This window comes from Paenibacillus sp. YYML68 (assembly GCF_027923405.1).
Lineage (GTDB): Bacteria > Bacillota > Bacilli > Paenibacillales > NBRC-103111 > Paenibacillus_G.
Map to the genome: position 1 here is coordinate 529746 of NZ_BQYI01000001.1, position 57671 is coordinate 587416.

The 57671-nt window shown below is 56.5% G+C and carries 43 protein-coding genes (2 of these 43 cut by a window edge); 25 read left to right on the forward strand and 18 right to left on the reverse strand.

Features of this window, described 5'->3' with window-relative positions; translation table 11 throughout:
* The 6 genes from PAE68_RS02340 to PAE68_RS02365 all read left to right on the forward strand — a co-directional run.
* On the forward strand, positions 1-231 hold the 3' portion of the coding sequence (locus tag PAE68_RS02340) for a protein kinase family protein (protein ID WP_281890869.1). The gene continues 432 nt to the left of window position 1, outside the view; 231 of the gene's 663 nt are visible here — the last part of the coding sequence; its start codon lies off the left edge, out of view; it ends in the stop codon at positions 229-231.
* 149 nt (positions 232-380) lie between these two features.
* On the forward strand, positions 381-1154 hold the full coding sequence (locus PAE68_RS02345) for a sporulation protein (protein WP_281883686.1): 774 nt from the start codon (positions 381-383) through the stop codon (positions 1152-1154).
* Between the two features lie 137 nt (positions 1155-1291).
* The gene (locus PAE68_RS02350) at positions 1292-3619 is read left to right on the forward strand and encodes a PAS domain S-box protein (protein WP_281883688.1); all 2328 of its coding nucleotides are present in this window, start codon (positions 1292-1294) and stop codon (positions 3617-3619) included.
* A gap of 187 nt (positions 3620-3806) precedes the next feature.
* On the forward strand, positions 3807-5027 hold the full coding sequence (locus PAE68_RS02355) for a class I SAM-dependent methyltransferase (protein WP_281883691.1): 1221 nt from the start codon (positions 3807-3809) through the stop codon (positions 5025-5027).
* 62 nt (positions 5028-5089) lie between these two features.
* Positions 5090-6007, forward strand: a complete 918-nt coding sequence (locus tag PAE68_RS02360; protein WP_281883693.1) for a DMT family transporter — start codon at positions 5090-5092, stop codon at positions 6005-6007.
* A gap of 20 nt (positions 6008-6027) precedes the next feature.
* Positions 6028-6588: a DNA-deoxyinosine glycosylase gene (locus PAE68_RS02365; RefSeq protein ID WP_281883695.1), complete on the forward strand. Its 561-nt coding sequence runs from the start codon at positions 6028-6030 to the stop codon at positions 6586-6588.
* A 161-nt stretch (positions 6589-6749) separates the two neighbouring features.
* Here the strand turns inward: PAE68_RS02365 and PAE68_RS02370 are convergent, their stop codons facing one another.
* A complete protein-coding gene (locus tag PAE68_RS02370) occupies positions 6750-6905 on the reverse strand; it encodes a hypothetical protein (RefSeq protein ID WP_281883697.1) in 156 nt (51 codons plus the stop codon).
* 150 nt (positions 6906-7055) lie between these two features.
* On the opposite strand from PAE68_RS02370, the gene PAE68_RS02375 reads away from it, so the two are divergent.
* Positions 7056-7595 (forward strand): hypothetical protein, encoded by a 540-nt coding sequence (locus PAE68_RS02375; RefSeq protein WP_281883699.1) that lies wholly within the window; start codon positions 7056-7058, stop codon positions 7593-7595.
* Between the two features lie 58 nt (positions 7596-7653).
* Here the strand turns inward: PAE68_RS02375 and PAE68_RS02380 are convergent, their stop codons facing one another.
* From PAE68_RS02380 to PAE68_RS02390, 3 genes are all read right to left on the reverse strand, one after another.
* Positions 7654-7809 carry a hypothetical protein gene (locus tag PAE68_RS02380; protein ID WP_281883701.1) on the reverse strand — a complete coding sequence of 52 codons (156 nt, stop codon included), beginning with the start codon at positions 7807-7809 and terminating at the stop codon, positions 7654-7656.
* Between the two features lie 143 nt (positions 7810-7952).
* A complete protein-coding gene (locus PAE68_RS02385) occupies positions 7953-10124 on the reverse strand; it encodes a transglycosylase domain-containing protein (protein WP_281883703.1) in 2172 nt (723 codons plus the stop codon).
* 145 nt (positions 10125-10269) lie between these two features.
* A complete protein-coding gene (locus PAE68_RS02390) occupies positions 10270-10728 on the reverse strand; it encodes a hypothetical protein (RefSeq protein ID WP_281883705.1) in 459 nt (152 codons plus the stop codon).
* Between the two features lie 158 nt (positions 10729-10886).
* On the opposite strand from PAE68_RS02390, the gene rluF reads away from it, so the two are divergent.
* Positions 10887-11591 (forward strand): 23S rRNA pseudouridine(2604) synthase RluF, encoded by a 705-nt coding sequence (rluF, locus tag PAE68_RS02395; RefSeq protein ID WP_281883708.1) that lies wholly within the window; start codon positions 10887-10889, stop codon positions 11589-11591.
* A gap of 66 nt (positions 11592-11657) precedes the next feature.
* Here the strand turns inward: rluF and PAE68_RS02400 are convergent, their stop codons facing one another.
* The gene (locus PAE68_RS02400) at positions 11658-12350 is read right to left on the reverse strand and encodes a response regulator transcription factor (protein ID WP_281883712.1); all 693 of its coding nucleotides are present in this window, start codon (positions 12348-12350) and stop codon (positions 11658-11660) included.
* A gap of 206 nt (positions 12351-12556) precedes the next feature.
* On the opposite strand from PAE68_RS02400, the gene PAE68_RS02405 reads away from it, so the two are divergent.
* Positions 12557-14557: a sensor histidine kinase gene (locus PAE68_RS02405; protein ID WP_281883713.1), complete on the forward strand. Its 2001-nt coding sequence runs from the start codon at positions 12557-12559 to the stop codon at positions 14555-14557.
* A 26-nt stretch (positions 14558-14583) separates the two neighbouring features.
* Here the strand turns inward: PAE68_RS02405 and PAE68_RS02410 are convergent, their stop codons facing one another.
* Entirely contained in the window at positions 14584-15450 is an 867-nt protein-coding gene (locus PAE68_RS02410; protein ID WP_281883715.1) for an AraC family transcriptional regulator, read from the reverse strand.
* A gap of 204 nt (positions 15451-15654) precedes the next feature.
* Between PAE68_RS02410 and PAE68_RS02415 the strand changes: the two genes are divergently transcribed.
* The 3 genes from PAE68_RS02415 to PAE68_RS02425 all read left to right on the forward strand — a co-directional run bounded on the left by PAE68_RS02415 (position 15655) and on the right by PAE68_RS02425 (position 19583).
* A complete protein-coding gene (locus PAE68_RS02415) occupies positions 15655-16824 on the forward strand; it encodes a galactokinase (RefSeq protein WP_281883717.1) in 1170 nt (389 codons plus the stop codon).
* Between the two features lie 79 nt (positions 16825-16903).
* A complete protein-coding gene (gene galE / locus PAE68_RS02420) occupies positions 16904-17890 on the forward strand; it encodes a UDP-glucose 4-epimerase GalE (protein ID WP_281883719.1) in 987 nt (328 codons plus the stop codon).
* 112 nt (positions 17891-18002) lie between these two features.
* Positions 18003-19583, forward strand: a complete 1581-nt coding sequence (locus tag PAE68_RS02425) for a UDP-glucose--hexose-1-phosphate uridylyltransferase (protein WP_281883721.1) — start codon at positions 18003-18005, stop codon at positions 19581-19583.
* A 161-nt stretch (positions 19584-19744) separates the two neighbouring features.
* Here the strand turns inward: PAE68_RS02425 and PAE68_RS02430 are convergent, their stop codons facing one another.
* On the reverse strand, positions 19745-21343 hold the full coding sequence (locus PAE68_RS02430; RefSeq protein WP_281883724.1) for a sensor domain-containing diguanylate cyclase: 1599 nt from the start codon (positions 21341-21343) through the stop codon (positions 19745-19747).
* 288 nt (positions 21344-21631) lie between these two features.
* Complete coding sequence (locus PAE68_RS02435; RefSeq protein WP_281883726.1) at positions 21632-24568, reverse strand: ATP-binding protein; 2937 nt, start codon at positions 24566-24568, stop codon at positions 21632-21634.
* A 240-nt stretch (positions 24569-24808) separates the two neighbouring features.
* Here PAE68_RS02435 and PAE68_RS02440 point away from each other — a divergent pair, with 240 nt between their 5' ends.
* Positions 24809-26032, forward strand: a complete 1224-nt coding sequence (locus tag PAE68_RS02440) for an EAL domain-containing protein (protein WP_281883729.1) — start codon at positions 24809-24811, stop codon at positions 26030-26032.
* 142 nt (positions 26033-26174) lie between these two features.
* Here the strand turns inward: PAE68_RS02440 and PAE68_RS02445 are convergent, their stop codons facing one another.
* Positions 26175-29312 (reverse strand): DEAD/DEAH box helicase, encoded by a 3138-nt coding sequence (locus PAE68_RS02445; protein WP_281883731.1) that lies wholly within the window; start codon positions 29310-29312, stop codon positions 26175-26177.
* Complete coding sequence (locus PAE68_RS02450) at positions 29300-30904, reverse strand: hypothetical protein (protein ID WP_281883733.1); 1605 nt, start codon at positions 30902-30904, stop codon at positions 29300-29302. Before PAE68_RS02450 ends, PAE68_RS02445 begins: the two co-directional genes overlap by 13 nt.
* A gap of 184 nt (positions 30905-31088) precedes the next feature.
* On the opposite strand from PAE68_RS02450, the gene PAE68_RS02455 reads away from it, so the two are divergent.
* Positions 31089-31382: a hypothetical protein gene (locus PAE68_RS02455; RefSeq protein WP_281883735.1), complete on the forward strand. Its 294-nt coding sequence runs from the start codon at positions 31089-31091 to the stop codon at positions 31380-31382.
* Positions 31383-31404: 22 nt separating this feature from the next.
* A complete protein-coding gene (locus PAE68_RS02460; protein WP_281883737.1) occupies positions 31405-31710 on the forward strand; it encodes a 4a-hydroxytetrahydrobiopterin dehydratase in 306 nt (101 codons plus the stop codon).
* A 201-nt stretch (positions 31711-31911) separates the two neighbouring features.
* Here the strand turns inward: PAE68_RS02460 and PAE68_RS02465 are convergent, their stop codons facing one another.
* Genes PAE68_RS02465 through PAE68_RS02475 form a run of 3 tightly spaced genes read right to left on the reverse strand, consistent with a single transcriptional unit; the run spans position 31912 to position 33691 of the window.
* On the reverse strand, positions 31912-32637 hold the full coding sequence (locus PAE68_RS02465; RefSeq protein ID WP_281883739.1) for a hypothetical protein: 726 nt from the start codon (positions 32635-32637) through the stop codon (positions 31912-31914).
* Positions 32634-33149 carry a GNAT family N-acetyltransferase gene (locus PAE68_RS02470; protein ID WP_281883741.1) on the reverse strand — a complete coding sequence of 172 codons (516 nt, stop codon included), beginning with the start codon at positions 33147-33149 and terminating at the stop codon, positions 32634-32636. Before PAE68_RS02470 ends, PAE68_RS02465 begins: the two co-directional genes overlap by 4 nt.
* Positions 33146-33691 (reverse strand): GNAT family N-acetyltransferase, encoded by a 546-nt coding sequence (locus PAE68_RS02475; RefSeq protein ID WP_281883743.1) that lies wholly within the window; start codon positions 33689-33691, stop codon positions 33146-33148. Before PAE68_RS02475 ends, PAE68_RS02470 begins: the two co-directional genes overlap by 4 nt.
* Before the next feature lie 90 nt (positions 33692-33781).
* On the opposite strand from PAE68_RS02475, the gene PAE68_RS02480 reads away from it, so the two are divergent.
* Complete coding sequence (locus PAE68_RS02480) at positions 33782-34618, forward strand: sulfurtransferase (RefSeq protein ID WP_281890871.1); 837 nt, start codon at positions 33782-33784, stop codon at positions 34616-34618.
* A gap of 259 nt (positions 34619-34877) precedes the next feature.
* Positions 34878-34967, forward strand: a complete 90-nt coding sequence (locus PAE68_RS02485; protein ID WP_281883745.1) for a putative holin-like toxin — start codon at positions 34878-34880, stop codon at positions 34965-34967.
* Positions 34968-35313: 346 nt separating this feature from the next.
* Here the strand turns inward: PAE68_RS02485 and PAE68_RS02490 are convergent, their stop codons facing one another.
* Both PAE68_RS02490 and PAE68_RS02495 read right to left on the reverse strand, forming a co-directional pair.
* The gene (locus tag PAE68_RS02490) at positions 35314-35868 is read right to left on the reverse strand and encodes a peroxiredoxin-like family protein (protein ID WP_281883747.1); all 555 of its coding nucleotides are present in this window, start codon (positions 35866-35868) and stop codon (positions 35314-35316) included.
* The gene (locus PAE68_RS02495) at positions 35868-36743 is read right to left on the reverse strand and encodes an NAD(P)-dependent oxidoreductase (RefSeq protein WP_281883749.1); all 876 of its coding nucleotides are present in this window, start codon (positions 36741-36743) and stop codon (positions 35868-35870) included. The genes PAE68_RS02490 and PAE68_RS02495 overlap by 1 nt, the downstream gene beginning before the upstream one ends.
* A gap of 105 nt (positions 36744-36848) precedes the next feature.
* On the opposite strand from PAE68_RS02495, the gene PAE68_RS02500 reads away from it, so the two are divergent.
* The gene (locus tag PAE68_RS02500) at positions 36849-37778 is read left to right on the forward strand and encodes a LysR family transcriptional regulator (protein WP_281883751.1); all 930 of its coding nucleotides are present in this window, start codon (positions 36849-36851) and stop codon (positions 37776-37778) included.
* Positions 37779-37901: 123 nt separating this feature from the next.
* Here PAE68_RS02500 and PAE68_RS02505 read toward each other — a convergent pair whose 3' ends face one another.
* Positions 37902-38477, reverse strand: a complete 576-nt coding sequence (locus PAE68_RS02505) for an NAD(P)H-dependent oxidoreductase (protein WP_281883753.1) — start codon at positions 38475-38477, stop codon at positions 37902-37904.
* Between the two features lie 179 nt (positions 38478-38656).
* Here PAE68_RS02505 and PAE68_RS02510 point away from each other — a divergent pair, with 179 nt between their 5' ends.
* Positions 38657-39664 (forward strand): AraC family transcriptional regulator, encoded by a 1008-nt coding sequence (locus tag PAE68_RS02510; protein ID WP_281883755.1) that lies wholly within the window; start codon positions 38657-38659, stop codon positions 39662-39664.
* A 73-nt stretch (positions 39665-39737) separates the two neighbouring features.
* Here PAE68_RS02510 and PAE68_RS02515 read toward each other — a convergent pair whose 3' ends face one another.
* Positions 39738-40574 carry an RMD1 family protein gene (locus PAE68_RS02515; protein ID WP_281883757.1) on the reverse strand — a complete coding sequence of 279 codons (837 nt, stop codon included), beginning with the start codon at positions 40572-40574 and terminating at the stop codon, positions 39738-39740.
* 168 nt (positions 40575-40742) lie between these two features.
* On the opposite strand from PAE68_RS02515, the gene PAE68_RS02520 reads away from it, so the two are divergent.
* A complete protein-coding gene (locus PAE68_RS02520; protein WP_281883759.1) occupies positions 40743-41477 on the forward strand; it encodes an MOSC domain-containing protein in 735 nt (244 codons plus the stop codon).
* Between the two features lie 230 nt (positions 41478-41707).
* Positions 41708-47206 carry a carboxypeptidase regulatory-like domain-containing protein gene (locus PAE68_RS02525; protein WP_281890873.1) on the forward strand — a complete coding sequence of 1833 codons (5499 nt, stop codon included), beginning with the start codon at positions 41708-41710 and terminating at the stop codon, positions 47204-47206.
* A 78-nt stretch (positions 47207-47284) separates the two neighbouring features.
* On the opposite strand, the gene PAE68_RS02530 is transcribed toward PAE68_RS02525, so the two are convergent.
* Positions 47285-54535: an immunoglobulin-like domain-containing protein gene (locus PAE68_RS02530; RefSeq protein WP_281883761.1), complete on the reverse strand. Its 7251-nt coding sequence runs from the start codon at positions 54533-54535 to the stop codon at positions 47285-47287.
* A 410-nt stretch (positions 54536-54945) separates the two neighbouring features.
* On the opposite strand from PAE68_RS02530, the gene PAE68_RS02535 reads away from it, so the two are divergent.
* The 4 genes in view from PAE68_RS02535 to PAE68_RS02550 are tightly spaced (at most 6 nt apart) and all read left to right on the forward strand, a layout consistent with a single transcriptional unit that may run on beyond the window.
* Positions 54946-55983, forward strand: a complete 1038-nt coding sequence (locus tag PAE68_RS02535) for a sensor histidine kinase (protein ID WP_281883762.1) — start codon at positions 54946-54948, stop codon at positions 55981-55983.
* Positions 55980-56525 (forward strand): SiaB family protein kinase, encoded by a 546-nt coding sequence (locus PAE68_RS02540; protein ID WP_281883763.1) that lies wholly within the window; start codon positions 55980-55982, stop codon positions 56523-56525. Before PAE68_RS02535 ends, PAE68_RS02540 begins: the two co-directional genes overlap by 4 nt.
* Positions 56525-56926 carry a DUF1987 domain-containing protein gene (locus PAE68_RS02545; RefSeq protein ID WP_281883764.1) on the forward strand — a complete coding sequence of 134 codons (402 nt, stop codon included), beginning with the start codon at positions 56525-56527 and terminating at the stop codon, positions 56924-56926. Before PAE68_RS02540 ends, PAE68_RS02545 begins: the two co-directional genes overlap by 1 nt.
* A 6-nt stretch (positions 56927-56932) precedes the next feature.
* Positions 56933-57671, forward strand: the 5' portion of a protein-coding gene (locus PAE68_RS02550; RefSeq protein WP_281890875.1) for a SpoIIE family protein phosphatase. 1064 nt of this gene lie beyond the right edge of the window; only the first 739 of its 1803 coding nucleotides appear in the window; the start codon lies at positions 56933-56935; the stop codon falls past the right edge of the window.

A 57671-nucleotide genomic window follows, 5' to 3' on the forward strand; every position in this document is an offset into this window, starting at 1 on the left:
GGTCTGAATCCACATGATGTGCATGGTAAAAATGTGATGCTTCAGGACGGTCGCGGCCTCGTTGTCGACGTCTCCGACTTCCTCAAGGAGGAGCCGTGCGAGATGTGGGACGACCTGAAGCGGGCGTATGAGCGGCTGTACGTACCGTTTCTGCGCAAGGCTCGCGTGCCTGATTGGCTGCTGAACGCGGTGCGCAAGGGCTACAGGCTGTTGCGGCGCTGGCGCTCCTAAGCCTGCCCGGGGCACCCGCGGACAGACCTGCCATTGAAACCGCACAGCAGCGACTTCCGTATGGAAGGGCAGAGGTGACTCGCAGGCGGTGCCCGTCGCGGCCGTCTTTAGTGGTGAATCCATAATGTTGAATGAGGAGGCATGTGAGCATGTCGTTTTTCAAAAAAGTATTGGCCAGCGTCGGAATCGGCTCCGCCAAGGTAGACACGCAGCTCGATCAGTCCCAGGTAGAAGTAGGCGGCGAGCTGAGCGGAGTGGTCAAGGTCGAAGGCGGACAGACGGAGCAGCATGTCGATCGCATCTACTTGTACGTGAAGACAAGCTATATCAAGGAAGAGAACGATCAGAAGATCTCGTATGAGGCTGTTGTCGGGAAGTTTCTGCTCAGCGAGTCGTTCACGGTGCGCACAGGCGAGCGCAAGGACATTCCGTTCAGCCTGACGCTGCCCGAGCAGATGCCAGTTACACTGCGCAATGCCCCGCTGTGGCTTGAGACCGGACTTGACATTGACAACGCACTCGACCCGAAGGACCGCGACTACTTCCAGGTGCTGCCGAATGCGAACATGCAGACGGTGCTCGACGCGCTCGATATTCTCGGCTTCCGACTGCGCGAGGTGACGAATGAATACGCCTCACGTCTTGGCGGTCATCTGCCGTTCGTGCAGGAGTTCGAGTTCGTGCCGACGACGCATTTCCGCGGACAGCTCGACGAGCTGGAGGTGCTGTTCTTCCCACGTGGCGACGACCTCGAGCTGCTGCTGCAGATCGACCGCCGGGCGAGAGGGCTGCGGGGCCTGTTCGCCGAAGGCATGGGTCTGGACGAAAGCTTCGTACGGGTATCTGTGCCGGGCAGCGAGCTGCGCCAAGGTGCGCAAGCTGTCGCAGGCCAGCTGCGGGAGCTCATTTCGCGCTATAGCTAGACGTGCCTCTATGGGGCGATTGGAAGTTCGTTTGCAGCTGCAAACGAACTTTTTTTATGCTACAAGGCAGGAATAAGGCTGCTCGCAGCGAATGTACTGGTAAACAAAATCAACGTGACAATACGGGAGATGCTAACATGCAGCAAAAGCAAGTGAACATCTTGATCGTTGACGATCGGCCGGAAAATAGATTGGCGATGAGCTCGATTCTGCAATCCGACGAATATGCGGTGCTGGAGGCAGATTGCGGTGAGGAAGCGCTGCGGAAGGTGCTTCAGGACGATTTTGCACTGATTTTAATGGATGTTCAGATGCCGGGTATGAACGGATTCGAGACCGTCGAGCTGATCAAGTCGCGGGAGCGGTCTAAGCATATTCCGGTCATTTTTGTAACCGCGCTTAGTCATGTGCAGGAGCATATCGAGCGGGGCTATGAGGTCGGCGGCATCGATTTCATCTACAAGCCGTTCAATCCGAATGTGCTGAAGCTGAAGGTGGAGCAGTTCGTGAGCATGCATAAGGACCGCGAGGAGCTGAAGCTACGCAAGGAGCTCATCAGTGTGCGCACGAGAGAGCTGGAGGCTGCGCAGGCGCGTCAGGTGGCGATGACCGAGGAGCTGCGGCGGGCTGAGGCGATGGCGCGGGCGATTGGGGATACGTCGATCGATACGTTTTTTACCGTGTCAGATGAAGGGATCATCATAGCTGCGAATCCGATATCCGAGCATATGTTCGGATACGCTCGGCATACGATGCTGGGGAAGCCGCTGCGGGAGCTTCTACAGGGCATCGATGGTGTACTGACGGGTGGACAGCCGATGTCAGGTGATGAGATGGCCATTCAGGGCTTATGCATGGAGGCTGCGGGTCTGCGTCAAGACGGCACCACGTTTCCGGCGGAAATTCAGGTCGGCAGCGTGCAGCTGTACGAGCAGCCGATCTATATATGCGCTGTTCGCGATATTACGGAGCGGAAGCTGCATTACAGCATCCTGGAGCAGGAAGTGGTGAAGCGCACCCAGGAGCTCACGCGTATGAACCAGCATCTTCAGCTGGAGGTGCGGGAGCGTCGCCGCGTCAGTGAGCAGCTGGAGGCGTCCTACAATCTGATTAACAGCATTCTTGAGAGCATCACCGATTCGTTCTACGCGCTCGACAATGACTGGCGTATTACGTACTTGAATCAGTCGGCAGAGCAGCAGATTAACGTCACACGGGCGCAGGCGCTCGGCCGATCGTTATGGGATTTCGTTCCGATCGAAAGATCGAGAAGCTACGAGTATTTCGTACGGGCGAAGCAGACGAATCAGCCGGTGCACGAGGAGTTCTATTCGGTGATCGCGAAGTGCTGGCTTGAGATTCGTGCGTTTCCTTCCGAGCAAGGCTTAAGCGTATACGTACAGGATACGACGGAGCGGCGTCACATGATTCAGGAGGCCAAGGACTCGCATGAGCGCTTCTACAAAATTTTTCAGGCGAGCCCGAGCTTGATGGCGATCTGCTCGCTCTATGACGAGGCGTGTCTGGATGTGAATGAGAGCTGGCAGAAGCATACGGGCTATACATACGCGGAGATGCTCGCCGGACTCGGCAGCCTTCATATGATGATGGAAGCCAGTGATACGGGTGACCTGCTGCCGCTGGAGCCTGTGTACGGACTGACGGATGTGAAGGTGCAATTCCGTGCCAAGTCGGGCGAGCTGCGAACGGGTCTGCTCTCGACGGAAATGATCGAGACGCCGGAGGAGCCGTGCCTCTTGGTCGTCATCACGGATATTACCGACCGCACGATGCTGGAGCACGAGCTTGCAAGGCTGGAACGACTGCACATGATCGGAGAGATGGCGGCGGGCATTGCCCACGAAATTCGCAATCCGATGACGACGGTGCGTGGGTTTTTGCAGCTGATGCGCTCGAACCAGAGCATGCTCTCGACCGAGGTGATCGATATTATGGTCGAAGAGCTGAATCGGGCGAACGGGATTATATCGGAGTTTTTGGCGCTGGCCAAGAACAAGACGACGGATCGGCAGCGCAACTGCCTGAACGAGGTCATTCGCGCGATCGTGCCGCTGCTGGAGGCGGAGGCTACGCTGGCGGGGAAGCAGCTGGACGTTCGGCTCGGCAAGTGTGCCAAGCTGGATCTGGACGCGAAGGAAATTCGTCAGATGGTGCTTAATCTCGCCTTGAACGGACTGGAGGCGATGGAGGCTGGAGGCCGGCTGACGCTGGCTACGTATCTGGAGGGCAGCGAGGTCGTGCTGCAGGTTGCGGACCAGGGACCGGGTATTGAGCCCGACGTGCTGCAGAAGCTGGGCACCCCGTTCTTCACAACGAAGGACAAGGGCACCGGACTTGGACTTGCCGTATGCTTCAGCATTGCCGAGCGCCATCAGGCGAAGCTCTCCTGGCAGACGGGCAACGGAGGCACAACGTTCCTCGTCCGGTTCGCGGTGCCGGAGTAACGGCTGCTAGCGGGGGGCATGTAGCCCAGAGAGCTGCTACAGCTGCGTCCGCCGCAGTCGGACTAGAGACTTATCTTCCTTATCGGGTATAATGAAGCAGCATAAGCTTACCATTCCATGCTCGGGCATTACGCCCGAGTTTATTTTGTAATGACAACATCATCTAACGGGTATAGGGGCATGTGATATGAAGCAGGAGCAAGAGGTAGGGCCATTAATCGACAGGCTGATCGAGGCGGAGGCGCTCATTCAAGCGACGCTCAGTCAGCCGAGGCGCAGCGAGCCGGACGGCTGCACGAAGGTGACGATCAAGCCGATCGTGCTGAAGGGTGAGCGCATGTACCAGTTCAGCTCCTACTGCGGGCCGAAGGTGCTGCACGACAATCGGACGCCAGCTGACACGGCCGCGCAGCTGAAGGAGACGCTCGCGGATACGTACCGGCAAGGGCTGCTGCAGGCGGCCGAGGCTGACTACCAGGTGCTGGTCAGCAAGAAGGGGAAGGCGGCCGTGCTGCGCAAGCCGCCGACGAAGAAGGCCGAGGCTGCTGCGCCAGCGGCACATAACCGTACCAAGAACTACGTGCTCGAGGAGGGCACACCGGTACCGTTCCTCATCGAGCTCGGCATTATGAACGAGCAGGGGAAGGTGCTGGCGAAGAAGTACGACAAGTTCCGGCAAATTAACCGATTCCTGGAGATGATCGCCGATGTATTGCCGTACTTGCCTCAAGGCCGAACGCTCAATCTGATCGACTTCGGCTGCGGCAAGTCGTATCTGACGTTCGCTCTATACCACTATTTGTCGGTGATGAAGGGGCTGGATCTGCGTATCGTTGGTCTTGACCTGAAGGCGGACGTTATCGAGTTCTGCAGCGGTCTTGCGGAGCGTCTGGGCTACGACCGTCTCCGCTTCCTCGTCGGCGATATCGCCCAGTACGAGGAGCTGCAGCAGGTCGACATGGTCGTCACGCTCCATGCGTGCGATACGGCGACCGATGCGGCGCTCGAGAAGGCGGTGCGCTGGGGAGCCTCCGTCATTCTGTCGGTGCCGTGCTGCCAGCATGAGCTGTTCCGTCAAGTGAAGAGCGACGTCCTCAGTCCGCTGCTGGAGCACGGCATTCTGAAGGAGCGGTTCGCCGCTCTCGCGACCGATGCGCTTCGTGCGAAGCTGCTGGAGCTGTCCGGCTACAAGACGCAGCTGCTGGAGTTCATTGATCTTGAGCATACGCCCAAGAACCTACTAATCCGCGCGGTGCGCTCAGGCAAGGCATCAACGGATGCCGAGAAGGCTAGGCTTGCCGAGCAGTATACGGCGTTCCGCGACTTCCTGTCGGCACAGCCGTATCTGGAGCGGGCGCTCGGTCAAGAGCCGGCGGTCTTGCCGCCGCTTGATTCGAACTATCGTTAACCAGGCTCGCAAGCTTGCAGGCTGGAATACAGGTAAGTGTGCATAGGAAGAGGTGACGGACGGTGGGCTACGTGCTGCTGCTGCTCGCGACGCTGTCGTGGAGCTTTGTTGGGATATTGGTCAAGATGGCATCCGTCATGCTCGACAGCACGACGATTACGTTTCTGCGCTTTGCGCTTGGTGTAGTGTTCCTCGGGGGCTTCCTGCTTCTGTTCAAGAAGCAGAGCTCCGCGCTGAAGCCGCGCTTTGCGATGAAGTGGATCTGGATCGGGGCGGCGGGGAAGTGCTGTAACTATTTTTTCGAAAATATAGCGTTATCGATCGGGTATTCTTACGGCAACATTCTCGTCGGTCCGATCCAGACGGTCATTCTGCTTGCGATCTCGGCGATCTGGCTGAAGGACCGGATGACGGGCCGCTCATGGGTCGCGGCATTGCTCTGCATCTTGGGCGTGCTGCTGATCAGCTGGAACGGGCTGCCGCTTGATGTGCTGCTGCAGGGCGAAGCATGGCTGACGCTGCTCTATGTGATCTCAGGCATCGGAACCGCGTTTCACGTGCTGGGACAGCGCATGCTGATCAAGGAGCTGGAGGCTGGCGCGATGAACTATTCGATGTTCGTCTGGTGCTCGGTGCTGATGGCGCTGCCGGTGCCGTTCCAGTTCTCGTGGAGCGGTGAGGTGAGCGTATCCTCAATCGTCGCGATCGTGCTGCTCGGGCTCATTACGGGCCTCAGCTTCTACTGGTTTGCGACAGCGCTGCGGCTCGTGTCGTTCCCGGTGGCCATCATCGTCAGTAACTGTGGTGTGCTGTTCACGATACTGTGGGGCTATCTGTTCTTCCGCGACCCGATTACGGTGTACATTATCGCGGGAGCGGCTATGTTCATGGCAGGTCTGGTCCTCTTGAACCTGCCTGGGCGCTCTGTGCGCGTGTCGACTGCGGCAGGGACTGGCAAGGGACGTACGGAGGCAGGCTGAAGAAGGGGGTGTGCGGCGGCTTGAACAAGGGGTCAGATGAAAGCGTATATGGAGCCAGACGGTTGACGGGGCTCGCCCCGATCGTGAACGGGCAGTCCCGCATTCTGCTGCTCGGCTCTATGCCGGGAGCGGCCTCGCTCGCGGCTGGACAATATTATGGCCATCCGCGCAATCACTTCTGGCCGCTGCTGTACCAGCTGCTCGACGGCGGTGAGCCTGCGGCGGATTACGACTCCCGCCTCGCCTTCGCCTTATCCCGCGGTGTGGCGCTGTGGGACGTGCTGGGCGCCTGTGAGCGGGAAGGGAGCCTCGATGCGGCCATTCGCAAGCCCGAGGCGAACGACATGGCGACGCTGTACCGTCAGTATCCAGCGCTCCAATATGTTTTCTTCAACGGCAGCGCGGCCGCTGACCTATACAGACGGTACGTTCGTGCGAGCTTGCCTGAGGGCGTCGTTCCGCGCGAGCTGCACACGCTGCCCTCCTCGAGTCCGGCGAGGGCGATGAGTCTGCCAGCGAAGCTCGCGGCATGGCAGCCGGTGCGGGACGCTTGGCTTGCGACGAGAGATGGGCTGTGCTGATCTTATTGTAGGCAGTGGGCAGTGGGCAGTAGGCAGTAGGCAGTATGGCGCAGAGCAAGCCGAATAGCCGCGAAGGACGACGCTCGGGGGAGCTCGCTTCGCGGCTTTGGTGTACAGCGGTCTTGCGGTCTTGTGGTCAGTCTGGTCTCTGGTGCGGATCTTTATTTCTGTTCTTTATGCTTTTGCGTAGCGCCGACAAGATTTTTCGTCGTCTTCGCACCTTCGAGGTTGTCGTTGACGAATTCCATATCTTGATTCTCGGCCTTCATCGATGCCGTGCCTTCATAATTGCCTTTATGCTTCGTATTCTCAGACATGTGCGTTTTGCCTCCTTTCGGTCGCTGAGTCGCTTGTTAGGGTAACCCTGTACTAACGTGCTCAGACCGAGGTGGGAATATGCAACGACCCGAATGACGCCGACCGTGCGCGGCATACTATCGAGTAAATGAGCAGAGGAGTGGAGCGATATGCCCCGTCAACAAATCAAGGTGCCCTTCGGCTACGAGGCGCCGCGTGAGCGTACAGGAGCTCGCGGAACGCTGTGGGTGTACGACAGCTTCGACCATTGGAGCGAGCAGCAGCTGCTGCCGCTGCTTCGTCTTGCCGAGGAGCGGGAGCTTGCCAAGGCGGTGTTCTACCCGCTCCATGACGAGACGCTGCGGCGCATGGAGAAGGAGCCTGCAGACGAGCCTTATTATGCGAGGGTGAAGAACCTGGAGTCACTACTTGAGGAAGCAGAGACCGAGCTCGATTGGACGGTGGATGAGTTCGAGGGGAAGCGCAAGAAGTATACGCCGGCCGATACGGCGTTCCGCTTTTTAGAAGAGAAGTACAAGGCGCCCTTCTTTCTCTATACGACCGAGCGGATGGCCAATAAGCTGGCCGGCTATGACGGCTTCGAGGCTTGGTTGAAGAAGATCCGCCTGTACATCGTGCGTGAGGTCGGAGCCGTGCCTCATCCGGTATTGCAAGCCCATGAGAATCGGTGGGAATGGGTGCAACAATAGAAAGGCCAGCTCTGATGCCCGCCAAGCTTGAAGCGGACATCAGGTGCTGGCCTTTCATTCATTGTAAGCCGTCTTCGGCTTGGGTATACGCAATGAGTGTAATCTCATCACCGGTCAATTGCGCAAGCTTCGATTCGGCCTCTTGGATGATGCGCAGCGCTTCGTTCGTTTGCGTGAGCGGCGCAATTTCGTATTGATTCGTTTCGATCTTCATCGACAGCTCCCTTTCTTCGCTATATGTTCTTGGTGCTCTTGGTCCTCTTGGTGCTCCGACTGGGGGATGTTGCTTAGTTTAGGATAGCCTGACGATGAAGGGTCCATACGTGCAGCACCCGTTCAGGCGTGACAGGTACACTCTTAGTCATCGTCCTTCTCTCGCTCGCTCCGTTCGTGAGCACGCTCTTTCTTCTCCTTCTTCTCTCGCTTTTCGCTCTTTTCTTCCTTCTCTTCCTTCTCCCTCGCCTTCTCCTCCTCCCGCTGCAGTCGGGCCTTCTCCTCTGCTTGCTGCTGCTGCAGCAAGCGTAGAAGCTCGGGTGGAACGGGGAAGTCGCGGACAGGCGTTCCCTCCAGTGCGCGTGACATTAGCTCACGGAACAGGACGGCAGGCAGGGAGCCGCCTGAGGTCGTCAAGTAATGCTGACTGTCGGTGCGATCGTAGCCGACCCAGATTGCGGCTGTGAGCTCTGGCGTATAGCCGACGAACCAGGCGTCCTTGGCGCCATTCGCTCCAATGGAGGCAAGCTCTGCCGTATCCGGCAGCTGGGTGGTGCCCGTCTTGCCGGCTACGGGTCGGTTCGGCAGCGACGCCGATTGGCCAGTGCCGGAGGCAACCGCCTCGCGCAGCAGACTCGTCAGCATGAACGCATGTCGGGGCTCTGTCACGGCTCGAGCCTGCGGCTTCGCCTCGGCGAGCAGCTGACCGTCCATCGTCGTGATTCGCTCAATCGCATGCGCGTCGTGCATCGTGCCGAGATTGGCAAGAGCGCTGTACGCCTGTGCCATCTGCAGCGGAGACACGCCCTCGGACAAGCCGCCGAGGGCGAGGCCAAGCTGACGGTCGGCCGCAGGCAGCTGCATCCCGGCTCGAGCCGCGAAGTCGAGGCCCTTATCGATGCCGAGCTCGTTCAGCAGCCATACGGCCGGGATGTTCCACGAGCGCGTCACCGCCTCGGTCAAGGACACTTCGCCGCGGGTGCGACCGTCCCAGTCACGCGGTCGATAGCCGCCGATGTTAAGCTCACCGTCGTACAGCCGAGATTGCGGCCCGTACCCTTGCTCGAGCGCCGGTCCGTATACGGCGATCGGCTTGAAGGCGGAGCCGGGCTGGCGCTTCAGCTCGGTTGCGCGGTTGAAGCCGCGGTACACCGGCTTGCCGCGCCCGCCGACGATGGCACGAAGCTTGCCGTTCGCCGGGTCCATCACGACGACGCCGGCCTGCACGAGCTGCCCGTCGGGGCTAGGCGGTGGGAATAGGCTCGCGTTCGCCAGAACAGCCTCTGCGGCCTGCTGCGCCTTCTGATCGATCGTCGTATGAATACGAAGACCCATCGTCAGCACCTGCTGCTCCGTGAAGCCATACAGCGCTTCGGCCTCATCCAGGACGTGATCGACGAAGGACGAATATTGTCCCTTCATCGGATCAGCAGGTGCAGGCTGCAAGCGCAGCGGCTCTGCCACGGCCGCGGTATAGGCGCTCTCCGTGAGGAGCTGCTGCTCGCGCATGAGCTGCAGCACGAGATTGCGTCGCTCCAGCGCAGCCTCCGGGTGCTGGACGGGCGAGTAGCGGGACGGCGCCTTCGGCAGACCGGCGAGCAGCGCTGCTTCTGTTAGCGACAGCTGCCCGGTTCGCTTGCCGAAATAATGCAGGGCGGCGCTCTCAACTCCCCAGCGTCCCTCGCCGAAGTAGATCGAGTTCAAGTACAGCAGCAGAATGTCGTCCTTCGTGTAGCTGTAATGAATTTTCAGCGCATAGGCCAGCTCCATCAGCTTGCGTGTGACCGTCTTGTCGGCGTTCAAGAACATGTTCTTCGCCAGCTGCTGGGTAATGGTGCTCCCGCCCTCTTCGAAGGAGCCGGCCTGCACGTCGCGGTACAGGGCACGGGCCATCGCCCGCAGGTCGAAGCCGCGGTGCTCGTAGAAGCGGCGGTCCTCCACGGCGATAACCGCTTGCTTCAGATGGATCGGAACGTCGGCCGGACCGACCGGCGTCACCTTCGAGGAAGCGAGCTTCGCGACCGTTCGTCCGTCTGCATCGAGCACCAGGCTCGGCTCGGGCAAGGGCTGCTCCAGCTTGCTGATGTCCAGTCCGCTCACCCAAGCTGCCCCGAGTCCGGCACAGACGATCACGATGAGGAGAGACGCTGCGGCTAGCCATATCCACGGCTTGACCTGCACGCGATTGCGGCCAACTGTGGTCTTCGGCCTTGCGCTCATGCCGCATTCGATCGATGAGCGGCTGCTTTCCGTTGCCGGTATAGAGTCGCGGCTTACGGCCGCTGCTTGTTCGCGATTCGGAGCCTTCTGGTTCATGTGAGTTCCCCCTTGTTCGTTGCTGCACGTTCCTTTATTAACGTATTCGCAGCGGAGAGCACCTTTTGGCTGGTAGATCGGCCCAATAAAAAAGCTTCCTGCCTCAAATTCGGCAGGAAGCCTTCGCTTATAGCTGATGATAGCATTACTGCATCGGATCAGGGACGAGACCGTTCTTGACGAGCTGGGAGTTGGTCGGCATGCTCGACATCACTTTTCCAAGACGCTTCAGCTCTTCTTCATTGTTCGCCATATAGCCGTTCATACTCTCCAGCTCTGCCTCCGGACGAGCGCTGCGAGTATCGTTCTGTAAGTATTGCACCAGCTCGCGCATGATGTCGTCGACTGCGTCGCGTACTTCAGTCGGGATCGGCTCGATGCCGGTCAAGCGGGCTTCACTGAAGCGGATGCAGGTCTGCCCTTTCTCCTCGGTAGAGGTAGGCAGCATCAATACGTAGCTTTGTCGCGTTGCCGGGTCGCGGAATGTACAGCTATATACAACTCCAAGGCTGGTGGACGACTGGGTGAAGCCGAATGAGGCAAGTGTCCGGTGTACGAAAGCGAACGGCTTGATCAAGGACGGCATCGTTAGGCTGCGAAACATCTGGCAACACTCCTCGTTCTAATACTTCGGCGTGCGGATTGTGTCACATTACTGGAAAGCACTGCCGAGTATGGACACATTACCCGTCTTGTCCAAGCTTGAAACGTGCAAAATATGGTATGATAGTCGTAACAGATGAAGAAGGCAGGTTCTATGAGATGAGGATTAACAAATATATTAGCGAAACAGGCTTCTGCTCCAGACGCGAGGTCGACAAGCTGGTCGAAGCCGGTCGGGTCACCATTAACGGAAGGAAGGCGGAGCTTGGCAGTCAAGTGGAGGACGGAGACGACGTACGGATTGACGGTCGCCGGGTGAATGCGAAGAAGTCCGGGGTGTATATCGCGCTGAATAAGCCAGTCGGCATCACGAGCACGACGGAGCAGCATGTGCGGGGCAACATTGTTGATTTCGTCGGACACCGTGAGCGTATATTCCCGATCGGGAGGCTGGATAAAGATTCGGAAGGACTGATCCTGCTGACGAATGACGGTGATATTGTCAACAAAATATTGCGCTCGGAGAATGAGCATGACAAGGAATATATCGTGACCGTTGATCGGCCGATTACAGACGCGTTCCTGAAGGGGATGGCAGGTGGTGTGCGCATTCTTGGTACTGTGACGAAGCCGTGCCGCATTAGTCGGATGGACGAACGAACGTTCCGTATTATATTAACCCAAGGGCTGAACAGGCAAATACGCCGCATGTGCGAGGCGTTCGGCTACGAGGTGCGCAGGCTGAAGCGGGTGCGCATTATGAACATCAAGCTCGGCGATTTGCCGGTCGGTCGCTGGCGCGATCTTGGACCGGACGAGCTGGGGGAGCTGCTCAAGCTCATTGGAGGCCATCAGCCGAGATGAGACGCGGCCTGCTGGAGCAGCGTACGAGCCGGCGGAGTAACTGACCCTGCCAGCTCGTCGGCGCGCTTAGCCGTTGAACTTATAGCCGATTCCGCGCACGGTGAGAATATATTTCGGCTCGGCGGGGTTCGGCTCCACCTTCTTGCGCAGATTGCTGATATGGACGAGCAGCGTTCGGGTGTCGCCGTTGCTGTCGACGCCCCAAGTCAGCTTGTACAGCTGCTCGAGCGACAGCACCTTGCCCGGAGTACGGGCGAGCTGCAGGAGCAGATCGAATTCCTTGGACGAGAGCGGAACCGGATGGCCGTTGACCTTGACCGTACGGTTCACCAGGTCCATCTCAAGACCCGGGAAGATCAAGTGTTGCCCTTCGTCCTTCGTCTGCTCCATCAGCTGGCTGCGGCGAAGGTGGGCCTTCACGCGGGCAACGAGCTGCCCAGGGCTGAACGGCTTCGTGATGTAGTCGTCACCGCCGATGTTGAAGCCGAGAATAATGTCCATATCCTCACTCTTACAGCTCAGGAAAAGAATAGGTGTCGTGTACAGCTTACGTATTTGCCGACATACTTCGATGCCGTCCAGGCTAGGCAGCAGAACGTCCAGAATGACGAGATCGGGGCGATGCTCGTTCACCATGCCGACAGCTTCTGCGCCGTCTGAGGTGCAGAGCACCTCGTAGCCTTCTCTGCGCAAGTATAGGGTAATAAGCTCAACAATTTCGGTTTCATCGTCGACAATTAATATTTTTTCTCTAGGCATCAAGCTCTCCTCCGAAATAAGGACAATGGTCATCAGACACGGACTTCGAACGATATAGGCTTTGGGCATCGCGTACGAGAAAGTATCATTTCAATAGGAAAGAAGTGGTATCGATTTCCAGAAGCAATTCTTATTATAAATGGTTTTGGGTGCTCATTGCCATACTTTTATTCGTACTCCTATTCTTCTTATCCGGTAATCGTCAGATGCACACCGAGGACGTATCCAAGTACCGGGCGCAGGGGGGCGTCCTCGTGCTCGACAGCTACGACTGGGACCGTAAGCATAGCCTTCGCTTGAATGGAGAGTGGCTGTTCTATTGGAAGCAGCTGTGGGTTCCGGAAGTGCTGCAGCTCGAGCCAGAGGTGGAGCGCGCTGTTCGTTATGTGGAGCTGCCCTCCGATTGGAATGGCCTGAATGGGCCGCAGGATATTCCGGGCAGGGGCTACGGCACGTACCGCCTGACGATTAAAATCGCCCCGGACGTCGATACACTAACGCTGAAGATGCCCTACGTGCGCACTGCCTATAAGCTATGGGTGAACGGCGAGCTCGCCGCTGCCGTCGGAGAGGTCGGTGCCTTCGGCAATAGCAAGCCGCACTATTCATCCAAGGTCATCGTCGTGAAGCCGCAGTTCGGCACGCTAGACCTCATCATACAGGCGTCCAACTCCCATCATCGCAGTGGAGGTATGTGGGATACACCGGTACTGGGCTCGCCAGAGCGGATGCAGTCGGAGCTGCAGCTTAATCTGTCCATCGAGACGATCGTCGTCGGGGGACTGCTCATTCTGGGCATTCATCACCTTTCCTTGTATGCGTTCAGGCGTAAGGAGAAGGAGTCCGTATACTTTGGGATATTCTGCGTGCTGATGGGTATTCGATCGCTGTTTCTCGGGGAGAGTGTGATCTATTATTGGTTCCCGGGCATCTCCTGGTATGTCTCCAATGTACTCGAGTACATCTGTTATTTCATCGCGGTGCCCTCGTGTCTCATGTTCCTGTACTTGGTATATCCGCACGAGATGAAGAGATGGCCCGTCCTCGTGATGAGCTGGCTGTCTGTGTTGAGTACGCTGGCTGTGCTGCTGCTGTCCCCGCCATGGTTCACCTACGGCATGCTGCTCTATGAGTGGGCCGTGAAGGTAGCTGCCGTCTACGTGGTGGCCATGATGATGGTGGCGCACTGGCGCAGAAGAGAAGGGACGATCTTCGTGCTGTTCGGGGTCGGTGCATACTTGACGACGTTGGCAGCGGAGATGCTATATGAGAACGATCGCCTATACGCAGGGGGCATTACGTTCATCGGCTTCCTCATCGGCGTGCTGAGCGTCTCCTTCATCGTCGGCTCCCGATTCTCCAAGGCGATTACGACGGTCGAGTCACTGTCCAGACAGATGAAGGAGCTGAATGCCGGTCTCGAGCAAAAAATTCGTGAGCGGACGGCGGAGCTCGAGCGCATCAACCTGAGTCTGGAGCTGGTGAATGAGGACCTGGCCCGCATGGAGACGTCCAGACGTCACTTGCTCAGCAACATCTCGCACGATCTCGGCACGCCGATGACGTTGATTCAGGGCTATGTCGAGGCGCTGATGGACGGCGTCGTGGACCGCGAGCAGGAGCAGCAATACTTGAAGCTGATCCATAACCGGATTACCGGATTGAACCGACTGATCAAGGATCTATTCCAGCTGTCCAAGCTCGAAGCGCGACAGATGGAGTTCGATATTCAGATAGTCGATACGGAGGAGCTGTTCCAGTTCTTCGTTGAGCGGTATGAGCTCGAGCTCGCAGGCGCCGGCATTCGCTTTGAGACGTCATCTTACCGACTGACACCAACTGAGGGGCGAACGACCCAGGTCCGGGTCGACATGAACCGGATCGATCAGGTGCTGACGAACATCATCTACAACGCGGTGAAGTATACACCGAAGGGCGGCTTGATCCAGTTGCAGTTCACCGTGGACGAGCATGCGCTCGTCGTGCAGGTGCAGGACAGCGGTGCCGGTATTGCGCCGGAGGATTTACCCTACATCTTCGACCGATTCTACAAAAAAGACAAGTCCCGTAACACGTCAGGCGGCGGCAGCGGCCTCGGTCTTGCGATCGCGAAGGAGATCATCGATTACCACGGCGGCCGCATCTGGGCGCAGAGCCGTCTGGGCCAAGGTGCGCGGCTTGCCTTCATGCTGCCGCTGGTGAAGTAAGCGTAGGCAAGGCTGCTAGAGTCGTCTTACCGCAGCGAGCTGCGGTAGTCGGTCGGTGACGCCTGATAGTGACGCTTGAATTGCTTGGAGAAGTGGAGCGGGTCCTGGAAGCCGACCGAGGAGGCAATCTGCTCCACGGTCAGCTCTGGTCGCTCCCGGAGCAGACGCCGAGCCTTATCGAGGCGGAGCCGCAGCAGGAACGTGACCGGACTGACGCCGGTATGCGCCTTGAACAGAGCGGACAAGTAAGCCCGATTGTAGCCGAGCGTATCGGCCATCAGCTCGATCGTGATCGGCTCGGCATATTGAGCGGTCAAGTAATGGAGTGCCTGCTGCACCGTCCGGTCTGACCCTGCCGTCGCCTTAGGGTCGCTCGTCTTCTCCGGCTTCAGCGTGTCGGCGAATTCGGCGAGGATGAGCTGAAGGCAGCCTTGAGCCTTCAGTCCGGCGCCTGCTGAGCGGTCCTGGAACGCCTGCTGCACGTCTTGGAATAGCATCGGCAGCCGCCGAGTGCGACCGGAGCGGACGATAGGCTGCTCGGAGTGGAGGCCGATGTCGCGCAGCGCACGCGCGGCCGCTTCCCCCTGGAAGGCGATCCAGCGATAATGCCAAGGTCTATGCAGGTCGGCCATATAGTTAATGAGGGTGCCGGGCTCGATGAGGAACGTGTCGCCGGCGCGGAGCTCGTAGGTGCGCCCGGCGCACGTGTAGGTGCCGAGTCCAGAGAGCACATGATGCAGCAAGTAATAGTCGACGATCTTCGGTCCGGGCTTGTGCCCGGGCTTTGTTTGGCTATTGCCGGCGAACAGCACGACGAGGTCGCGGTCGGCCTGCGGCTGCGGGTTCGAGACGACGTAGTAGCTCTCCTTTGTATCCCCTGATGGCACACTCATGGCGGCACCTTCCTTCCGGGAGCTTGCGCTGTGATGAGGCAAGTATAGCATGCGGATCTAGCATTTTTCCATATCGAACTAACATCGTTCCATAGCATGTGCGGCAGTGGGGGACTATACTTAAAGCAACAACAATAGTGAACAGAACAATGTCCGCCACAGCCTGGCTACGACCTAATCCTAACATTACGAGGTGAAGCTCACATGTCTACGATTCAAGCCTTGCACGAGCGCTTTACACAGCTATACGGAGCTGATTCGAACGAGCCGGTTCGCGTCTTCCATGCTCCCGGCCGCGTGAACCTGATCGGAGAGCATACCGATTATAACGGCGGCTACGTATTCCCGGCTGCGCTCACGTTCGGCACGACGCTGCTCATCCGCAGACGCTCGGACGACCAGCTCGGACTTGCTTCAACGAACTTTGAAGCGCACAAGCATATTTCCATTCAAGGATTGGCTTACTCGGACGAGGACGATTGGATGAACTACCCGAAGGGCGTTGCGGTCGAGCTTCAGAAGCAGGGCGTGTCGCTCAGCGGCTACGATCTGCTCTTCAGCGGCGCCATTCCGAACGGCGCAGGCTTGTCCTCCTCGGCATCTATCGAGGTGGTGACCGCCTTCGCACTGCTTACGATGGAAGGTCAGAGCATCGACTGCGTTCAGATCGCCTTGCTCGCACAGCGGGCGGAGAATGAGTTCATCGGCGTGAAGTGCGGCATTATGGACCAGTTCGCGGTGGCGATGGGCAAGAAGGATCACGCGGTGCTGCTGATGTGCGATACGCTGGAATATAAGCACGTCCCATTCAACAGCGGAGCTTATCGTCTTGTCATCGGCAACACGAACAAGAAGCGCGGTCTCGTCGATTCAGCGTACAATGAGCGTCGCTCGCAATGTGAGCAGGCCGTTCGCGAGCTGCAGGTGCACTATCCAGAGCTGACGCTGCTCGGACAGCTAAGTCTGGCGCAATATAATGACGCCGAGCAGCTGATCGCAGACGAGACGGTGAAGAAGCGTGCCCGTCATGTTGTGGAGGAGATCGACCGCGTGCTGCAGTCGATGAAGGTGCTCGAGCAGGGAGACCTTGCGGCGTTCGGTCAGCTGATGAACGCGTCTCACGTCTCACTGCGCGACCTGTACGAGGTGACTGGCTTCGAGCTGGACACGATGGTCGAGGCAGCCTGGGAGGTGCCGGGCGTGCTGGGCGCGCGGATGACTGGTGCAGGCTTCGGCGGCTGCACGGTGTCGCTCGTACACGAGGACAGCATTGAGCGGTTCCAGGAGGAGGTCGGTCGCAAGTATCGCGAGAAGACCGGCCTTGAGGCGAGCTTCTACGTATGTGAGATCGGAGACGGCGTGAAGGAGCTGTAAGTGAAGCTGCTGTATGGCTGCTGTAGGATCGGAGATCGGATATATTTTTGAATAATGAATATAAGGAGGAGAACGGACGATGGCGGTATTGGTAACAGGAGGAGCGGGCTACATCGGCTCACATACGGTAGCAGAGCTGCTGGCGAAGGGCGAGGAGGTTGTGATCGTTGACAACCTGCAGCAGGGACATCGCGAGGCAGTGCTCGGCGGTAAGCTGTACGTGGGCGATATTCGCGACGATGCGTTCATGGATACGGTGTTCCAGGAGAATGAGATCGATGCGGTCATCCACTTCGCGGCGAATTCATTAGTCGGGGAGAGCATGACCAATCCGGGTAAATATTACGACAACAACGTGTACGGCACGCTGCGACTGCTCGAGACGATGAACCGGCACGGGGTGAAGCGGATCGTCTTCTCATCGACGGCTGCGACTTACGGCGAGCCGGAATCGATTCCGATTGTGGAGACGGACCGTACACTACCGACGAACGCATACGGCGAGACGAAGCTGGCGATGGAGAGCATGATGAAGTGGTTCGACCGCGCGTACGGCATGAAGTACGTCTCGCTGCGTTACTTCAACGCGGCGGGCGCACACGCGAGCGGTCAGATCGGAGAGGATCATGATCCAGAGACGCATCTGATCCCGATCATTCTGCAGGTCGCGCTCGGCAAGCGCCCGCACATCTCTGTGTTCGGCGACGATTATAGTACGCCGGACGGTACGTGCATTCGCGATTACATTCATGTATCCGACCTTGCGGACGCGCACATCTTGGCGGTAGAGAAGCTGCGCAGTGGCAGCGAGAGCGGCATCTACAATCTTGGCAATGGCCAAGGCTTCTCGGTGAAGGAAGTAATCGAGCTGGCGCGGCAGGTAACCGGCCATTCGATACCGGCTGTCATGGAAGCGCGCCGTGCAGGCGACCCGGCCATTCTTGTCGCATCGAGCGAGCGGACGAAGGCGGAGCTTGGCTGGCAGCCCCAGCGGAATTCGCTGAAGAGCATCATCGCTTCTGCGTGGAGCTGGCATCAGAGTCGTCCGAACGGCTACGACGAATAAATACTTGCATGAGCAATCGAAGATGGCCCTCAATTTGGCTTCGCCAAATTCGAGGCTTGCCATAATGAGTTCCGAACTAATGGAACTCATTATTCCAGGGGGGAAGAGCGAAATGAACGAGACCGTAAGTGCGGGAATACACAGTGAGCAGGCTGCGCATGCGATCGAGCAGCTGCTGCAATTCGGCATACAACAGAAGCTGCTCGAGCCGCTGGATGCGGTTGCGGCGCGCAACGGACTGCTGGAGCTGCTGCAGCTGGAGGAGCCTTATACGGGTGGGGTTGCACCGCTTGCGACCGAGCGTGTCTCCGACCTGCTGACACCGCTGCTGGATTATGCAGTACAGGCAGGCGTGCTCGAGGACAACAATACGACACTTCGGGATTTGCTCGACGCCCGCATGATGGGCCTCTTGATGCCGCGTCCGTCGGAGCTCGTTCATCGCTTCTGGGCAACCTCTAGACGCGAGGGGATCGAGCGGGCGACGGACGATTTTTACAAGCTCAGCATAGATTCCAACTATATTCGGATGGACCGGATTGCAAGGAACATGTATTGGCTGGCTCCGACGGCATTCGGCTCGCTGGAGATTACGGTGAACTTGTCGAAGCCGGAGAAGGACCCGAAGGAAATTGCGATGCTGAAGCACGCGAAGCAAAGCCATTATCCGAAATGTCTGCTCTGCGTGGACAATGTCGGCTACGCTGGCAGACTGAATCATCCAGCGAGACAAAACTTGCGGGTCATTCCGCTCGAGCTCGGCGGCGAAGCCTGGTACTTCCAATACTCGCCATACGTGTATTATAACGAGCACAGCATCATCTTCGACGGGGAGCACCGTCCGATGAAGCTGTCGCGCCAAACGTTCGAGCGGCTGATCGACTTCGTCGAGCAATTCCCGCATTATTTCATCGGCTCGAATGCTGACCTGCCGATCGTCGGCGGCTCGATACTGAGCCACGATCATTTCCAGGCTGGTCGTCACCGGTTCCCGATGGAGCTGTCGGAGATTGAGGCGAGGTTCGTATCGGCACAATATCCGAGCGTTAAGCTTGGCATTGTCAAGTGGCCGATGTCGGTGCTCCGGCTCTCCAGCCATAACCGCGGTCAGCTGCTGGAGGCGGCTGCCGCTATATTGGATGGCTGGCGTACCTACAGCGACCCGGACAGCGGCATTGAGGCGTTCACCGGAGAAGGCGAGCAGGCGGTGCCGCACAATACGGTGACGCCGATTGCAAGGAATAACTCAGCGGGTGAGTATGAGCTCGATCTTGTATTGCGTAACAATCGCACGAGCGATGAGCACCCGGACGGTATCTTCCATCCGCATCAGGACCTGCATCACATTAAGAAGGAAAATATCGGCCTCATCGAGGTGATGGGACTCGCGGTGCTTCCCGGCCGTCTGAAGGAGGAGCTGGAGCTGGCCGCTCAGCTGCTTACCGGTAAGTCGCCGCTCGACAGCTCGATAACCGATGATGCCAGCCATCCGCTGCACAAGCATGCCCCTTGGCTGTCAGAGCTCGTAGCTGAGCATGGGACGGGTCTTGCCGAGGCACAGGCGAAGACGGTACTGCAGGAGGCGGTCGGCCGCAAGTTCGAGCGCGTACTGCGCGATGCTGGCGTCTACAAGTGCGATGAACAGGGCCGTGACGCATTTGTTCGGTTCGTCAATGCGTTCGGCTTTCATTAAGGTGCTGCAGCGGTAGCGGCTCTCTGCATCCATCAAGGCTGAGCATGGATAAACGAAACGACCCTCTAAGCTGTAGGCGATGGCCTGAGACTCAGAGGGTCGTTTCTATCAACCTATATAGGTAGTGGGTCGGCGGAAGATTACGCTTCGTATGCTGCGACTCAGCTCTCGCCCGTATCGGTATCCGAGGCAAGCAAGGTACGGTTACGGCCGTATTGCTTCGCCCGGTACATTGCTTGATCTGCCTGCTGGAACAAGTCCGACGACGATTGCGCATGGCGTGGGAATTCGGCGATCCCCATCGAGATCGTGATCGGCTGCCCGGTCGGACTGACCGCAGCCTGTACCTTGCGTCGCAGCCGCTCGGCTATCTTGTAGGCTTGCTCGGCAGTTGCTTGCGGCAGCAGAAGGACGAACTCCTCGCCTCCATATCGGCCGCACAGCTGACTTGGCTGAAGCAAGTCGGTCAGCAAGCGGGCGAGGTGCTTCAATACCTCATCGCCCATCTGGTGTCCGTACGTGTCGTTAACCGATTTGAACCGGTCGATATCAAGCACGATGAGACAGAATGGACGCTTCTCACTCGTCCAGAGGTCCAGCTGCTCATTAATCGTTCTTCGATTCATGAGGCTCGTTAATTCATCGGTAGAGGCCGCCTCGAGCAGCTCATCCTTGCTCTTCTGCACCGCCTCTATAGCGAACACGACGGCAGTAGTCAGCAGCGTCGCTTCCCGGTTCCAATGCGGCTTCATCTCCGGTATCGCAACAGGCTGACCGGTAGACAGCTGGTTCATCAGATCTGCCAAGCTGACGAATGGTCGCGCGAGCTTGCGGGCGATGATGACAGCGGCAATAAGCAGCATCCCGAACGGCACAAGCATGTACAGAGTGAGCTTGTAGATGTGATCATTCAGCTGCTCATATACCGAGTCAATTGGCGTCTGCTGGACAGCGCCCCAGCCATTGATCGGAATAGGAGCATAAGCGGCCAACTGGGTCAGCTTGCCGTCCTCGTAGACCAGCTCCTTGCCGCTCTGTCCGCTCATGAGCTTCGCAAGCACAGGATGGTTGCCTAGCACGCTACCGATCTGCTGCTGCTCGGGGTGAAAGAGCAGCATACCCTTGGGGCCGACGACATAGAAGTAGGTGCCGGTCTCGTCGATGAAGTGATGGTCCAGCAGCTCATTCAAGACGTTGCCCTCTTCCAGGTAGATTGTACCACCAATAACGCCCCTGTATGCCCCTTGCTTATCGAATATAGGATGGCTAATCAGCACGATCAGCCGTCCGGCCGGTCCGATATAGGGTGGAGAGATGTACGGACGTTTCGTATCGATCGCTTCCTTCGAATAGCTGTCTTTAACGTAGACACCCTGCAGTCCGATGGAGTGAGGTGCAATCGAACGAATTTTACCTGTCTCGTCCGCCCATGCGATCGAATTGAAATAATGATTCGTGCTTCGTACAAGCTCAAGGTGCTCCTCGATATCTCGATCCGATTGATCGGGACGGGTCACGACGAAATGGGCGGTCTGCTTCAGGCTGCCCTGCATGGTGACGAACAGCGATTGGATCGTGCTGCTGATCTTCTGAACGTTCGAGTAATTCAGCGACAAGGTGGTATCGATTAAGGCGGTCTTGTGTGAGCGGTAGGAGGCGACGAGTTGGATGCAGATCGTTAACAGTACGGAGGCCGCGACGAGTCCTGCCAATATCATCTGCAGATTCATCTTATGCTTCAGCGTAGAGGTGAGCTTCATGAGATGACACAACCTTCATGGTTCATTCTTGTTGTCCCGTACAATCGGGCTGACGAACGCGGTCACGGCTTGTCCGGCATAGGTCCGTGAACGCATGACCTTCCTGTGCGATGAGGGCCGCAATGGCAGGTGTGTTGTGTAAGGTGCTTATGTTGTCTCTATTGTACTATGTCGAAGGAGCGAGTGACAATGAGAACAATGGGTATTGAGTCGGATAAAAAAAGTACAGCCTCATCCGGACTTCGGCTGCAGGCTGTACGGTTGTATCTGAAGGCTAATATGGCATCGCTACTCATTCGGTTCGGGCTTCGGCTTCAGCGCAACCTCAATCTGATCGCTCTGCGGCTTGATCGCATCAACGGCAATCCCTTGCTGTTCAAGCTCGCGCTCCAGCAGTGCGCTGTCCTGCGGCGGGAAGATGACGGTAGGCTGCACGTGTGGCTGCTTCAGCAGCCGATCGACGACCTGGAGGAGCTTCTCCATCGAGAACGGCTTGCATAGAAACTTCTGCGAATCGGTCTCCTGATAGCTGGAAGGAGGTTCCAGCGCGGTCGAGACGACAACCGGAGTGTCGCCGAACGGCGAAGCATAGAGGCGGCTGATGAACTCCCATCCGTTCAAGACACCCTCCAGCTGAATGTCGACAATGCACAGCTTCGGCGATGTGTGGTCGGCCCGCTCCAGCGCCTGCAGCCCCTCCTCGGCCGATCGTACCCGGACGACGGGATGCGGCAGCTGGGATAACGTTTCCTGAATGAGCTGGGCGAGGTTATCGTCATCCTCCAGCAGTAGGATGCAATCCGCCGCATTGGCCGCTTCATAGATCTGAAGAGTCACGATGAACGTCGTGCCCTCGCCCATGACCGATTCGAACTCGACCGTACCATGATGCGCCTCGACAATTTCGCGAACGATGGCAAGACCAAGACCCGTCCCGCCGATCTGTCTCCGGTCGGAATTATCAACGCGATAAAACTTCGAGAACAGCTTGCCCCGCGCCTCCTCTGGAATGCCGAGTCCGTAGTCCTGCACACGAATCTGCACGTGGTCGCCGCTCTGCAGCAGCGAGACATCGATGGAGTTCGCTTGTGGTGAATATTTCATCGCATTGCTGATCAAGTTATGCAGCACCTGCATCAGGCGGTCAGCATCCCCTTGAATCCAGACCTCAGACGGCGGAATGTGCAGTCGAAGCTCGTGCTGCTGTCCAACCTTCCATTGCTCCGACACGTTATGAAGAAGACTCGTCAGCTCTACGGGTGTGTACTGGTACTGCTGCTTGCCCGACTCCATCCGCTGCAGATCGAGAAAATCATTAATGAGCGTAGACAGCCGGGTCGCTTCCCGATAGACCGTCTGTAAATACTTCTGTCGCTTCTCGGGCGTCTGCTCGCGGTGGAGCATAATCTCGATAAAACCAAGCACACTCGCCAGCGGCGTTCGCAGCTCGTGAGAGACGATGCTGATGAACTCATTCTTCAGCTCGTCGATCCGCTCCTCCTCGGTACGATCCCGAACGACGAATAGATAGCCGTTGCTCGCGTTCTTCGAATCTTCAGCTCCGACCTTGGCGGCGTACAGCTCAATGTGGCGCTTGCTCGTTTGTCCCTTCGGCACGAAGGACAGCCGCTCGGTCGAGCGGTTCATCGAGCTGCTGAGCAGCACCTTCATAGATGAGAGGGGAGATCCTTGACTGTCATCAAGGATCGACTCGAACCAGGAGCGGATGCTCTCCCCTGGCTTGAAGCTGTTTCCTGTTATTTCATCCATGCGGGCGTTCGTGAACAGAATGGAGCCTTGTCCGTCACACATGAGCATGCCTTCATTGGTGGATTCGAGAATGCCCTCGATCATATCGCGCTGCTCCTCGATAAGGCGCTTCTCCTGTTGAAGCTGGGCGTTCAGCTCGCCCAGCTCCATCGCCTGCCGGCGTCGCTCCTCGTTGGTCTGCTGGACCATGAAGGCGAGGCTGAACTGGCGCAGCAGTCCTTCCGCATAACGGATGCGAGATTGGATGGAGGACGCTTGATAGGAGGTCATGAGCAGGAAGCCGATGCTTTCCTCCTGGTCGTTCAGCAGTGGATAATAATAGTCCGTCGCGCGATGAATACCTTGATGAACGCCGGATTCATGTCCGCTGACATGGCGACTGACCTCTAGCGGCTTCTTCTCCACCAGCACACGTCGTGCAGCGCCATACAGCTCACTCATCCGTAGCGAAGGCAGCTGGTTTGGATAGCCGATGGCGTATAGCGTCTCGAGCAGGTGCTCGTCAGGGGCTTCCGCTGATGAGGCTACAGCCGCCGACTGCTTCCAGGCTGCGGAGCTGTTCACGTTCACGACCAGCATCGCCGCATCCAGCTTCAAGGCGTCGAGCAGTGCCGGCATCGAGCCCTTCAAGAAGGTGTCGAGCTGGGCGGCACCGCTCAGCTTCGTCTGGAAGGCGCTGATCGATTCGAGCTCGCTCTCCCGCTCCGACAGCTTCTCGAGCGTCGTCTCCTGCTCCTCCTGCTGGGTAATAATTTCTTCGTTCTGCGCCTCAAGACTTTCCGCCATATATCGGTACGTCTCCTCACTGCGGCGCAGCTGCTCCTCGGCCTTCCTGGCGCGGTTGAAGATGAATAATGACAGCATGCTGGTTAGCACTGCCGCAATGCCCCCGATCGCAATGATGAGACGGGCGGTCTTCTCAGCGCTCTCGGCCGCAGCCTGCGCATTGCGGGCTACCTGCTCAATCTCGACCTCCATCCAATCATGCACAAGGCGGAAGCGGTCCATATGCCTCTTCCCGTTCGAGACGTACTGGAGTGCCTCCGGCGTTCGTCCTTGCTCCACACGCTCGATCTGTCTGTCGTAATGCTCAAGCAGCAGCTGAATGATTGGCTTGACCTCGATGTTCATATAGTTATCCAGCCACTCGTAGCGTTGCTGGAAGGCGGCGATCTGCGTCAGATCTTTCTGGAGCTGCTCTCTGCCCTTAATGTGCGGCTCCAGGAAGAGCTTCTCGCCGGACAGCTCGTAGCCGCGTAGTCCTGTTTCCATGTTGATGAGGTCAATCAGCAGATTGTCGACCAGCGTATTAAGCGGCATAATCTCCTTGACGATAGTATTCATCTTCGCTTCGGTGTTCACCGAGGCTACGTAGCTGGACACGCTTACGGTTATGAGCAATACGATCATCGTAATGAGTAGAATCAGCGAAATTCTGGATCGGGAGAGGTTCATAGGAGGCCCACCTTACAGCTGTAATGAGTAGCATGCATGCATAATTCGACAGTGCGGGGGTGAAGTCCTTTTTTCGATTAGGGTGAAAGCGGCTGGAAGAACAGGCACGAAGTCAACGAGGAGGCTTCAGTTCTATTGCAAGGAGACAATAACTGTCATACAATGAATGTAGGGTGTCAGGTAATATGACATGAAAACGGCGAGGATGCTGTATTTTGAAACGGGAAGAGGGGACACATAATGACAGGCTTGAACGCACAGGCGCTCTTTCCTTTAGCTAACGAGATATGCCCGTACTTTCAGCCCATACTCTCGCTACAGACGCAGCGGATTGTCGGCTTTGAAGCGTTAGGTCGTCAAGTTAGACACGGAGAGGTGAAGTCGCTCGGTTCTTTTTTTCACGACAGTACGGTCGGGGATGAGCAGCACTTGAGGGTTGATCGTGTCATTCGGGATAAGGCCATCGCGAGAATGGCTGACGTTGAAGGAGAGGGGGAGCTTGCGGACTCCATTGGGACCCCGTGGCTCTTCCTGAATGTGAAGCCGTCGTGGATCTATCGCAGATTAAGCCGGGTGCGGGACTTGCCGACGCTGCGAATGGCGGCCCGACATGGCTTGGATCCGTCGCGCCTCGTGATCGAGATTACGGAGGAGCAGTTCATCGGCAATCTCGAGGAGCTGACGGAGATGATCGGCTTCTATCGGCTGGCCGGCTGTCGAATTGCGATTGACGATATCGGCAGCGGCTATAGCCACTACGATCGGATTGCGGCGCTGAAGCCTCATATTCTCAAGATTGACCTGAATCTGCTGCGGAAGGGGCGACAAGATTCAGGCTACGATGCACTGTTGAAATCGTACTCCATTCTAGCTGCACAGATGGGCTCGTCCTTGCTCGTGGAAGGTGTAGAGACGGTAGAGGACTTGACCTACGCAATCAAGGTCGGAGCCAAGTATGTGCAGGGCTACTTGTTCTCTCCAGCCAAGGCTGACCTGCAGCCCGCACATAGCTACGAAGCGTTGCTGCGGATGTGTATCGCCCGTCATACGCAGCACGAGCTGAACGTTCAGCGAAGATTGCTGAGAGAGGTCGACAAGCTCGCAGCCGTGATCCCGCGCGATACGGTCGTTCTCACCACACAGGAGGCGGATGCTCTGCTGACCCGACTTGCTCCACTCGTCGGCGAGAGCGTCACACGGATGTACGTATGCCGTGAGGAGGGCTTCCAGATCTCGTCCAATGCGACGAGGTCAGGAGAGGACTGCTGGCAGCTTGATCCGCAATATGTCGGGAGGAATTGGATCTGGCGACCGTACTTCATTCCGACGGTGGTGCAGATGAAGCATCAGCGGCAAGGTGTGCTGTCGCAGGAATATATCGATCTGGAGACGTCCCGCACGATGCGAACGTATTCCCATCCCATTAGCGAGACTTGCTTCTTATTCGTGGACCTCTGTGTGTAGTTGGGTGAAAAAAAGAGCTGACCTTTCGCGTCTGTATCATGCGCGAAAGGTCAGCTTCTTCGTGCTAGGCTCGTTGTGTTAGGCATGTCGTGCTCGGCATGTCGTGCGCGTGAGTTGTGTCAGACGTCACGTGTGTCAGACGTCACTCTACCCACTCGCTGCGCAGAGCGAACAAGTCCTTCAGATCGTCGGTCGACAGCTCCGTAATCCATTGCTCGCCGCTGCCGACGATCTGCTGGCTGAGGCCGAGCTTCTTGTCGATCATCTCATCGATTCTCTCCTCAAGCGTCCCGAGCGTTACGAACTTGTGCACCTGCACGTGACGGGTCTGGCCGATGCGGAACGCTCGGTCGGTCGCCTGGTTCTCTACGGCCGGATTCCACCAACGGTCGAAGTGGAACACGTGGTTAGCCGCAGTCAGATTTAACCCAGTGCCGCCCGCCTTGAGCGATAGGATGAAGATACCGGCGTGTTGTGCCTCTGTGCTGCCCGACTCCTGGAAGGCATCGATCATACGTTCGCGATCGGTTCGAGGCGTACCGCCGTGCAGGAACGGCACCTTGCCCCCGAACTCCTCCTCCAGCGCGTAGGTGAGCAATTGGCCGGTTTCTACGAATTGGGTGAAGATCAAGCACTTATCCCCCTCCTGCCGAAGCTCGTGCACCATCTCGATTAATCGCTCGAGCTTGTTCGAGCGGTTCTTCCACGATAGTCGGGTCGCTGCGGCTGCCCCTGCCTCGATGAGTCCAGGGTGGTTGCACAGCTGCTTCAGCTTCGTCAGCGCAGCTAAGATGAGCCCTCTGCGCTCCATCGTCGATAGCTTATCCAGACGTTCGAACATGTCGCGGATGTAGTTCTCATACAATCCAGCTTGCTCGGCCGTAAGCGAGACGTACGTCTTGTATTCGTGCTTCTCCGGCAGGTCGAGCTGGATGGAGGGGTCCTTCTTCACCCTACGCAGCAGGAATGGGCGAATGAGCCGCTGCACCTTGCCGATCAGCTCGTTGTCCTGCGTCCGCTCGATTGCATTCACGTAGCGCTGGGTGAATTCCCGAAGCGTTCCCAAGTATCCCGGATTGAGAAAATCAAAGATCGACCACAGCTCGGTCAGTCGGTTCTCGATCGGCGTACCCGTCAGAGCGATGCGATGACGACCGTGCAGCGCGCGGATCGACGACGCCTGCTTCGTATACGCGTTCTTAATGTTCTGCGCTTCGTCGAGGCAGATCGCCTCCCACTCGACGGTCGTCAGCTCCGCTTCATCGAGATGCGACAGCGTATATGTCGTCAGCACGACGTCGTACTCGTGCGCGATGGCGGTGAATGCAGGGCCCTTGGCTCGGCTCGAGCCGTAATGCAGGTGGACGCGCAGCGCAGGTGCGAAGCGCTGCAGCTCCTTCTGCCAGTTGCCGAGCACCGACGTCGGGCAGATGAGCAGCGCTGCCGTGACTGGCGCAGGCGGACCTGCCGCATCACCTACGGGCGATGTCGGGCTTGTGACCGGCCATGGCGCACGGGTAGCCTCGGCTAAGGAGCCGCTGTCGGGTTGACCGACCTCGCTCTGCTTGCGCTGCTCGCGCACATGGAGTAGATACGTAATCATCTGGATCGTCTTGCCAAGACCCATGTCGTCGGCTAGACAGCCTCCGAGGCCGCACTCGCGCAGGAATAGCAGCCAGGAGATGCCCTCCACCTGATACGGACGCAGCGTGCCGCGGAACGAGTCAGGCGGCTCGAGCAGAGGCGGCCGCTTCGTATGGTTCAGCAGATCGACCAGCTCCTGCAGCTGGTCGTTCAGCTCCACCTCCATCGCTAGTGAACGATGGAAGTCCTTCTCCTCCTCGCCCTCGCTGGAGCCGAGCAGGTGCAGCTCGAGCACGTCGCGCAGCGAGAGGCCCTGCTTCTTGTGCACCTGCGCCATCACCTGCTGCATCTGCGCCAGATGGGCAGGGTCCAGCTGCACCCACTGGCCGTTGATCTGCACGAGCTTGCTCTTCTGCTGGAGCAGCTCGAGGAATTGCTCCTCGGTCAGCACGAGGTCGCCGAGCGCGATCTTCCAGTCGAAGCGCATCAGCTGGCCAAGTCCGAGCATCGCCTCAGGTCCTGTGCCGACCGACGACTTGATCTTCGCCTTCAGCCGCGGCCGCCACTTGCGGATGCGCTCCCACCAGGCCGGCAGGAAGACCGAGTAGCCGGCCTCCATCAAGCGGAGGCTCCCCTTGGAGAGCAGCTCCCACGCTTCGTCGCTCGTTAGCGAGTCGCGCAGCGTCTCGCCGTCCTTGGCCGCGAGCAGCGGGAGCATGCGCGTCCACTTGGCCGTGTCGCGCGAGGCGCGGCTGACGTGCGGCTGCCACGCCTCGGGCAGCAGCTCGGCACCGGGGGGCGCGGGTATGTGAGGGTCTGTGACTGTGCTGTCCGTGCTGTCCACGCTTACTGCGAGGCTGTCATCGCCTATCACGGCCGTGCCTCCGCGCGCGCTGGCAGCACTGCTATCGCCGCTGTCACTATCCGTCTCGGCTGTACTTACAGCCGCCGCCCATTGGCTCGGCACGGACGCGGTCAGCTCGACCGTGCGCTCCTTGTCGCTGCGGTCCTGCAGCACTACGCGCAGCGGCCAGTCGCCGTCCGGCATAGCTGGCTCCTCTAAGCGAAGGCACGTACGGAACGGAGTCCCGTCCGACTGCCAGCCGATCGAGACGAGCCAATCCTCCTCGTCCATCCACACATCCTCCGCCAGCTGGCCGCTGCGCAGCAGCGGGAACGACCGCTCGAGCTTCTTCAGATGCTCGCGCATGACGCCGTCGGCTTCGATCCAGAGTGGGATCAGCCGCTCCATCCAGCGCTGGGCAGGCACGGAGGCGGCCCAGGCGGCCGCCTCCTCGGGCAGCTCCAGCTTCCAGCCGAGCTCCCCGGCCTTCCACTTCGCGAAGTCCGGCATGAAGCGGCCTTGCCGCAGCGCGTCCTTCACATGCGGCGCGAGCTTCGTCAGCTCAGCCAGCTCGGGCGCGAATTCGAGCGCCTGATGCTGCACAGCCGTCGGTGCTGCCAAGTAATCGAGTGCCTCCAGCGCAGGCAGCGCGAGACCCTCCACCTCGGCAGCCTCCGTCACCTCGATGAACGTTCCATAGAACGAAGGCGCATGCCAGGCGAACAGCCAATCTCGCAGGTCGTTGGCGTCGCAGACGGCACCGTTGTGGCGCGTTCCCCACACGAAGAAGGCGTCGTGCGCGGTCCATCGTATGCTGACGCGTATAGCGGTCGTATCGATCATGGAATCCATTTTCCTTTCCGCAGCTCCTCCTGCAACGCACGCAGGCGGGAATGCTTCCCGGCGAGCCGGTAGATGTAATCGTCCCATACCGTTGTCCGGCCGAGCTTCGCGTACATCCGGTCCAGCTTTTTGAGCAGCATGATCGCATTCTTGTAAGCGGTTCGGTTCTTCTCGGCAATGCAGCGCTCCACCGCCTGATGGTACAGCGGCAGCACAAGGGACAGGTCGTGCTCCTCCACGGTCGCCAGATCAGGTCCATACAGGTCGAAGGGGGAGACCCGATTCGCCAGCTGCAGGTCGATCCACGCCCGGTAGCGCTTCGCCCGCATCAGATATGTCGTATAGAACTGATACGTGCGCGGCAGCAGCGCGACCATGATGCCGACCCACTCCGCGTCACTGGCTTGCTGGTACACCGATTCAGCCCAATAGTGGCAGAACTGCCGCATATCCTCGCTCTGTGCCTTCTGCATGATCGGCAGCAGCCAGTGGAACCAGGCAAGCAGCCTCCCCCACTGGGCCTCCTGCACACAGCTGTGCAGATAGAGGAAGAACTCCCGCGGCTCCTTCCGCGACATCTCATCGAAGCGCAGCCGCGCAGCCGCGTCCCCCTCCTCCAGCATTGCAAAATGCCCATCCGCAAGCAGCAGCGCATCCCTTCTGCGATTGGTTAGTCCCGAGCCAGACAGCAGCTTCTGCACCTTGGTTCGCTCGGGCTTCAGCCACTTCGGCTCACCCGACATGCGCGACCAGATGGTACGGTAGACGGTCATCCAGGACAGCGGTGAATCTTTGCCGGACAGAGCCGCCTCCTGTACAATCGCGAGCGTCTCCTTCCAGGCAGCAGCATAGTGCAGCGTCAGGCTCTTCATATCTAGCTCAGGGATGAGCTGCTGCAGCTCTTCATGACACTGCTTGGCGATAGATCTGCAGCCGGTCTCTATATAATAGGACATATACGAGCTCTTCGAATCGCCGTAGAACTGCTCGATCTTGCGCATGACGAACAAGACGACGTGCAGCTCATACAGCTGACGCAGCGGCAGCTCCCACTCCCCGCCATAGGGGCGCAGCTTCTCGTTCGCCGTACTGTAGAACTGCTCGATCGATTGCTGCTGGTTCAGTGAGAAGCCGTAGAATTGCTGGTCAAAAAATTTGTGCCAAACACTCGGCGTATGCTCCGGCTCTGGTGCGTCGAGTCGCTCCTGCCGCTTCTGGAGCGTGCGCGAGGACGTCTGCTTCTTGGACTGCTGCTGTCTGGCGCGTACGCGGATCGCCTGCGACAGCTGCTGAAGCAGCAGCTCCGGTCGGCCGTGCGGCGTGTATAGGGCGAAGAGTAGCGCGGCCTTATGTTCACAGTGCGCGTCGACAGAGCAGCTGCACTCGCTTCTGACCGGAGACTCCAGATCGAGTATGACCTCCTGCGCCTTCTCCGTCCGTACGAGCGCATGAACAGATAGGCCGTGTCTCAGCTCGACGTCCTCGATTCGTCCTTTATGGTAGTGCTCCCAGCTTCGTTCCAAGGTGTCGAGCTCATAATGGTCGCGAACATAACGGGCGAGCGCTTGTATTCGGTTTTTTGGAATGTGCAGCTTGAGCATGTGTTGCACCCCGCTCGTTTTGTCTATCCTTATAGTGTACCAGATTTTGCCGATGAATGCGCGTGTAGACGGACGACTTGGACGAATGAGGCTGTGCGTGCCGTTGCGGGACGAAGCTTGTTGCGGGTACAATGGGTGCATTAGGGATAGCGGGACGATCGGTCCGGAAAGGATGTGGAGAACGATGGGAGTTAAGTTCGGCAGGGAATATAAGGACATTATTCATGACTTTACGAAAGCGCTTCAGGAGGTCGAGGGGTGTTACGACTTCCTCGAGATGTCGCAGGACGATTGGCAATCGATGGAGGAGGACGAGCGGCACGACTGCATGCAGACGCTCGCCGACGATCTGTTCTATGGCCTCGGCACGGAGGCGGTGATGCAGGTCGGGGACTGCACGCTCACGCACGACCCGAAGCGGCATCTGATTCGGCTTGATCGCGGCGAAGCGTTCACTCGCGTCGTCTATCTCGTCTAATGCTGCAGGGGAGGTATGTGGTGTGAGCAGGGAGAGGCTGAATGCGGCAGAGCTGGCTCAGCGGCTCACTGGACTTGCAGGCTGGGTGCAGGAGGAGGAAGGGTCGAAGTGGATCGTCAAGTCGTACCGCTTCCCTGCGTTCATGGACGGCATCGCGTTCGTGGGCGAGGCTGCGCGGCTGTCCGAGGCGGCGAATCATCACCCGATGATCGCCATCGATTATAAGAAGGTGACGCTGAGGCTGACGACGTGGAGCGCCGGAGGCTTGACCGAGCTCGACCTCGAGCTGGCCGCTAGGTTCGATGAGGCGTATGCATCCTATAGGTAGACAAGAAGTCGCGGCTCTTGAGGGCCGCGGCTTCTTGTGCATGTTCGTGGAGGAGGACCATTCGTTGTAATACTAGTCTCCTAAGAACTCTAACTGAACGTGCAAGGCTGGTCATGGATGACGATGTAAGCGGGTCCTGGGTGTCGTTAAGGCTAGCTCTCGCTGTTCGTGTATCGTTGGCCCTGACGCTGACCGTGCCTCTTAGCAGCAGCCTAGCTCTGCGAGCAGCTGCTCCAGCTGCTGACGCACGTGCGGAGGCAGCTCGCGGTGTAGCGCCGCGCGGAGCACATCCGGACGCAATCCGCGCTGCTCACGCCAATATCGCTCGATCCGCGCGGCCTTGCCCGCAGCGCCCTGCCCCGGCAGGAGCAGGTACAGCACGTACCAGTCCTCGAGCGGCGTGAGCGTCACGCTGACGCTGCGGCCGGGCTGTGCGGTCAGCTGCAAGGAGGGGACAACGCTGCGGTCGGTGTCCACAGCGAGCTCTAGCGCTGCGTTGTCGCTGTGGCTGACGTCCGTGGCGAGCTGAAGCGCTGTGTCATCGCTGTGGTTGGCGTCCGTGGCAAGCTGTAGCACCGCGTCATCGCTGCGGCGCCGCCAGTCGAGGCGGTAGATGCCTGCGTCGTGACGTATGCCGAAGCCGCCGATCAGATCGACCTCGACTCGGCCGATCGTATAGAGGACGAAGAAGCGGGAGCAGTACGGCTCCTTCGGCTCGAGTCTTTCACTGCGTCCGAGCTGCTGCAGCAGCTCGTGTGCCGCGTCGGCATCGGGCAGCGCGACGAGGAGGTCCAGATCGCGGGGCTGCTCGGCGAGGCCGTGCGCGGCGAGCATGGAGGAACCACCGAGCCCCACTTCGAGCCCATGGCTGGACAGCTGCTCCGCGATGCGAAGCAGCGTGAGCTGATGCTCGGTCGATAACGTCATCGGTCGTGATCATCCCTTCGTTCCGGCCTGCTGATGAACCGATACAGCAACCGTGTGTTCTTCGCTTCCTTGAATCCATGCCTGCGGTAAAAGGAGGCAGCCGCATAGTGGCGCTCCGTGAGCAGGCTGATGTTGCGGATGCCTTGGCTCTGGGCGTCGAGCCTGAACGCCTCGAGCAGCTGGCTGCCGATGCCTTGCCCTTGAAGCTGTGACGCGACGCACATCTCTTGGATGAACGCAATGTCGCCCCGCCACCAATGTCTGCGGTTGCCGAGTATGATGCCATCGATCCGGCTGTCTCGGCAGTCGCTGCAGGGCGTCGTCGCGGTCGTGGTCGTGGTTGTGGCGACATAGCCGATGAAGCCTGGCGTCTGTGTAACATCCGCCAGATAGGCCGCGGCCGTCGGGATGTCCCACTCGTCGAGCCAAGGCTCGGCGTTGAATACAGCGGCATAGAGGACTGCGCACGCTTCGAGGTCCTCCGGTGTATAAGCGCGTATGAGGGATGTCATGGGGCATCACCTTTTGACTCAGGTAGAGCTCGTGGAGACGTGGCGTGCCATACCATGCAGTGGAACTCGGCTGGACCGCTGGGTGTATGTCGTTCATACGTATCCGTAATGCGAAAGCCCGCCTTCTCATAAGCGCGAACGGCACGCTCGTTCCATGTCAGCACTTCAAGGTCGATCTCATGCTCGGGGTGAAGCCGACTCGCCTCCTCGGCAATCGCCCGCGTGAACGCTGCGCCGCGCCCGCCTCCGCACAGGTCCGGCCGCAGCCCGAGTCCAAGACGTGTGACGCCGACGAGCGGGAACAGCTGGGCGAAGCCGATTAGCTCGTCCTGCTCGTTCAGGACGGCCCGATATTGCTCCTCGCGCAGCACAGGGTCGGCGAACTCCTCCTCCTGCGCAGCCATCAGCTCCCACGGTCTCCATGTGTACAGCTCATAGGGTGGCGGGTAGCTCCAGGTGCATATTTCTCGGCCATGTGAGGCGTCCATGGGGACGAGCTTGAAGATGAATGGCGCAGCTGGATGTGAATCAAGGTTTTTCATAGGCTGTAAGCATCTTCCTTTCAACGGCTTGCCGTTCAGGTGTATACTGGTATCATAACGCAAAGCATCCCGAAGAAGGAAGAAGGCGATATCGTGACGATCGTAAGTCGAGAATGGTTATTTGAGCATGGGACCGATGAGCATGTCATCGTGATGGATTGCCGCTACGTGCTGGGCAGTCCGGATGCAGGGCGGAGCGCTTACGCGGTGGAGCATATTCCGAATGCGGTGTTCATCGATATGGAGCACGATCTATCCGGCCCGAAGGGGGCGCACGGAGGACGGCATCCGCTGCCGGACATTCAGGAGCTTGCAGGCAAGCTCGGTCGACTCGGCGTCGGACCTGACGCCCACGTGATCGCGTATGACGACCAAGGCGGGGCGATGGCTGCGCGGCTCTGGTGGCTGCTCGTCTATATGGGGCATGATCGGGTGTCCATCTTGGACGGCGGCTATACGGCATGGAAGGAAGCGGGCTACCCTGTAACCGACGATACGCCGATTGTTCATCCTGTAGAGTTCGCAGCGAACGTTCGTTCGGATATGCTGGTAACTGTGGACGATGTGAAGCAGCGCCTTGAGCGCCGCGATGTCGTGCTGATCGATTCGAGAGAGGCTCGCAGGTACGAGGGGATCGAGGAGACGATCGACAAGAAGGCCGGACACATTCCCGGGGCGATCAACCGATTCTGGAAGGAAGGCTTGAACGAGCGCGGCCTGTGGAGGACGCCTGACGAGCAGAAGCAGCGGTTCGCGGAGCTCGGCGAAGCGCAGGAAGTGATCGTGTACTGCGGCTCCGGCATTACAGCCTGCCCGAACGTGCTGGCGCTGAAGCAAGCTGGCATCGAGCAGGTGAAGCTGTACGCGGGCAGCTGGAGCGATTGGATTTCGTATGAGGACAATCCGGTGGCGACGGGCAAAGAATAGGGCTAGTCAAGGGAGAAGGGCATACAGGGTACGATGGACTGTATGTCTTTTTTCGCTTGTAAGAACGAGCTCGGGTTGGCGAGAAATGACATGCGGCGAGGTGGCTGGCCTCTTGGATTTGTGAAGGCAGTGTACTTCAATGTGGTATGCCATAATAATCCTAATTATGCTATAATCAGACAAGCACATCGAACGGCTTGCAAGGGTGGTCGGCTACCTCTCGACGAAGGGAGGGATGTCCATGTAGGTTAAAGATGCTTTGACATTGATGATCGGTTTTGGCGCGTTTATTGTAGCGCTGCTGACGCTGGTTGTTGCCATTGTCGTAGCGTTTGACCAAAAGAAATAGACCACCCCTCAGCAAGGATCGTGGTCTACATCTAAGTCAACTGCTGAAGCCGACCGCCTTTGAAGCGGTCTACTGTGCTGAAGGAGTCGTGTTCGCGCACGGCTCCTTCTTTAGTTTTATTATAACGGTATAGGTTTATGCATGCAATGCTTCAATAGTTCTGAGAAATCAAGCCTGTTGATTAACACAAATTGTAACACGATTCTTCCTATTCTACAAACACTCCTTACGAATGAAGAAGTCGATCATATCGTCCAGGCGATCGGTTATGTGGACAAAGCTCGAAAGTTCACGGTTCATCATGAAGTAACAGACAGCGCGGGGAACCTCAAGGACTTCTTCTTTATTATTGAAGCTTGATGTGGTTGAGGATGTCTGTGGGATCCGCCCGTTGGGTATGATCCATATTCGTATAAGCATAGCTTATATACCCTTCTTGATTGATAACGTAAGTGGCTGGAATTGGCAACAGCCAATGTTCGTTACCGTTAAAATCAGGCAGGTTGATGCCTAGCTTCGTGTATGCTTCAATCAGTTCATCCTGAAGAGTGAATGTTAGGTTGTAAGCATCAGCTACGTTATTCCCTGTATCGCTAAGCACATGGAACTGCAGGTCGTGTCTTTCTTTCATCGTCAAAGATGAATCTGGCTTCTGTGGGCTGATAGCGATCAACTGTGCTCCAGAGGCATGAATTTTGTCGAGCGCACTTTGGTAAGCTGCTATTGTCAAGTTACAGTATGGACACCATGCCCCACGATAGAACACAAGAATGACAGGCCCCTTTTTCAATTCCTCATATAAGCGTACAACGCTTCCGGCTGGCTCTTGCAAAGCGAAGTCCGGTGCTTTCTCCAAAAATTCGGTTGTGACTGCTGCTAACTTATCGTTTAATGAACTCATTATAGGGTAGACTCCTCTGCATACAATTTGGCTACTGCCACAATGTTATCTCCTCCGAGTCCGAGATCAACTGCCGCCTGATATTGTTTCCGTACGGCTTCCATCATCGGAGAATGTAGCCCAGAGGAACGTGCAGCCTGAAGGGCATATTCTAGATCCTTAGCAACCAGTTCAATCGGAAACATAGGACGGAAATTACGCTGCGCGATTAATTTGCTGGCAACTTGCAGGGCAGGACTGAAGGTAGGAAGGGTACTCAACAACGCCTCGTCCTCGAGTATATTCAGACCATAGTTCTTTACAAGTTGAAGTGTCTCGGCCAAGATTGCCACCTGTGCGCTGTATTGAGCATTAATGGCTAACTTACAAACGGCGGCAGAACCGATTTCCCCGACATGATGCATCGTCTTCGCGTTGACGACCAGAACCGCTCTTGCCTGTTGAAAGATGGACTTATCTCCACCGACAAAGCTTATCAAACTTCCGGCTTCCGCTTGAGGAAGTGTTCCGATAACAGGTGATTCTAAGAAGTAGCATCTTTCCTTGCTGTAGGTATAAAGTTCTTGAATCCATGCTGGCGATAGCGTACTGCACTCGATAGCTATGGCGTCCTGATGTATCCCCTGAAACGCTCCATCCGTCGAGTGGAGCCAGACTTCCTTCGATGCAGCATCATCACGAACCATGGAAATAACGAAATCAGCTTCTTCTGCCGCTTCTTTGGGTGTCTGAACGACGATAGCGCCTTGTTCATGAAGAGGCGTCGCTTTAATACTGGATCGGTTATAAACGCGGACAGTGTGCCCCGCTCGAATTAAGTTCATCGCCATTCGTGAACCCATCGCACCGACTCCGAGGAACCCAATCGTACTCATCCCATATCCCTCCAATGCATAATTTCTTGCAAGAATAATCATAACCAATGCACAAAGTATGATAAATGACTAACAAAGCAATTGATTATTGCGTATAATGCAGTTATGGATACCAAAAAAATTGAAATCTTCATTGATCTCATGAACAAGCGTAGTATTACTGCTGTTGCTGATGAACGGGATGTTAATGCAGCAACCATCTCCAGGGCGATTAAAAGTTTGGAGGAAGAACTGAACATTCAATTGTTTCATCGCACGACTCGCCGGATTGAGCCGACGGAAGCGGGTTTTATTTTCTATGAGAACATGGAACCGTTACTCCACGAAATTCAGCATGCGGAACAACTGGTAAGTGAAATGAACCGACACCCGCGGGGCCTGCTGCGAATTGCTTGTCCAGTAAGTTTTGCGCAGCACAACATTACACCGCTGCTTGCGGAGTTCTCCAAGCGGTACCCTGATCTGCAGTATGAATTAATTCTTACAGATACTGCGTTGGATCTCGTCTCTGAACACATCGATGTTGCTATTCGAGTTGGGCCGATGCCACTTCATACTAATAAATCTATCATATCTCATAAATTGTGCGATATGGTTACTCGCGTCTGTGCCTCTCCCGAATTCGTTCGCGAACATGGCAGACCGAGCTTGCCCGAGGAGATGGAGAATTATCCTTGCTTGCTCTTGAACCTGACAGGATTTTATCGGAATAGATGGGTATTTACGAATAAGGAAGGGATAATGACAGAGGTTAGCTTAACAAAGGAACTGCTTAGGACGTCCAACGCGATGGCGTTGAAACAATGTGCGATGCAAGGTATGGGGATAACACTGCTAGCGTTGTGGATGGTTGGACAAGAACTTAAGAAGGGGACGCTTGTAGATTTGTTTCCAGAGCATACAATTACTTCTTCGAATGAGGAGGCATCGGCCTGGATCATGTACCCGGCACGAAGCTATATTCCCCAGAAAATAAGAGCATTCGTTCAATACATACAAGAGTGCTTCGCGAATGGGTCACCATGGGAACGGTAACCTCATGTCCTTAATCATTATAATTGCTGTTAACAATGCTTCACTTCTCAGCCCACTCATCAGTCTACACCAAAACGGGACTCATCCAGACGATGGTCCCGCCAGTATGCACGATTCCCCAAGCTACCCCCGCCTTGCGCCAAGCGCCTTCACCTCGCTGAGCCACTTGGCGCGATGTGCCTCCGTCGACGGACGGACCGGCCCGATAGGGGTGACACGTACAGGCTTAACGCCGCAGAAGCCGAGTATATTGCGCTTCATGATGCTGTGGCCCGCATTCTTGTAGATGAAGCGATCATACCAGGCCGGGGTGTCGCTCGTCACGATGAGACGCGCGGACTTGCCTGAGAGCAGCTTATCCCACAGCAGGGAGCCCTCGCGGTGCTTGAAGGCGAAGCCGGGCAGGAAGACACGGTCGATGAAGCCCTTGAGTATAGCTGGTGGCGTACCCCACCACGTCGGATAGACGAAGACGAGATGATCAGCCCAGCGAATGAGCTCCTGTGCCTGCACGAGGTCAGGCTCGAGCTCGGTGCGCTGGCTGTAGCCGTGCTTCAGATTGGGGTCGAAGGCGAGCTGACCGACGTCGAGTCGGCGAACCTTCGCTCCTCCCGAAGCGGCACCCTCCATATAGGAAGCGGTAAGTGCTGCGCAGAAGCTGGATTGATCCGGATGTCCGTTAATAATGAGAATGTTCATCGTAAGTCCTCCTCATAATCGCTCTCCTATGCTCCCCGCTGAGCCGGAGTAGTGAGCTGTGATGAATGTATGGTAAAATTTCTAGTGCTATCCTAACTCCCATCATAAATGAAGGACGATTGAAGCTAAATGCGCATATGCGCAACAGGAATGCGATTTCGCGCAAAGGAGTGGATCGGATGAGCGGTTCGGACATGGCGATTACGATGGTATATCCGATCATGAAGGCTGTCGCACATAAAGGGCTTGATCCAGAAGTCTTCTGCCGCTATGCCTCGTTCGATGCAGCGCTGCTGCACAATGCAGACGCGCGGATCGACAGCGAGGAGCTCGTCAGACTGATGACGGCGGCGGCCGAATATACACAAGACGAGCACTTCGGAATGTATCAGGGGCAAGTAACCGAGCTTGCCGATCTTGGCATGCTCGGCAGTGTTCTGCTGCATTCGGCTACGATTGCCGATGCGCTGTCTGCGTATGAGCGCTACCATACGATTGTGTGCAGCGGGTTCAACATTAGCTGGCATACTGCCGGGGGTGAGCTGGTGCTGCGTCTGTTCGCGGAGGAGCCGGGAGCGCTCTCCCGACATTGTGCTGAGGATATGGCGGTCTCGTTGTACCGCATCATGAGCGGACTCAGTCTTCGCCGCGTGACGGTACGTGGTGTACAGTTCGCCCATGCTGCGCCTGCCGACGTGCGTCCGTACATGGCGGCCTTCGGGGTGCTGCCGACGTTCGAACAACAGGAGCATGTGCTGCGTATACCTAAGGAAGTGCTGGAATACCCAGTCGTGTATGCGGATGCACGACTGAGGTCCCTATTTGAGTCGCTTGCGCGGGAGACGCTGGAGAAGCTGATCGGGGCCGATACGTTCTCGGGCCAGGTAGTCACGTGGATTCGTGCCTGTATGCCGAGGTTCTTCCCGACACTGCTTCAGACAGCGGAGCACTTCGGTGTCAGCACGCGCACCGTACAGCATAAGCTGAAGGAGGAGCATACGTCGTACCAAGAGCTGTCCGTTCAGGTGAGGAAGGAGCTGGCGATGGGGTATTTGCGGAGGCGGGAATATTCGATCGGGGATGTGGCGTATGTACTGCATTTCTCCGAGCCAAGTGCGTTCCAGCTTGCCTTCAAGCGATGGACGGGACTGACGCCGGGGCAGTACCGATTGCAGGAGCAGCAGTAGCTCGGGGCTCCCTTATGACATAGCAAAGAGGCTCCAGCCTATAGCCGAAGCCTCTCCCCCTACTTCATAGCTGTTACGGCAAAATGCCCGCCATCGAGAGCAGCGTCAGAATGACCTCGATCACGATCAGGATGACGATGATCCACTCAACGAACAGTCCGCGGATCGAATGGCTCATGCTGGAGAAGCCGTCCATGATGTGATACAGGATGTCGGTCTTGCTCTTGAGCACCTTGTACCGATCGTTCAGCTCGAAGAATTCCAGCATCTTCTCGTAGAACTCGTTGGCCGAGCTACTCGTCCAGGTGAGGTCCGGCTTATCCAGAATCATGACGTAGGCCAGCGTATTGTACTCATGGCGGACGATCTTGGCGGTAGCTCTCGCCAGCTCCTTGTTGCCGACGCTCAGCTTGCCGCGCTCCAGGCGATCAATCATTGATTCGAGGCTGTCCTGGATTTTGCCGAGCTGCTCCTCGATCTTCTCCAGCGCTACAGACTTGGCGAGCACGGTGGAGATCAGCTCCGGGTAGTATTCCTCATACGAGGGGACGACGACGAACTCATCGGTCAGCTCGATCGACTCGGTGTCGCCAATGTTCAGGCTGTAATCGTCCGCGAAGCGGTCGAGCTGGTGCAGGTCGATCTCGGGCTCGAACGTTTTCAGATACTTCATCATACCTGTAATCTCATGTTCATTGGTGTGATTGATGAACACGACCGTGCCGAACGAGAAGACGAGCACCTGCTGCGCTTCGCCTACATCCTTGTACAGAATGGAGCGTAAGAGATCGCCCTTCAGAATGAGCGGCTGCTCCCATGTATATTTCTTCGGTATGCCGCAATGGGTGGCGATCTTGTTCAGATCAATTTCATTCGTAATCGCAATTGCTTTAAACGTGCTTGCCTTCATTCGTCTTCACTTCCTGCCTCATTAGTCCCTGATGATCTATATGTATGCATGTATGCCAGCACTATTCTAGCTTACGTTCGCTGTCGGGCTCCTACTCAATGTATATGCGTTTTGATAAAATGTCCACAATATGTTGAAAATACCAATGTGACCAAAGGGGGGAGCTTCGTGGCGGATACGACGGTTGGAACGATACAGGAGCTGTACAGGTATCCGGTTAAATCGCTCGCCGGAGAAGGGCTGACCCGCTGCACGGTGGAGGCGTACGGTGTATGGGGGGATCGGGCGCTTGCCTTCGGTGACCCGTCTAAGACGGGTGGGAGCCGCTACTATACGGCGCGGGAGATTCCGCAGCTGCTCGCTTACCGGGCCGAGCTATCCGGGGAGGACGAGTCATGCGATGCGGCCTCAGCGGTGCGGGTGACGACGCCTGACGGACGCGTGCTCGGCTGGGAGGAGCCGCTTCTGCAGGAGATTCAAGCCTTAACGCCGCAGCCTGTTGGGCTGATGGCCTGTACGGAGGAGGGGAGCCCCCCGATCGTGGTCGATATTGAGAGCATCCTGATCGTTACCAAGGAGTCGCTGCGCACGGTGGAGGCGCTGTGGGGGAAGCATACGGACATGAGGCGGTTCCGGCCGAATCTCGTTGTGGCGCTCGATGCCGGTGCTCCAGATGAGCAGGCTTGGGTCGGGAAGAAGCTTATCATCGGCGGCGTCGAGCTCGACGTTGCGATGCCATGCGAGCGATGCTCGCTCATCAACGTCGATCCCGTGACACTGGAGCGGGACCCGTCGCTATTGAAGCTGCTGTATCAGAAGCTGAATACGCACTTTGGCGTCTATGCGACGGTGCGGAGAACGGGACATATTCAAGTCGGCGACCGGGTAATATTGGCTGATTAACGGCGTCTAGTAAGGTTCATACGATAGAGCTTGTTGACAAGGATGGAAGCCGACTGTGGCTCCATCCTATTTTGCTATGAATCGGGATAGGTCGATGGTAGCGGAATGTGTGGGGAATTCAATATTTTCGACACTACGTAATAGGCAGATGTGGTATGATTGTAAGTATTAGGAGGGCTCGCGTGCCCTTCACATTGGCAATTCGGTAAGGGGGTAATAGGTTGCGTACGATGCGGTTATTTATAAGCGCCTGTCTGCTGTCTTCGTCGGTACTGCCAGCTGCAGCGACAACGGCTAGCGGCATGGGTCTGGATGAGCTTGTCAAGGTGATGAACGATTCCGAGCTGCGTAAGCAGCTGGATGCGAACAACGACGGCGTCCTCGACAAGTCGGAGGTTCATTCTCTGCTTGATCACGTACAGCCTGCTGTGGAGACGACGGCGGTCGTCCAACGTTCTTATAGTATTCACGGGCAAGTGCTCGATGATCAGAGTCAGCCTGTTGCCGGGGCGCTCGTTCGTATTGAGGGCTATTCCAGTCCGGTGGAGACGAATGCGCAGGGCAGCTTCACGATTGCGAATATTCCTGTGTCTCAGGTCGCGAAGCTGGTCGTGAACAAAAGCGGCTATGAGCCTGCAAGCACAAGCCTGTTCAACGTGCTCGCGAAGCCAGCGGTGCAGACCGGCAGCCTGCTCTTGAAGCGCATTCCGCAGTTCGGAAGTGTGACCGGTGTCGTATATGGTCCAAGCGATGAGCCGCTGGCTATGACGACGGTAAGTCATAAGGGCGGGTCACTGCAGACCGTCACGGACGGAGCCGGGCGGTTCATGCTCAGCGGTATGCCGGAGGGCCAGCAGACCATTACGATACATCATGCGGTATACGGCAACGTGGAGCGATTCGTACAGGTGACGGGGAACCAGACGTCTGATCTCGGTACGATTCGTTATACGGCGAACCCTCCTCAACTCGGCTCGATTACGGGTGCGGTAACTACAGAGAGCGGCATCGCGCTGCCGGGCGCCGTCGTCAGCATACCGGGCACCGTTCATTCGACGGTGGCGCAAGGGGCGGCCGCGACGTTCATGCTCAGCGGGCTTCCTCTTGGTACCGTTGACCTTGAAGTGAAGGCGAATGGCTACAAGACTCGTCTGATTAGTGGCATTACGGTCACATCTGCGACGTATCATCTAGGGGCTGTAGCCCTATCCGCAGTGCCTCAATATGGGACAGTGCGCACGTATGTTCAAGCGCTTAATGGTCTTGAGATTGCCGGGGCTGAGGTGACACTGAAGTCCGAGGACGGAACGGTAACGAGGGCGCTGGTGACGAACGCGGAAGGCTTCGTCGACTTCACAGATGTACCTGCACAGAAGACGTATACGTTAACGGCCCAGAAGAACGGTTATTACGCTCCTCTCGGCACGTCTCACTCGTTCTATCTGGAGCCAGGCAATCATGCACTGAAGCAGATCTACCTCGAAGCTGGAGCGGTCGTCGCTACCGCAAGCGAGCTGCATGCCGCGCTTGCCGATCCGAGCGTGCCTAGCATTATGGTAAAGACTGATATCGAGCTGACAGAACCGCTTCTCTTCACGAGAAGCATTACATTACGGGCGACTTACGGGGAATCGCATTCGATTCGCGCGCCTTATTTTGCCATAGATTATAGACAGGGTGAGCCGTCACCGCTTCTTGGCACCTACGACAATCTGAAGCTGGTATCGGTAGTTGGTACGGACGAAGAGAAGCTGAGGAAAGCGCTGGCAGGGCCTTCTAGCCGGATTGAGACAACAGGGCTTGGCGGCTACTCCGGCACGCTCGTTCCGAATGTTACGATCTATGGACATAGATATTTCACGACGAGCGGCAATGAGAGCTTGATTGCTTTCCCGACGTATCCAGAGGCGTTCTTCGCAGCGCTTCAGGATGAGCGGGTAAGCAAGGTTTATTTGTCAAGCGATATGTATATTAATTCGGGTACTGTTCAGTTCCCTAGCCGTCCTCTGCAGCTGATCAGTGACAGTCCGAAGGAGCTCTATGCGAGCAGCTTCGAGCAGACCGGGCAGGTAACGCTATTGAATGTGAAGCTGCACGACAGCCAGCCTCCGACTCAAGTGAACCTGACGGCTACTACGGTGGAGGCGGGAGAGACGGGCGAGCTGTCCGTGAAGATGGATAAGCCGGGCTACGTGTATCTCGTGCATGCGGATTACACCCCCCAGACGAAGGAAGAGATTACGGAGCTGCTGATTGAGTTGCCGGGCAAGGTCGCTTATGCGCTTGTCATGGATGCAGCATACACGCCGATCGATACGAGCCAGCTTCAGGTGGGTACCTTCAACGTCTATACCGAAGGGGTGCATGGCATCTCTGCACCGCTCGCTACCGTTACGGTAGTCGATACGAAGAAGCCTTCTGTCTTGCTTATAACCGATGACAGTGTGGAGGCTGGTCAAGATGTACAGGTGCGATCGAACGAGGAGAGCTCGCTGTATCTTGTACGTGCCGACATGACGGAGACGGAGCTGAGTGAGGCGCTGGATCGTGGAGACCCTTTGAACTGGGCCTACACCTATGCGGGTGAGGATGCGTGGATTACGACGTATGGCCTAGTACCGGGCTCGTATGTCGTCTATGCGGTGGACGTGAGCGGCAATATCTCCAATCCGACCGGAGTGGTGCAGGTTAGATCGGGTGATGGACGCTTGTATGGATACGCTTATGACGTGAATGGCGAAACGATTACCAATGCGCTGCTTACGGTTGAGTACGCTGATGGCCAGACCGCAGAAGCGTATACCGACGACGAAGGTCTGTTCGACCTTACAGGACTGCGCACAGAGGTAGCGTTCGATGTCACTCTGCTGAAGGAAGGCTTCATGGAGGCGAAGCTTCACAACATGAAGCTCAGCTCGGGGCAGAGCCTGCTGGTGAGCATGGAGACGGTGAGCACAGAACCGGTGATGACCGTTGGCGATCTGTCATATGCCATCGATACGGATGCTATTGCCATTCCTGTGAATGTGCCGAGCTACGAGGGGACGATTCAGCGGGGCGCTGCGCCGCTGTACATGTTCCGTGGAGGCTCAGACTCGACACAGACGGCCTTTGTGGTCAATATCGAGCAGCTGCAGGCGGCTCTGCTGGACCCGGATGTGAGCGATATATTCGTAGTGGAGAGCATTGACGCTCCGTATGACACGGTGACGTTCCCTGATCGTGCAATCAAGCTATATAGTGACGAGCTGATGTATATTGAAGTGCAGGACTTCGCCAATACTCCGAACGGCACCCTGTATAACGTCAACCTGTATCCGGACAAAATCGCACCGACACTCGAGGTCACAGAGACGATTGCGGTGATCGGACAGACGGTGCTGAAGGTCAAGAGCTCGGAAGCGGGATACGTCTATCTGGTGCATGAGGATATTAGCTATACGGATGGAGATTCGCTGTGGGAGGCGTTGCTTGATTATACATCCAATTATGGGAAGATCACGTATACGTATGTAACACCTGACGGTCTGCAAGCTCCAACTTATTCCGGACTGCTGTATACGGATTATCTCGTTCCTGGCAGCTACCGCGTGGTGGCAGCGGACAACGCTGGCCTTGTGTCGGAGCCGAAGCCGATCATGGTGGTGGAGGATACGTATGCACCGATCTTCCTGAGCCTGTCACCTGGATCGATCTATCCGGGGGATGCGCTGACGGTCACACTTAGCGAGAGTGCGGACCTATATCTTGTACCGAAGGGTATGCAGTGGACGAGAGAGGAGATTGTACAGAACGGCCAGTATGTACAGTATGTAACGGGTAACACGGTTACAGAGCTGAATACAGAATACTTCCCAGCCGGCTCCTACGAGCTGTATGCGATAGATAGTGAAAATAATGTCTCCGCTCCGTCCCCTGCGTTCAGCGTGCAATACTCGCCGTCTCAGGCGCTGGATCTGATCCGCAATCATGAGGCGTATCAGGTTACGGCGGAGTGGCTACAGGCCGCAGGTATAAGCAACGTGCATAGCGCGGAGCTGGATGTATACCAGTACGCCATCGCTAACGGAGCAGAGGAGTTAGCCGCTGCGAACGATTCTGCAGCTGTCGTGCTGCTGCAGGATTGGATTGATCGCGCCAACTCGGGAACGATCATCCAGAGGGCGCTGATAACGGAGGTCTGGTCTGATGTCTCAGCGGGCACCTTCTCCGCCTATATGTTGACCGGTGTGACGGATAGTAACTTCAAGGTCGTGAAGAAGCAGTTGATTCGTGAGTTTACGTCCTTCGCCAATGACGGGAATCTATTCACACTCGCACAGCTGCAGGCCATCATACAGAAGGCGGCCCCTTATTACTCGGCGCAGATGAGCTATTCGCACCTCGCAGGAGTGACGCCGGGCAGCCCAGGGTCGAAGCAGGTGCAGCTGTCGATCAAGGTTGCCAATGCAGATGGACTTGCGCTGGATGGCTTCACTGAGGAAGCGTTCAGCGTCACGATTGACGGGACGCCGGTCACGTTTGCGACCGATTCACGGTTCACGGACTTTAATGCGATAGGCGGAGGGCTGTACGAGGTTACTTTCGTAGGGGAAGAGGACTTCCAGCTGTATTCGCTTCTCGATCTGAAGGTGCATAACGTGCCGATTCAGTCGAGTGAGCTTCATGTTCGTATGCCGGACTCACCGTTAGTTGCTACCATTAATATGGAGCTAGGAATGGGTGGCTTCACCGAGGTGATCCCACTAACGTTCACGAATGCGGGCATTGTCGGCGTAACGGAAGGGAACCTGCAGCATGTGGAGCAGCAGCTGTTATATGCTTATGTGACAGCTGGTGGAGACTTGAGCGGCGAAGAGATGCAGCAGGTCGTGAATGGTGTACTCCTGATCGAGTCGATTCAATATGAGGATACGTCGGTAACCGTGACGTTCCGAGCCAGCTTGACTGACGGTCATGACGTTGTTCGTAACGATGCCTATCGACTCTCCAGCGATGGAGTTGAAGTGTTCGGAGCTTCCGAGGTGACGACGCTGCCGGGGCGTGCGGTTCGAATGAACTTGAGCGGTGCGCTGGATGCAGATCATCCGATCACGCTGCGGTACAAGGATGAGCCTGGTAACACAGACCCGCTGTATGTGAACGGCGAGCGAATCGGTACCTACATGTACACCATCCTGCACAACCCGCTTCGCCATATTACGCTAGCCGCGCAGCAATGGAATGAGAGCTCAGGTGAATGGCCGATCTATGTGAATGAGTGGTTGTTCCAGGAGCTCGGCATTATGGGTTATGAGGATTCGTCTAATGCGATGAAGAATGCGCTGTTGTATCAGGCGATGATTAACATGGAGGCTCATAGCCTGACGGCCCAGCAAGTGCAGGCAGCGCTGCAGGGAATGGTAGAGGTTGAGCAGGCCTTTACCTATGAAGGCAGTGATGAGATTACGGTATATATGAACCAGTCGCTGTATATGAATTCCGTTGACTTGTCTCGATTCCGGGTGTACCAGCCATTCAGTATGGTACCGCTGACGGTCGTGTATGCCGAGGTGAATACGAGTCAGATGCTGTTGATTCGCGTGCAGGAGCCGCTTAATCAGCACGGCGGGCCGGTCTTCATCGAGTATGATGGAGAGAGTGAAACGGGTGATCGATTGACCGCCGAGTCCGAGGAGTTCATCCCATCGTGGGGTGCGGTTCGGGTTCAGCTAATTCCGCCATTATAAGTTCGATGAGATAAGGGAAATAACGAAACCCCCAAGCGGGCCGGCTCGTAGAGCCGGATTCGCTTGGGGGTTTTGTTGTTAGGAGGCGGAAGGTAAGCTGTAGACCAGCATGTTATTGCTTGTTATTGCAGGAAGAACGACAGCGTCGTGCGAGCTGTAAGCTGCGTCAGCTACCCTAGCCTTTACTGTGATCAGTGTATTCGAATCGGATGAATCAGCCACCCAGGTAAAGGCGAACTGTCCTTCTGAATCAGCGCGGGTATCGTAGTTACCTCTTGTGGTGAACAACGTGATATCCGCGTATGTATCGCCAATTCCAGACAATTTCCAGTAACCATTCTCGTACACCACGCTTGTGATGGTAGGTGCCACTATGTATGTGGTCGGGAGTTGTACATAGACAGCGTCACTGATTGATTGGTTCGAGCTGCGAGCAGTGATATAGATCATGTTATTCTCAGATGTGTGGAGAGGCAATGGGAAGATGAAGTAGCCGTCGTATTCAACGTCTGCGATACGTTCATCGATCTGTTCTCCTGCTGCATTCCACATGATCACGTGTGACCACGGCTCGGCGTATCCTTCAAACCAAGAGTGCTCGTTGTTATAGACGACAGTGGTTATGGTAGGAGCAGCCGACTTCTGCAAGTAAGGCAACTTCACTTCAACCACTGCGCTTACGGTTTTCAGATCGGACTTTGCAGTAAGGAGAAGGGTCTCTCCTTCCACTGCATCTTTGTACGGCACATAGAGCTCGAACCTACTCGTCCCATTCATGCCTGTGCTGGGAACGAAAGCTTGACCGATCTTTAAGCCGTTCGTGCGGACAGCAGTTATAGTGGTCCCAGCTTCTGCTGTTCCACTAATCATGTACCTGCCCCACTGGTCATATACAACTTCGGTTACTGTAGGCGCAGGAGTCACTGGCCATGCTTGCAGCGTGAGCGTAAGTGGCTCACTAGCAAGCTTGCCAAGAGCTTGTGCCTGTAAGATGACCTGCTCTCCGAGGAGAGCAGGATTACTTAAGTACAAGTAGAACGAGCCGTCATAGTTGCTCGCTGAGGCTGAAGCGAGCTGCGTGCCGTCCAAGCGCTTGAGCGTCAGTAGGGCACTCGGCTGTGATTTGCCATACACTTGATCGTACACTGACCTGTACACGGTCGGTGTAGCAGTCAACTCTGTTATTGGCAGAATGGTAATCTCGACAGGTAGACTTTCTTTATACACGGAGGAGGAGACCGTCATGTAGAGCTTGTCTCCTGCCTTCATCCCGTACAGATCAGACTTCCATACGGTCAAGCTGTATTGCCCGTACATATTGGTGTAGGTCGTGCGAACGTTATCGTTATCTGCTCGCTTCAGATAGATCGTTGCATTAGGTATTGCAATGCCAGTAAGCTGTCCACCATCCGTATATATCCAGCCGGTCACAGTTGGAGCAGTTGCTCGGGGTGACGCCATAATCGTTACGCTGACAGGTGCGCTCTCAAGCTTGCCAATCACATCCGCGGTTATGGTCCATACTTGGCCTGCGGTGTTCGTGCCATACACATAGAAGTAGTAAAAACCATTAGTGGAAGATGCAACCGTTGTGCTGTTTGATCCATCTGCACGATGGAGTCGAACGCTGGCACCTGGTTCCGCGTACCCAGACAGGTAGCCGCCGCCATGCTCATAAACCGTGCCTGTTACGGTTGGTGTGGCAGTCGTACCTTGTACCTTCATGATCGTTAACGTGACAGGTAAGCTGTTATGCTTGCCTGTCACTCTGGCTGTGACAACAAGGGTGTCGCCCTCAATGAATGTAGAGTCTGAATAGATCTTCAATACATGAGTATGCAATGTGCCGTAAGAGTAATCCAATGAGTAAGACACACTGTCGCCATTGCTTCGTTTTACATCTACTGAAGCATTCGGCTCCAACTTCACCGCGAGCAGTCCGCCATCCGTATAGACAGCACCGATTACAGTAGGTGTAGCAGTTAGCGGAGCCGCTTTAACGGTCACTGGAGTCGGTGCACTTTCCGTTTTGCCGAAGGCGTCGGCAGTCAGAGTCAGAATATCTCCGGCCTTGAACTCATCGTATAGATTGAAGGAGAACTGGCCGTCGTACGCCGAGGCATACACCGTCTGACTATATTGAGGTGCTGCCATTAGGCGGACGGTTGCACCGGGCTCTGTTCTTCCGCTCAGCACTCCGTTCAGCTCATAGACCGTACTCGTAACCGTCGGAACAGCTGTTATGCCTTGAACCTTGTATACGGTTAACGTCACTGGGGTGCTCTTCTTGTACCCCCATGCCTTGGCCGTAAGCTTCAAGACCGCACCTTCCATCAGCTGAGAAGCATGTGTAAGATTCACCGTTAAGCTATAGTCGTAGGTCGGATAATAATTGTACTCTAGCGAGAATGGAACCAGGGTCCCGTTACTGCGAGTCAGCTCCAGTGTTGCGCTGGATTCATACTGGACGCGTAGCGCTCCGCCGTCGGTGTACACACTTCCCGTTACCACCTGCGGCGTCTGGGTTAATGGAGACGCCTTGACCATGATCGTCACCGGGTCGCTCTTGACCTTGGAAGAGGCTCGGGCTGTTAAGCTAAGCTTCTCCCCCGCAGTGAGCGATAGCGAGTTGTTGTATTGATGGATGCTAAAATAACCGTTGGAATAAGTCTGCACGCTATGCAGCAGCGTTCCATCTTCTCTCTGAAGAAGAATCTGTGAGTACGGCTCCGTATAGCCCCATAGATCCTTCGATTCCTCGTATACCGCTCCATATACGGTTGGTGTTGAAGTCTTCGGAGATGCAAGCACCGTGAGCATCACAGGCGAGCTCTCCGTGCGCCCGAATGTATCGGCGGTCACCTTCAGTGCTTCGCCTGCGGACAGGTCAAGCCACTCTGGATGTAAGGAGAACGACCCTTGCAGGTTGGCTGTAGCTGAGGCCATGCTGCCCGTCTTGACCCGGGTTACAGTGATCTTGGACCACGGTTCAGCCAGTCCTGTCAGCTGCGGTGTGAGCTCGTATACGTTGCTCGTAACTGTCGGTGTCTTCGTTGCGCCTGCTATGGGTTGTATGGTTACCTTCACACGCTCCGAGTCGCCGTGGTCAGGGGTTCTGGCCAACACATACAGCTCGGTAAGCATCGAGAGACGGTCCACCATATCACTGGTGACGGTCACAGAAGTTAGGCCAACTCCATTGGCCTGCGTGGTGTGCAGGTTCGTACCGCTATGGTCTTGTAGCATGACATGGGCATACGGTGCAGTTGTCACAGTCAATACCCCGCCATCTGCATAGACAAGGCCAGTTACCGTTGGAGCTGCGCTTGCAGGTGAACTGAGAACGGTGACGACGGCAGGTACGCTCCACTTGTGGTTTTGGCGCCTTGCTGTCACGAACAATTGATCTCCTGCAACAAGTTGAATGCCAGGGATCAATTCAACGGGTGCGGGACCGCTCGAATAGATGTAGCTATATGCGAGAAATCTTCCACGATTGTCCGTAATTTCAATACTGTTTCCTGGCTCCGTCGTTACCCAAACTCGGGTGGATGCTTCATAGACCAGGCTTGTGACCGTTGGCGTTGCTGTGCGAGGGCTTGGTAGAACGGTCACGGTCTTCGGTGCTGCGGGCGACTTCCCATAAGCGTCCGCAGCTACGATGACCTGCTCCGGCAGATCTCCGAGCCATACTTCGAAGTAGCGATCGTACCTAGCATCGGCATACCCGAGCAGATGTCCGCTCAGAGTCGTCACCTCCACACGAGCGTGAGGCTCGGACAGGCCCGTGACAACATACTCCGAGTCGAATACCTCGAACACAACCGTGGAGGCCGTTACCCGCTCCTCTGTAATGGGACGAACCTTAACAGCTACAGGCTGGCTATAGTTGAAGCTACTATTTGGCTTGTAGTACACGTACAGGGTATCATCTGCTGAGAATGTTTCGTGTGCATACGTGGACGCTCTGTACCTCCCGTCGTATTCAACCTCGCCTTCGCCTACTGTTAAGCCTTCCTTGTTCTTCAAGACGATGGAGCGGTAAGGATAATCTCCGTAGCCTTCAGATGCGTCGGACTGAACAGGAGGGATCGCTCCACCACTGTAGCCGCCACCGCTACCTCCATTCCATAAATAAGAAGAAGGCACAAGACCGTACAGTATGCCGCCGTCCGTATAGACAACTCCGGTTACCGTCGGTTCCATCGCTTGCTGCAAGTCAGGATGGAAGAACACACCTTGCATGTGGCGTTGACCGCTTTCTGACACAGCCGTTACCGTGATCTGGTAGGGCTCGTACTTCAGACCCTTCCCCGTGCTATCCTTCGTATCGGCTGAGCCTTGCCACTTCCCTGTTGTGTTGTCGGTGAAGACGGCTACAGGATGATGCTGTGAAGGATCTACTTTTACCCCGTAAGGTAAGATATAGATCTCCTGCTTGCTCGCCTCCGTCCATACCGACGGCTTCCATGCAACGGTAAAGTCGCGTCCATCGATACCAGGCTCCGTGTCCAGATCCATAGCGTCCACTCGTTTTGGCTTAAGACCTACAGTGAACGCGTGTTGACTTATGATGGACTGATCCGCTAGTCGAATGACTTGCAGCTCATAGTCCGCTCCGAGCTTGGCCAGCTCCTTGTGCCCGACCACCTCGTATTTGTTATCCGAATAGGTCTTCAATCTTGTCATTCGAATGATGCCCCCATCCGCTTGACGAACAAGCTGGACGTAATAGGCTTGGTCCTCGCGTAAGAACTGGACAGGCTCATTCGGGACGGACATAGGCGTGACCTTACTTGAACCACGGAAGGAGATCTGCACTCCTGACAATGTAACATGACTCGTGGAGTAGCGCTCCTCTTGCAAGAGTCCGACACTGTCAATCCAATCTACGGCGCCTACTGGCGTCGGAACAACACGAATGTCAAAGCTGCGAGTAGTCGACACATCATGCTTCTGTATCGTTGCCGTCAGCTGCACGATGACATCCGCAGAGCCCGGTGCAGGAAGCGTCACCTGGCCATTCGGAGCGACAATGCTCGGATGACTGGACGTCCAGCTGATGGTCGTGTTCGCAATGCCTTTGGCCGGCAGTGTGATGCTTTGGTTGACCATCTGTGCGGAGTTACCTGCAGCGTACCCGATCTTCAGCTTATCGCTGGCCGCCGCCAGCCCCAGCTTGCGAATCGCTTGCTCCAGCTGCTGCAGCTTCTGCTTGTACGAAGACTCGATCTGCCCAACATCCTTAAGCGCTTCGTACAGATCCAGCTTCAGACGAGCCTTCCAGATCTGGTGATCGGCATCATCTGAATATACCGCCAGCTGAGTATGAACAGGGAGGGCGTCGATCGCACCTAACAGCTCCTGCCGCAGCTTATCCTTCACATTGTTGCTCGCGTTGACCTTAGCATTCTTATCAACCTCGGTCGGGATCGCAGCGATGGTGTCTGCGGAGCCATCAAGCGTTACGTCAGCTTCTAGCTTCAGATTGCCGATCTTGGCACCGTCACCAATATTCAGCTTAACATCCGCTGCTTCCTTAGCCACCTTCATCTCTTCGATGGTGCCGGAGCCGAGTAACGAGACCACAGCACTCTTGGACGAGACGACGAAGCTCAGCAGCTTCACGCCTTCAGACGAGTTAAGGGAGATGTTGCCGCCTTTCACTTCAAAGGAAGGTATGGACGTCTTGCCGCCATTCTTCGGCGGCTCAAGCTTAATGCTCGTACCTGCACTGTTGGTGTCGGCCGTCACTGTACTATTCATCTCACCGCGGAGCACAATCTCTACATTGTCCTTCTGCGGCTGCAGCTTAATCGGTCCGAACGTACCGCCGTTCGATTCCAGAGCCGCACCGGAATTGACGGTCGTATCGGCAATATCGGTATTGCCCTCAACGACGATCCGTACGGGATTCGTCTGGTTCGCTGCATTCACGCGAAGCTTGTTCTTCACCTTGGTGTCTGCGAAGTAGATCGAGTTCGAGGCGCCGGAGAGCACCTCGATCTCATCAGCCTGCACGTTCTGCAGCTTCACCTCACCCGTGGAGCCCGGATTCAATACCAGCTTGCCGTGAATGACCGCTGCTGGTGTTCCTTCGACCGGGCCGACAGGGGTCTGGCTGCCCTGGTTAATCTCCAATACGCCGTAATAGTCGCCGCTGGAGAGACTCGTTACGATCGTATGGACGCCTGTGAACGAAAGGGACGTAGCGGCGCCCTTGTAGCTCAGCGCATACGACTGACCCTTCGTCTGAGAGGACGTCTTCAACCGAACAAGGGTCTTATCGCTCGCGTTGAGCACAGCCTCATCCACGGTCAAGGCAGGGGTAAAAGCGAAGTCGCCCTTCGCGATCTCCTGCTCGGTTGCGGCGCGGTTCAGCTTCACCTGAACGTGTAGGTTATCCACCGCTTGCACGGATTGAACCGCTAGCGCAGCTGTACTACTGCCGCCGCCAGGGCCGCCAAAGCCACCGCCACCGCCGACTGCTGGAGAAGCAGGAGTATCCTTTTTCTCCTGCTTCGCGTCCTTGCTTGCCTCAGGGTCGAGCTTCATGCCCTTCTCCTTCAGCTCGGCTTGCTGAGTCTTGAATGTATAGGCAAGTCGAGCAAGCGCCTGCCGTTCCGCCTTCTGCTGCGGCGCGAACAGCAACGAGCCGTCCTCGCCGTTCATACCGCCGATGAAGCCGATCTTGTAGCCTAGCGCAACATGTGGCTGCGCCCAGGTCGAGATCTGCTCGCGGTCTGCGAACGGCAGCTCCGCCTTCGCCTTCTGCGCCGCACTCTCCAGCGCTAACGCTCGGACGAAGAAGACGACGAGCTGCTCGCGGGTGACGGAATCGTTCGGTGAGAACGATTCAGCCGATGTGCCGCTTGTGATGCCTGCCTGCACGAGCGCACCGACGAAGCCGGCATACCAGCTGTCTGGCGCTACGTCCTTGAACGGCGCGGCTGCCTCGCGATTTTCCGCTAGACCTGTAGAAAGAGTGAGCACCTTGGCCATCTCTGCGCGTGTCATCGACTGGCGCGGTGCGAAAGCTCCGTTCTCGTAGCCGGTCAATACACGCTCCTTCACGAGCGCTTCAATCTCTGACTTGGCGTAAGAGTCCGCTATATCAGACAGAGTAATAGCTGTCGAAGTCTCAGTCGTAGTGCTTGCAGCAGCGTAGCTTGACCCGGCCATGACCGGCAAGCCTGACAGCAGACTGGTGAACAGCATCGTCCCGCTCAGCACCTTCGCAACATCCGACTGACAGCGCTTGATGGCGCTGCTCCAGACTGCGGAGAAGTCGCGGTTCTTATTGCGTATCTTAAGCTTGGTGGTTTCCACCGTATAACCTCCATTTATATATGTAATTTTCAAGGAGCTGCGGGATGTAGGGATCTCTGAAGGAGTTCCCTGTGCCCGGCTGGTCGTGCGGCAGCCAGTGCTTGAACGTCGGATGAGCTCGCCTCCAGCTTCCGTCTATCTCACAATCTAGCAATACATACCAGCAATAATTCCAAAATATATTATAGGAGAACTAGGACCAAAAAACTACACAGAAATACAAAAAATTACGAAAACTTTATTCTTTTACCTTTATCTCAAGCAATCGGAAGTGCATAACTACGGTTAATAAAGTCAACAAAACTTTAACAAGTTGAACAAAAATTTGAGCGTCTCGGTCCCCGTTTCCTGCTCGAAATTCGGTATAATCATAGCACGAACGCCAAAATGCAAGATTCGGGGTGGGTCAATTGTCTCAGAAGGACCGGAACATAGGCTACAGAAAGCTGTTCGCCAAGGAACTGCAGCTCGCCGAGGACGCGAAGCGAACAGTCGACGACCGGACCTTGGCGGTGGACGAGCTGTATATGCAGCATCAGCAGCTGGCCGAGCAGTATGAGAAGCTGCTGAAGACGACGATCAAGCTGTCCCGAATTAGTGACATACAGGGCAACACGCTGAAGGAGCAGGAGCTCGTCATCCAGACGGCGAACGATAATCTGAAGCGGCTGGAGCAGCTGCGCAAGCAGCTGATCGCCGATATTTCGCATGAGCTCGGCACGCCGATGGTCGCGGTGCAGGGCTATGTGAAGGCGATGCTGGACGGCGTCATCGGTCCAGAGGAGAAGTATCTTCAGCTCATATATGACAACGTGCTGAAGGTGAATCATCTGATTAAGGACTTGTTCCTGCTGTCTACGTATCAAGCCAATCAGACGCATTTCGAGCACGAGCGTGTGGAGGCGGCGCATTTTTTGAACCAGATGTGTGCGAAATATGTTCCGGATTGCGAGCGGTCCGGCATCGCGTTCGAGCTGGAGCCATGCAGCTTAACCTCCGTCATGACGCACGGCGACTATGCCATGATTGTCTGGTGCGATCCGATTCGTCTGGAGCAAGCGTTCGATAATGTGCTGCAGAATGCGGTTAAGTATACGAGGGAGGGTGGACGCATCAGCGTCGTCAGTGAATTTCAGCCGAAGTATGAAGGGGCGCTGCTCGGTCACTGGTTCGTCAAAATATCGGATACCGGCATCGGCATGGAGGAAGAGGAAGCGGGACTTGTGTTCGAGCGGTTCTATCGAAGCAAGCGTGCCAAGGCTCAAGGTATTCAGGGCAACGGCTTGGGACTCGCGATAACGAAGGAAATTATTCAGAAGCATGGAGGCGAGATCGGCGTGACAAGCAAGCCTGGCGAGGGGACGTCCTTCTTCATATTACTCCCCGCGGAACGGGTGGCGCGTGCCGATGGACAAGCAGGCTCCATGATGCAGGGGGGATACCGATGAACAGTCCGCTGTATGAGGTTCAGCGGTTTTTGCAAGAAAACCGCATTCTGATCAGCTTCACTGGTAAGTTGACGCAGGGCTTAATTGAAGAGTATGGCGCAGCAGTGAGGAAGTATCTGGAGAATGCAGAGCGGCCGACGAATGAGGTCCGCAGCATCTTCTCGATCTTCATTGAACAGACGCAGAACATTAACAATTACTGCAGCGGCCGGGAGCATAGCCCGTGGGCTGAGCAGCTGGCAAGGTCGAGTATTGTGACGATTGGGGAGGACAGCCTGGGACATTATATTTACTCAGGTAACCTGATGGAGACTGCAGACGTCGAGCCGCTGAAGCATACGCTCGATGAGCTGCTGAAGCTTGATAAGGATGGGCTGAAGCAGCTCTACAAGGCGAGGCTGCGCGAGGCAGTCGAGCCGGGCTCGCTTGGGGCAGGCATCGGACTGATCGACATGGCGAGGAAGGCGAAGCAGCCACTGGAGTACTCGTTCACGCCGATTGAGGGCGGTCTGACGTTTTTCACGTTGAAGGCGGTGGTGTGATGATGGATGTACGAGCAGGATTATATATAGAGGCGACGAAGAGTACGCCGCTCGTAAGCTTCGATGCGGAGGCTCATTCACTGCGAATTAGCGGAGAGTCGTACCCGGAGAATGCGTTCAAGTTCTACGAGCCGTTACTGCTGTGGGTCGATTCGTACTTGGCGGAGCTGGGGTCGGAAGAGGAAGTGAAGCTGGAGCTGCGGCTGTCATATATGAATACGAGCAGTACGAAGTGCTTCATGATGCTGCTGGAGAAGTTCGATGAGGCGTATGTAGCCGGTAAGCAGGTGCGGCTGATCTGGTACTGCAGCCCGGATAACGAGAGCGAGCAGGAATGTGCTGAGGAATTCAAGGAGGACCTGCGGCTGCCCTTCGACATCGTGCTGCAGGACGAGGCGTAACGCGTGATGAAGCACTATGATAAAGGGACGCTGCGGCTGATTGGCTTTGCCAGTCTCGTCATTATGTTCTCGATGCTGCTGATCGGCGCCATTGTCAATGGGTTCACGGAGAATGGGGTCGTCCGCAAGCTGAAGGAGAAGGATCTTCCGAGCATCGCACAAGGGATGGCGGCCAAGGTCGATGGTCGTATCGAGCGGGCGAAGGAGACGTCGCTCGTGCTGGCGGCTGATCCCGATGTCAAGGAATGGCTGCTCGCGGGTGAGCCATCGGATGAGCGTCAGCGGAAGGCGCTGCAGCGGCTGAGTGGATATGTTCAGCAACTCGGCTATAGCAGCTCGTTCATCGTCAGTGCAGGCACAGGTAACTATTGGGGGGAGAACGGCGGCTTGCTCGGCAAGGTGAGCCGGGACGAGCCAGCTGACCAATGGTTCTACCGCTTCCTCAGCTCTGGAGAGCCACTGCAGGTCAATCTGGACTATAACAAGGAGCGGCAGGAGACGTTCGTCTTCACGAATGCGCTCATGATGGATGAGGCTCGTCCGCTGGCGGTTGTAGGCGTTGGGATGAGTCTCGTGGACCTCGCGGAGGAGTTCCGCCAGTTCAAGTATGGACAGACGAGCAGGCTATGGCTCATCAACGAAGAGGGATTCGTCATGCTGTCTGATCGGACGGACGATTACGGCAAGAATGTAACGGACTGGCTGGAGCCGAGCTTGACGGGAGTGTTGCTTGCATCCGGTAATC

Bases quoted from the DNA above. Each gene is read 5' to 3' on its own strand.
- PAE68_RS02435 (WP_281883726.1), bottom strand. From the start codon at position 24,568: ATGAACCTCTCCCGATCCAGAATTTCGCTGATTCTACTCATTACGATG.
- PAE68_RS02425 (WP_281883721.1), top strand. From the start codon at position 18,003: ATGAACGAGACCGTAAGTGCGGGAATACACAGTGAGCAGGCTGCGCAT.
- PAE68_RS02405 (WP_281883713.1), top strand. From the start codon at position 12,557: ATGCACACCGAGGACGTATCCAAGTACCGGGCGCAGGGGGGCGTCCTC.
- PAE68_RS02355 (WP_281883691.1), top strand. From the start codon at position 3,807: ATGAAGCAGGAGCAAGAGGTAGGGCCATTAATCGACAGGCTGATCGAG.
- PAE68_RS02430 (WP_281883724.1), bottom strand. From the start codon at position 21,343: ATGAAGCTCACCTCTACGCTGAAGCATAAGATGAATCTGCAGATGATA.
- rluF (WP_281883708.1), top strand. From the start codon at position 10,887: ATGAGGATTAACAAATATATTAGCGAAACAGGCTTCTGCTCCAGACGC.
- PAE68_RS02415 (WP_281883717.1), top strand. From the start codon at position 15,655: ATGTCTACGATTCAAGCCTTGCACGAGCGCTTTACACAGCTATACGGA.
- PAE68_RS02375 (WP_281883699.1), top strand. From the start codon at position 7,056: ATGCCCCGTCAACAAATCAAGGTGCCCTTCGGCTACGAGGCGCCGCGT.
- PAE68_RS02380 (WP_281883701.1), bottom strand. From the start codon at position 7,809: ATGAAGATCGAAACGAATCAATACGAAATTGCGCCGCTCACGCAAACG.
- PAE68_RS02470 (WP_281883741.1), bottom strand. From the start codon at position 33,149: ATGACATCCCTCATACGCGCTTATACACCGGAGGACCTCGAAGCGTGC.
- PAE68_RS02490 (WP_281883747.1), bottom strand. From the start codon at position 35,868: ATGAGTTCATTAAACGATAAGTTAGCAGCAGTCACAACCGAATTTTTG.
- PAE68_RS02385 (WP_281883703.1), bottom strand. From the start codon at position 10,124: ATGAACCAGAAGGCTCCGAATCGCGAACAAGCAGCGGCCGTAAGCCGC.
- PAE68_RS02440 (WP_281883729.1), top strand. From the start codon at position 24,809: ATGACAGGCTTGAACGCACAGGCGCTCTTTCCTTTAGCTAACGAGATA.
- PAE68_RS02350 (WP_281883688.1), top strand. From the start codon at position 1,292: ATGCAGCAAAAGCAAGTGAACATCTTGATCGTTGACGATCGGCCGGAA.
- PAE68_RS02450 (WP_281883733.1), bottom strand. From the start codon at position 30,904: ATGCTCAAGCTGCACATTCCAAAAAACCGAATACAAGCGCTCGCCCGT.
- PAE68_RS02525 (WP_281890873.1), top strand. From the start codon at position 41,708: ATGCGGTTATTTATAAGCGCCTGTCTGCTGTCTTCGTCGGTACTGCCA.
- PAE68_RS02495 (WP_281883749.1), bottom strand. From the start codon at position 36,743: ATGAGTACGATTGGGTTCCTCGGAGTCGGTGCGATGGGTTCACGAATG.
- PAE68_RS02515 (WP_281883757.1), bottom strand. From the start codon at position 40,574: ATGAAGGCAAGCACGTTTAAAGCAATTGCGATTACGAATGAAATTGAT.
- PAE68_RS02345 (WP_281883686.1), top strand. From the start codon at position 381: ATGTCGTTTTTCAAAAAAGTATTGGCCAGCGTCGGAATCGGCTCCGCC.
- PAE68_RS02410 (WP_281883715.1), bottom strand. From the start codon at position 15,450: ATGAGTGTGCCATCAGGGGATACAAAGGAGAGCTACTACGTCGTCTCG.
- galE (WP_281883719.1), top strand. From the start codon at position 16,904: ATGGCGGTATTGGTAACAGGAGGAGCGGGCTACATCGGCTCACATACG.
- PAE68_RS02400 (WP_281883712.1), bottom strand. From the start codon at position 12,350: ATGCCTAGAGAAAAAATATTAATTGTCGACGATGAAACCGAAATTGTT.
- PAE68_RS02540 (WP_281883763.1), top strand. From the start codon at position 55,980: ATGAACAGTCCGCTGTATGAGGTTCAGCGGTTTTTGCAAGAAAACCGC.
- PAE68_RS02510 (WP_281883755.1), top strand. From the start codon at position 38,657: ATGAGCGGTTCGGACATGGCGATTACGATGGTATATCCGATCATGAAG.
- PAE68_RS02455 (WP_281883735.1), top strand. From the start codon at position 31,089: ATGGGAGTTAAGTTCGGCAGGGAATATAAGGACATTATTCATGACTTT.
- PAE68_RS02500 (WP_281883751.1), top strand. From the start codon at position 36,849: ATGGATACCAAAAAAATTGAAATCTTCATTGATCTCATGAACAAGCGT.
- PAE68_RS02475 (WP_281883743.1), bottom strand. From the start codon at position 33,691: ATGAAAAACCTTGATTCACATCCAGCTGCGCCATTCATCTTCAAGCTC.
- PAE68_RS02390 (WP_281883705.1), bottom strand. From the start codon at position 10,728: ATGTTTCGCAGCCTAACGATGCCGTCCTTGATCAAGCCGTTCGCTTTC.
- PAE68_RS02505 (WP_281883753.1), bottom strand. From the start codon at position 38,477: ATGAACATTCTCATTATTAACGGACATCCGGATCAATCCAGCTTCTGC.
- PAE68_RS02445 (WP_281883731.1), bottom strand. From the start codon at position 29,312: ATGGATTCCATGATCGATACGACCGCTATACGCGTCAGCATACGATGG.
- PAE68_RS02545 (WP_281883764.1), top strand. From the start codon at position 56,525: ATGATGGATGTACGAGCAGGATTATATATAGAGGCGACGAAGAGTACG.
- PAE68_RS02370 (WP_281883697.1), bottom strand. From the start codon at position 6,905: ATGTCTGAGAATACGAAGCATAAAGGCAATTATGAAGGCACGGCATCG.
- PAE68_RS02465 (WP_281883739.1), bottom strand. From the start codon at position 32,637: ATGACGTTATCGACCGAGCATCAGCTCACGCTGCTTCGCATCGCGGAG.